At 42.0% G+C, this 57,671-nt stretch carries 50 protein-coding genes and 2 tRNA genes (2 of these 52 cut by a window edge); 26 read left to right on the forward strand and 26 right to left on the reverse strand.

Annotation, left to right across the window (positions count from 1 at the left end):
* Positions 1-2,219: the 3' portion of a translocation/assembly module TamB domain-containing protein gene (locus U2718_RS32185; protein ID WP_341994505.1), read on the forward strand. 3,433 nt of this gene lie to the left of the window's left edge; only the last 2,219 of its 5,652 coding nucleotides appear in the window; the start codon falls outside the window, past its left edge; the stop codon is at positions 2,217-2,219.
* A gap of 123 nt (positions 2,220-2,342) precedes the next feature.
* Here U2718_RS32185 and U2718_RS32190 read toward each other — a convergent pair whose 3' ends face one another.
* Both U2718_RS32190 and U2718_RS32195 read right to left on the reverse strand, forming a co-directional pair.
* Positions 2,343-2,963 carry a hypothetical protein gene (locus tag U2718_RS32190; protein WP_341994503.1) on the reverse strand — a complete coding sequence of 207 codons (621 nt, stop codon included), beginning with the start codon at positions 2,961-2,963 and terminating at the stop codon, positions 2,343-2,345.
* A gap of 531 nt (positions 2,964-3,494) precedes the next feature.
* Complete coding sequence (locus U2718_RS32195; protein ID WP_341994502.1) at positions 3,495-4,385, reverse strand: sugar ABC transporter permease; 891 nt, start codon at positions 4,383-4,385, stop codon at positions 3,495-3,497.
* A gap of 103 nt (positions 4,386-4,488) precedes the next feature.
* On the opposite strand from U2718_RS32195, the gene U2718_RS32200 reads away from it, so the two are divergent.
* Positions 4,489-5,214, forward strand: a complete 726-nt coding sequence (locus tag U2718_RS32200; RefSeq protein WP_341994500.1) for a DUF3891 family protein — start codon at positions 4,489-4,491, stop codon at positions 5,212-5,214.
* 142 nt (positions 5,215-5,356) lie between these two features.
* On the opposite strand, the gene U2718_RS32205 is transcribed toward U2718_RS32200, so the two are convergent.
* Together U2718_RS32205 and U2718_RS32210 are read right to left on the reverse strand one after the other, a co-directional pair.
* Positions 5,357-5,530 carry a hypothetical protein gene (locus tag U2718_RS32205; RefSeq protein ID WP_411813402.1) on the reverse strand — a complete coding sequence of 58 codons (174 nt, stop codon included), beginning with the start codon at positions 5,528-5,530 and terminating at the stop codon, positions 5,357-5,359.
* Positions 5,531-5,893: 363 nt separating this feature from the next.
* The gene (locus U2718_RS32210; protein WP_341994496.1) at positions 5,894-6,589 is read right to left on the reverse strand and encodes a lipase; all 696 of its coding nucleotides are present in this window, start codon (positions 6,587-6,589) and stop codon (positions 5,894-5,896) included.
* A 57-nt stretch (positions 6,590-6,646) separates the two neighbouring features.
* Here U2718_RS32210 and U2718_RS32215 point away from each other — a divergent pair, with 57 nt between their 5' ends.
* Both U2718_RS32215 and U2718_RS32220 read left to right on the forward strand, forming a co-directional pair.
* The gene (locus U2718_RS32215) at positions 6,647-7,357 is read left to right on the forward strand and encodes a precorrin-2 C(20)-methyltransferase (protein WP_341994494.1); all 711 of its coding nucleotides are present in this window, start codon (positions 6,647-6,649) and stop codon (positions 7,355-7,357) included.
* Positions 7,358-7,592: 235 nt separating this feature from the next.
* Complete coding sequence (locus U2718_RS32220) at positions 7,593-9,176, forward strand: hypothetical protein (RefSeq protein WP_341994491.1); 1,584 nt, start codon at positions 7,593-7,595, stop codon at positions 9,174-9,176.
* Positions 9,177-9,529: 353 nt separating this feature from the next.
* Here U2718_RS32220 and U2718_RS32225 read toward each other — a convergent pair.
* Positions 9,530-9,601: transfer RNA gene (locus U2718_RS32225), tRNA-Gln, on the reverse strand.
* 248 nt (positions 9,602-9,849) lie between these two features.
* On the opposite strand from U2718_RS32225, the gene thrC reads away from it, so the two are divergent.
* On the forward strand, positions 9,850-11,145 hold the full coding sequence (gene thrC / locus U2718_RS32230) for a threonine synthase (RefSeq protein WP_016879158.1): 1,296 nt from the start codon (positions 9,850-9,852) through the stop codon (positions 11,143-11,145).
* A 96-nt stretch (positions 11,146-11,241) separates the two neighbouring features.
* Complete coding sequence (locus U2718_RS32235; protein ID WP_341994487.1) at positions 11,242-11,517, forward strand: MoaD/ThiS family protein; 276 nt, start codon at positions 11,242-11,244, stop codon at positions 11,515-11,517.
* An 81-nt stretch (positions 11,518-11,598) separates the two neighbouring features.
* Here U2718_RS32235 and U2718_RS32240 read toward each other — a convergent pair whose 3' ends face one another.
* Positions 11,599-11,952, reverse strand: coding sequence for a hypothetical protein (locus U2718_RS32240; RefSeq protein ID WP_341994485.1), 354 nt, complete (start codon positions 11,950-11,952; stop codon positions 11,599-11,601).
* A 218-nt stretch (positions 11,953-12,170) separates the two neighbouring features.
* On the opposite strand from U2718_RS32240, the gene U2718_RS32245 reads away from it, so the two are divergent.
* On the forward strand, positions 12,171-12,845 hold the full coding sequence (locus U2718_RS32245) for a DUF2996 domain-containing protein (protein ID WP_341994483.1): 675 nt from the start codon (positions 12,171-12,173) through the stop codon (positions 12,843-12,845).
* A gap of 11 nt (positions 12,846-12,856) precedes the next feature.
* On the opposite strand, the gene U2718_RS32250 is transcribed toward U2718_RS32245, so the two are convergent.
* The 10 genes from U2718_RS32250 to alr all read right to left on the reverse strand — a co-directional run bounded on the left by U2718_RS32250 (position 12,857) and on the right by alr (position 24,344).
* On the reverse strand, positions 12,857-13,363 hold the full coding sequence (locus U2718_RS32250; RefSeq protein WP_341994482.1) for a TM2 domain-containing protein: 507 nt from the start codon (positions 13,361-13,363) through the stop codon (positions 12,857-12,859).
* A 365-nt stretch (positions 13,364-13,728) separates the two neighbouring features.
* Entirely contained in the window at positions 13,729-16,698 is a 2,970-nt protein-coding gene (locus U2718_RS32255) for a hybrid sensor histidine kinase/response regulator (RefSeq protein WP_341994480.1), read from the reverse strand.
* A gap of 180 nt (positions 16,699-16,878) precedes the next feature.
* Positions 16,879-19,686 carry a methyl-accepting chemotaxis protein gene (locus tag U2718_RS32260; RefSeq protein ID WP_341994478.1) on the reverse strand — a complete coding sequence of 936 codons (2,808 nt, stop codon included), beginning with the start codon at positions 19,684-19,686 and terminating at the stop codon, positions 16,879-16,881.
* Between the two features lie 62 nt (positions 19,687-19,748).
* Positions 19,749-20,246 carry a chemotaxis protein CheW gene (locus tag U2718_RS32265; RefSeq protein WP_341994476.1) on the reverse strand — a complete coding sequence of 166 codons (498 nt, stop codon included), beginning with the start codon at positions 20,244-20,246 and terminating at the stop codon, positions 19,749-19,751.
* Positions 20,239-20,628: a response regulator gene (locus U2718_RS32270; RefSeq protein WP_341994474.1), complete on the reverse strand. Its 390-nt coding sequence runs from the start codon at positions 20,626-20,628 to the stop codon at positions 20,239-20,241. The genes U2718_RS32265 and U2718_RS32270 overlap by 8 nt, the downstream gene beginning before the upstream one ends.
* Positions 20,629-20,677: 49 nt before the next feature.
* Complete coding sequence (locus U2718_RS32275) at positions 20,678-21,754, reverse strand: response regulator (RefSeq protein ID WP_341994472.1); 1,077 nt, start codon at positions 21,752-21,754, stop codon at positions 20,678-20,680.
* A 456-nt stretch (positions 21,755-22,210) separates the two neighbouring features.
* The gene (locus U2718_RS32280) at positions 22,211-22,432 is read right to left on the reverse strand and encodes a hypothetical protein (RefSeq protein ID WP_341994470.1); all 222 of its coding nucleotides are present in this window, start codon (positions 22,430-22,432) and stop codon (positions 22,211-22,213) included.
* Positions 22,433-22,663: 231 nt separating this feature from the next.
* On the reverse strand, positions 22,664-22,792 hold the full coding sequence (locus U2718_RS32285) for a hypothetical protein (RefSeq protein WP_341994468.1): 129 nt from the start codon (positions 22,790-22,792) through the stop codon (positions 22,664-22,666).
* Positions 22,793-22,814: 22 nt separating this feature from the next.
* A tRNA-Leu gene (locus U2718_RS32290) sits at positions 22,815-22,896 on the reverse strand.
* Positions 22,897-23,159: 263 nt separating this feature from the next.
* Complete coding sequence (alr, locus tag U2718_RS32295) at positions 23,160-24,344, reverse strand: alanine racemase (RefSeq protein WP_341994466.1); 1,185 nt, start codon at positions 24,342-24,344, stop codon at positions 23,160-23,162.
* A gap of 277 nt (positions 24,345-24,621) precedes the next feature.
* Here alr and U2718_RS32300 point away from each other — a divergent pair, with 277 nt between their 5' ends.
* The 9 genes from U2718_RS32300 (at position 24,622) to U2718_RS32340 (ending at position 32,935) form a co-directional block, all read left to right on the forward strand.
* Positions 24,622-25,119, forward strand: a complete 498-nt coding sequence (locus U2718_RS32300) for an HNH endonuclease (protein WP_016878216.1) — start codon at positions 24,622-24,624, stop codon at positions 25,117-25,119.
* Positions 25,120-25,546: 427 nt separating this feature from the next.
* On the forward strand, positions 25,547-26,839 hold the full coding sequence (locus U2718_RS32305; RefSeq protein ID WP_341994460.1) for a bifunctional oligoribonuclease/PAP phosphatase NrnA: 1,293 nt from the start codon (positions 25,547-25,549) through the stop codon (positions 26,837-26,839).
* Between the two features lie 106 nt (positions 26,840-26,945).
* On the forward strand, positions 26,946-27,440 hold the full coding sequence (gene sixA, locus U2718_RS32310) for a phosphohistidine phosphatase SixA (protein WP_341994458.1): 495 nt from the start codon (positions 26,946-26,948) through the stop codon (positions 27,438-27,440).
* A gap of 112 nt (positions 27,441-27,552) precedes the next feature.
* A complete protein-coding gene (locus U2718_RS32315; protein ID WP_341994456.1) occupies positions 27,553-28,689 on the forward strand; it encodes a citrate synthase in 1,137 nt (378 codons plus the stop codon).
* Between the two features lie 466 nt (positions 28,690-29,155).
* A complete protein-coding gene (nuoH, locus tag U2718_RS32320; protein ID WP_341994454.1) occupies positions 29,156-30,274 on the forward strand; it encodes an NADH-quinone oxidoreductase subunit NuoH in 1,119 nt (372 codons plus the stop codon).
* Positions 30,275-30,347: 73 nt separating this feature from the next.
* Positions 30,348-30,926 carry an NAD(P)H-quinone oxidoreductase subunit I gene (gene ndhI, locus U2718_RS32325; protein WP_289788968.1) on the forward strand — a complete coding sequence of 193 codons (579 nt, stop codon included), beginning with the start codon at positions 30,348-30,350 and terminating at the stop codon, positions 30,924-30,926.
* Positions 30,927-31,010: 84 nt separating this feature from the next.
* The gene (locus U2718_RS32330; RefSeq protein ID WP_341994451.1) at positions 31,011-31,616 is read left to right on the forward strand and encodes an NADH-quinone oxidoreductase subunit J; all 606 of its coding nucleotides are present in this window, start codon (positions 31,011-31,013) and stop codon (positions 31,614-31,616) included.
* A gap of 85 nt (positions 31,617-31,701) precedes the next feature.
* Positions 31,702-32,007 (forward strand): NADH-quinone oxidoreductase subunit NuoK, encoded by a 306-nt coding sequence (nuoK, locus tag U2718_RS32335; protein ID WP_341994449.1) that lies wholly within the window; start codon positions 31,702-31,704, stop codon positions 32,005-32,007.
* 4 nt (positions 32,008-32,011) lie between these two features.
* A complete protein-coding gene (locus U2718_RS32340) occupies positions 32,012-32,935 on the forward strand; it encodes an NAD(+) kinase (protein WP_341994447.1) in 924 nt (307 codons plus the stop codon).
* A 79-nt stretch (positions 32,936-33,014) separates the two neighbouring features.
* Here the strand turns inward: U2718_RS32340 and U2718_RS32345 are convergent, their stop codons facing one another.
* Positions 33,015-34,427 (reverse strand): reverse transcriptase family protein, encoded by a 1,413-nt coding sequence (locus tag U2718_RS32345; RefSeq protein WP_341994445.1) that lies wholly within the window; start codon positions 34,425-34,427, stop codon positions 33,015-33,017.
* 399 nt (positions 34,428-34,826) lie between these two features.
* On the opposite strand from U2718_RS32345, the gene acsF reads away from it, so the two are divergent.
* Together acsF and U2718_RS32355 are read left to right on the forward strand one after the other, a co-directional pair.
* Positions 34,827-35,903, forward strand: coding sequence for a magnesium-protoporphyrin IX monomethyl ester (oxidative) cyclase (acsF, locus tag U2718_RS32350; protein ID WP_341994443.1), 1,077 nt, complete (start codon positions 34,827-34,829; stop codon positions 35,901-35,903).
* A 90-nt stretch (positions 35,904-35,993) separates the two neighbouring features.
* Positions 35,994-36,686, forward strand: coding sequence for a hypothetical protein (locus U2718_RS32355; RefSeq protein ID WP_341994441.1), 693 nt, complete (start codon positions 35,994-35,996; stop codon positions 36,684-36,686).
* A gap of 181 nt (positions 36,687-36,867) precedes the next feature.
* Here the strand turns inward: U2718_RS32355 and U2718_RS32360 are convergent, their stop codons facing one another.
* The 4 genes from U2718_RS32360 to acs form a co-directional block, all read right to left on the reverse strand.
* The gene (locus U2718_RS32360) at positions 36,868-38,388 is read right to left on the reverse strand and encodes an FAD-dependent oxidoreductase (RefSeq protein ID WP_341994438.1); all 1,521 of its coding nucleotides are present in this window, start codon (positions 38,386-38,388) and stop codon (positions 36,868-36,870) included.
* Between the two features lie 190 nt (positions 38,389-38,578).
* Entirely contained in the window at positions 38,579-39,535 is a 957-nt protein-coding gene (locus tag U2718_RS32365; protein ID WP_341994436.1) for an NAD(P)-dependent oxidoreductase, read from the reverse strand.
* Between the two features lie 338 nt (positions 39,536-39,873).
* Positions 39,874-40,929, reverse strand: coding sequence for a uroporphyrinogen decarboxylase (gene hemE / locus U2718_RS32370; protein ID WP_341994434.1), 1,056 nt, complete (start codon positions 40,927-40,929; stop codon positions 39,874-39,876).
* A gap of 228 nt (positions 40,930-41,157) precedes the next feature.
* A complete protein-coding gene (gene acs, locus U2718_RS32375) occupies positions 41,158-43,128 on the reverse strand; it encodes an acetate--CoA ligase (protein ID WP_341994432.1) in 1,971 nt (656 codons plus the stop codon).
* A 617-nt stretch (positions 43,129-43,745) separates the two neighbouring features.
* On the opposite strand from acs, the gene U2718_RS32380 reads away from it, so the two are divergent.
* The 4 genes from U2718_RS32380 to U2718_RS32395 all read left to right on the forward strand — a co-directional run bounded on the left by U2718_RS32380 (position 43,746) and on the right by U2718_RS32395 (position 46,991).
* The gene (locus tag U2718_RS32380; protein ID WP_341994430.1) at positions 43,746-43,928 is read left to right on the forward strand and encodes a hypothetical protein; all 183 of its coding nucleotides are present in this window, start codon (positions 43,746-43,748) and stop codon (positions 43,926-43,928) included.
* Positions 43,929-43,947: 19 nt separating this feature from the next.
* Positions 43,948-45,474 (forward strand): hypothetical protein, encoded by a 1,527-nt coding sequence (locus tag U2718_RS32385; RefSeq protein WP_341994428.1) that lies wholly within the window; start codon positions 43,948-43,950, stop codon positions 45,472-45,474.
* Positions 45,467-46,126 carry a flagellar motor protein MotB gene (locus tag U2718_RS32390; protein WP_341994425.1) on the forward strand — a complete coding sequence of 220 codons (660 nt, stop codon included), beginning with the start codon at positions 45,467-45,469 and terminating at the stop codon, positions 46,124-46,126. Before U2718_RS32385 ends, U2718_RS32390 begins: the two co-directional genes overlap by 8 nt.
* 646 nt (positions 46,127-46,772) lie before the next feature.
* Complete coding sequence (locus U2718_RS32395; protein WP_341994424.1) at positions 46,773-46,991, forward strand: hypothetical protein; 219 nt, start codon at positions 46,773-46,775, stop codon at positions 46,989-46,991.
* 77 nt (positions 46,992-47,068) lie between these two features.
* Here U2718_RS32395 and ribD read toward each other — a convergent pair whose 3' ends face one another.
* From ribD to U2718_RS32415, 4 genes are all read right to left on the reverse strand, one after another.
* The gene (gene ribD / locus U2718_RS32400; protein ID WP_341994422.1) at positions 47,069-48,259 is read right to left on the reverse strand and encodes a bifunctional diaminohydroxyphosphoribosylaminopyrimidine deaminase/5-amino-6-(5-phosphoribosylamino)uracil reductase RibD; all 1,191 of its coding nucleotides are present in this window, start codon (positions 48,257-48,259) and stop codon (positions 47,069-47,071) included.
* A gap of 264 nt (positions 48,260-48,523) precedes the next feature.
* Positions 48,524-49,168 carry a rod shape-determining protein MreD gene (gene mreD, locus U2718_RS32405; RefSeq protein WP_341994420.1) on the reverse strand — a complete coding sequence of 215 codons (645 nt, stop codon included), beginning with the start codon at positions 49,166-49,168 and terminating at the stop codon, positions 48,524-48,526.
* A gap of 256 nt (positions 49,169-49,424) precedes the next feature.
* The gene (gene mreC, locus U2718_RS32410; RefSeq protein WP_341994418.1) at positions 49,425-50,237 is read right to left on the reverse strand and encodes a rod shape-determining protein MreC; all 813 of its coding nucleotides are present in this window, start codon (positions 50,235-50,237) and stop codon (positions 49,425-49,427) included.
* Positions 50,238-50,314: 77 nt separating this feature from the next.
* Positions 50,315-51,322, reverse strand: coding sequence for a rod shape-determining protein (locus tag U2718_RS32415; protein WP_341994416.1), 1,008 nt, complete (start codon positions 51,320-51,322; stop codon positions 50,315-50,317).
* A 368-nt stretch (positions 51,323-51,690) separates the two neighbouring features.
* Between U2718_RS32415 and U2718_RS32420 the strand changes: the two genes are divergently transcribed.
* Entirely contained in the window at positions 51,691-52,053 is a 363-nt protein-coding gene (locus tag U2718_RS32420) for a single-stranded DNA-binding protein (RefSeq protein ID WP_289789040.1), read from the forward strand.
* Positions 52,054-52,106: 53 nt separating this feature from the next.
* On the opposite strand, the gene U2718_RS32425 is transcribed toward U2718_RS32420, so the two are convergent.
* A complete protein-coding gene (locus U2718_RS32425) occupies positions 52,107-52,856 on the reverse strand; it encodes an SIMPL domain-containing protein (RefSeq protein ID WP_341994413.1) in 750 nt (249 codons plus the stop codon).
* A 384-nt stretch (positions 52,857-53,240) separates the two neighbouring features.
* Here U2718_RS32425 and U2718_RS32430 point away from each other — a divergent pair, with 384 nt between their 5' ends.
* The 3 genes from U2718_RS32430 to U2718_RS32440 all read left to right on the forward strand — a co-directional run.
* Positions 53,241-53,648 (forward strand): EVE domain-containing protein, encoded by a 408-nt coding sequence (locus U2718_RS32430; RefSeq protein ID WP_341994412.1) that lies wholly within the window; start codon positions 53,241-53,243, stop codon positions 53,646-53,648.
* A gap of 106 nt (positions 53,649-53,754) precedes the next feature.
* Complete coding sequence (locus tag U2718_RS32435) at positions 53,755-55,257, forward strand: cation:proton antiporter (protein ID WP_341994410.1); 1,503 nt, start codon at positions 53,755-53,757, stop codon at positions 55,255-55,257.
* A gap of 677 nt (positions 55,258-55,934) precedes the next feature.
* On the forward strand, positions 55,935-57,671 hold the 5' portion of the coding sequence (locus tag U2718_RS32440; protein ID WP_341994408.1) for an N-acetylmuramoyl-L-alanine amidase. The gene runs 192 nt beyond the window's last position; 1,737 of the gene's 1,929 nt are visible here — the first part of the coding sequence; its start codon is at positions 55,935-55,937; its stop codon lies beyond the right edge, outside the window.

Here is a 57,671-nt window from a genome sequence, read left to right on the forward strand (position 1 = left end):
GACAAATCCAAGACGTTTTAACAGTATTGCAGTTATTCGACATCAAAGACTTTCAACGTCGTGTCACTAATGCACCAAGTTATGGCAGCGCTCGTGATTTGAAAACAGTATCAGTTGGTTTAGCAAATCAACCTTTACTAGCTCAAATCCAGCGTTTTTCAGAAATTGAGGCATTGTTAGTACAGCAGCAACAACAGCGTCGTGATGCTTCTTTCATGCCAGATCTAGCAGATTTAAAAGGAACTTTCAATGGTGAAGTTGCTGTTGATACAGCTACCGCCAACAAAATGGCAGTAAAGTTTAATTTCAACGGTCAAAATTTTGTTTGGGGACGAGAAGACGAACCAGAGCGTCTTTACACAGCAGATCAGGTGATCGCCCAAGGCAGTTTTGAAAATGGTGTACTGACATTACTACCTTTACGTGTCGAATCAAACAACAGGCTGATTACCTTTACTGGTAATATTGGCGGAACAGAACAATCTGGACAACTGCGAGTAACGAATCTTCCTCTGCAACTACTCAATAATTATGTCAAACTGCCTGTTGGTTTAACAGGTAACATTAACGCGACAGCGACTGTAGCAGGTAGTACAGCCAATCCTCAAGCCAGAGGAGAATTGTACATTACCGAAGGAACCCTGAACCAGAAAGGAATAGAGTCAGCAAATGCTAGCTTTAGCTATAACAATGGGCGCTTAAATTTTGGTAGTAATGTGATGGTTTCTGGCTCAGAACCAGTTACTATCACTGGTAGCCTTCCCTACAAATTGCCTTTTGCTTCTGTCACACCAGATCACAATCAAGTTAGTTTGGATGTCAAAGTTCAAAACGAAGGATTGGCAGTGTTAAACTTATTGACTGACCAAGTAGCGTTTGAGAAAGGCGAGGGAGATGTAAACTTAACTGTAAGCGGAACTACAGAACAGCCAGTGCTAAAGGGTATTGCTACTGTTAAGGGAGCCACTTTTGCGGCGCAAGCTCTACCAGAAAAGCTGACAGATGTAACAGGAAAAGTAGAGTTTAATTTTGACCGCATTAAAGTAGAAAGTATTCAAGGCAAATTTAGCAAAGGTAACGTCATTGCTCAAGGGGAGATTCCCGTTTTCAATAACTCACAACAGTCAATAGACAATCCTCTTAATGTTTCCCTGAATCAGTTAGCGGTAAATCTGAAGGGAAGGTATGAAGGAGGGGTGAGCGGAGACTTGCTGATTACTGGTTCTGCTCTTAACCCAGCTATTGGTGGTAATCTCAAGTTATCTGACGGTCAAGTTTTACTAACAGAATCTGCAAACGCTGTTGCTAATGCCAGTAACAATGAAGAAAGTGCGCTTTTAAAAGCAATCAAGCAAGAGAAATCTAATGGTGGAAATTCGGCGACACGTTTGGATGATTTACAAATTTTATTGGGCAAAAATGTAGAAATTGCCCTACCACCGATTCTCAGTTTTCAAGCTACTGGCTCTCTCAGCGTTAATGGTTCCTTAAGTAAACCAGAACCCGAAGGAACGATTCGATTACGGAATGGAGATGTAAATTTATTTACTACCCAATTTAATCTTGCTCGTGGCTATGAACATACAGCAACTTTTAGAGGCAATCAAAATCCTGACTTAGATATTCGCTTAATTGCCAGTGTTCTAGATGCAAATCCTCTACAAGTTACCAGATCCTCTGTATCCTCAGAAATTAATGATGGGATTATTACAACTTTTGATCCTGTAAATACAGTTCGCATAGAAGCTATAATCGATGGCCCAGCTAGTCAACTCAACCAACATCTAGAATTAACAAGCAATCCTTCTCGCAGTCAAACAGAAATAGTAGCCTTGCTTGGAGGTAGTTTTGTGGAAACATTTGGACGTGGTGATACTACGCTAGGACTTGTTAACTTAGCAGGTTCGGCTTTGAATCTTCAGCGAACATTTAATCAAATTGGTAATGCTTTTGGTTTGAGCGAACTACGTCTATTTCCCACTATCACTTTTGATGACACAAACACTACTAAGAAAAATACTTCTTCAGTAGATCTGGCAATGGAAGCTGGAGTTGACGTTTCTCGTAGTTTTTCTGTTTCTGCACTCAAAATTTTGACGAGTGATAAACCTCCTCAGTTTGGTATTAACTATCGCCTCAATCCTGAATTGCGTCTACGTACTTCTACTGATTTATCAGGTGACAATCGAGCAGTACTAGAGTATGAAAATAGGTTTTAAGTAGAAGGCAGAGGGCAGTAGCCGCTACGTGTCTACTTGCACCAAATCGCTGCGCGCAAAAGCGCAGGTAGGGAAGAAAGTTTTTTCATTCTTTATTGGCGTACGTAGTTCAGTCAGGGCTACTTAGTTTAAGGATTTAGAGTTTTCCGCTTCCAGGAGAGCGGATATAGAAAATTGAGCTTGATTTTGAGAAGGATCTTCAACTTTGCTTAACCAGGTGATTAGATCGTCTGAGTGAACAGCAATCTCACTTCCTAAGGTTTTGATGTAAAGAACTCCATCACTAATAATTAAATCTTTGATGGGATACCAAGTATGCCGTTTAGCGTGGCGTATACGGATGAGAAGTTCTAAGGGAATTCCTCTACCCAAAACATACTTGCGATGTTTCCACCAAGCTCGCCATAAAATAACCGCCTTGCTGCAATGCATTTGGTAACCTTCTGGTGCTTGGCAGTACTGATACTGATAGAAACCACGATGATCTATATTGCCTGTGAGAATAAAATTATATTCGGCTAAAACCTGATTTATTAATTCCCAATAAGTAGAATTAGCTTTAATTAAGAATGACGTAGATGCACCATCAAACTTTGTGGTGACAATTGTTCCTTCTGCTTTTGCTATCAAATTGTTGCTGCTGTAAACTGTTTCGGCTTTTAAAATTTGATTAGCTAATAATACTTCTTTTCGCTGAATAGATAGCTTAATAAATTCTCGAATTAAATCAAGATTAGTTAACATCTGTTTTGACAATAAAACTAAAATTTTTGAGTTTAATACTTCCTTGAAATTTCACTTGTAAAGGTAGATGCTGGAAATGCTGCTGATATATGCATCGCTGAAAATATCAGCATAAATTTAATGTAACAGTTCCTAGCCTGTGATATTTACTTAAATTGGTAAAGAAATAGACTTATTATTTAAATTTTGGAATAACTATACTGAGATAATACTGAAATTTTCTAATTCTAATAGTCAAATTCCTGAAACTTAAGTAACAAAAAGCACTGCTACTTTAGCAGTATATGGTGTAAGAAGCGATCGCCTGCTTTCTTACAAAATTAGATTAGTCAAATACAACTCACCTGCGAATAGGGGGTTAGAGACGCTTAGGCTAGGTGATTCGTTGTGTGATTAAATCATATGGATGTCTGACTAAGTGCAGTATTTCACAAATTCATAACGAATTAAATTCATAAAGGCTCTGCGCCCCTCCGCGCTGACTCCGCGTACCTCTGCGTTTAAAAAGCTACGAATTAATCCAAAACTGTACTAAGTACTCACACCATTAACTGATAATCGCAGAACTGATAACCCTAAAATTATCAAAAATAACACCAGCCCAATAGTACAGGCATAGCTAATTTCCAAATTATTAAATGCTTGCTCGTACAAGTAGTACACTATTGTTTTCGAGCTATTACGCGGCCCACCCTGAGTCATAATATATACTTCTTCAAAAACTTTAGTTGCGGATATCGCTGAAATAACCGCTACCAGAGCAAGATAAGGTTTCATTAGGGGTACAGTAATATCCCAATGTTTGCGGACACCATCAGAACCGTCAATTGCTGCTGCTTCATATATATCGGCAGGTATTGATTGCAACCCAGCTAGATAAATCACCATGTAATAGCCTAATCCTTTCCAGATGGTGACAGCCATAACACTAAACAATGCAAAGCGAGGGCTGGTTAACCAGGGAATTCCCTCTGTAAAAATACCTTTAAGTAGTTGATTGAGTAGTCCATTTTCTGCATACAACCATCGCCAAGCAATTCCTGCCACTACCATCGAAATAACAACAGGAGTGTAATATGCAGCCCGAAACCAATGCATACCCCGCAGTTTCTGATTTACCAGAATTGCTAGTGCTAAGGGAGCAATTACTAAAATTGGCACTACACCTACCAGATACAAAACAGTGTTTCCTAAAGTTTGCCAAAAAACAGGATCACCCCATAAGCGGTGGAAGTTAGCAAAGCCTACCCACTGTGGTGTCTGGGTTAAATCGTATTCGTAGCGAGTAAAGCTGAGGTAAAAAGCTTGCAGGGCAGGCCAAAATACGGTTAATACCAAGATAACTAAAGCAGGCAGCAAAAAAAGGTAAGGAGTGATTCGCTGTTTGATGAATATCCAGTTTTTAGGCGTCAAATTATTCATAACGGCGCTTATTTTTCGTACATTCGGAAGATGAATTTACAGCCACAAGTTATGCAGCATAAGGAAAGCTAACTCATATTACACGAATGATTGAGGCTAATTCATGATCGTTAACCAAGACGAAAAGGGTTGGGAAGTAATTTACCATCGTGCTCATGCTTTGCTAGCTGCCCAAATTGCTGGACATTGGCACCCGAAAAAACGTCCGGTGCGTTGGCTGGAGACAGTTGCAGCCATTTCCCATCACGATGATTTGGAAAAAGAATGGGAAGAGAAGAACATTACTGAAGCTGGCGCACCACTAGACTTTACCCTTGATTCCGAAATTCATCTGCCAAAAATGCAGAAACTAGTACAAAATGCTCGCTATCGAGGTAGATGGGTAGCAATGCTCATTTCCATGCACATGAGCTTTTTACTTGAGGGCAAGCGGGGAGAGTCACCAGAATTGGATGACTTTTTGGACGAACAATTACAGCACCAACAGCAATGGCGTCAGGAATTGAATATTACAAAAGATGATGCTGCCGAAGCTTATGCCTTTTTTCAATGGTGCGATCGCTTGTCACTTATCCTTTGTCAGCGTCAGTTACCTGTTGGTGAACGTGCCTTAGAAATTGCTACTTTACCTGATGGTAATCGTTATGATGTAATCCAAAATAGTGATGATAATGTAACTGTTAAACCCTGGCCTTTCCTAGAAGAAAAATTCACAGTCAAAGTAGAAGCTACCTACCTAGAACAGTTACAATTCGAGAGTAGTGCTGAACTCTCGCAAGCACTCCAAGTCACACCAATTAAAACTTTGGAATGGACTTTTGCAAAGTAAAGCTATGGTTAATAGTCATTAGTAATTAGTTTTGAAGAGGCTAAGTAGAGACGCGAGCAATCGCATCTCTACATTTAGTAGTTTAGTAGTTAATTTTTATTACTATTCCTTGTCTACTCTTCTCCACTTCTTCATCTCTCCCCTAAAATCTTTTGAATTCTAAATAATAGTTTTCTCGAATGCGCTGCAAATCTTTTACTACTTGGGAAGCGGTACGGCGGCGTCTGGAAATCTTCTTGGGTTCGGATTCTGATTCGGCACTAGAATTATGGGGAATCCAGTCTTTGCCGCCAGTGTTGAAAATCAACAAAAACATGGTACTACGTCCTAAATTCCGCAGGATTTCTAATCTAAATCTGTCAGCAGTGATCACACTTCACCCAGTAGATATCACCTGATTGGGTGAAAAGGGAAAATTGTGATTGGTTAGTGGTTAGTAGTTAGTAGGGACGGGTTGAGAAGATAAATTCTCGGTTTGAACGGCAAGATTATCAGCAAAACCCGCCCGTACAGTGGTGAGCCAGCACTCTTGGGAGGGTAACACGAGCGCGGGTGACTGGCGTAGACGCCCGAAGGGCTTCTCGCAGAGTACCCGGAGGGTTAGTAGTTCTCTTCTGCTCCTTGTCCCCGTGTCTAGGTGTCCCCCTCTTCCCTTCTGCCCCTGCCCTCTGCCTTCTTTTCAAGCCAAATAATGTACCCAAACTTTTAACGCTTCTGGTGAACCATACCAAATTTGAGGGCTTCTAGGAGAATGTTTGATACCTTCAATCACGATATTTTCTGCTCCTTCCAAATGAGCAGCTTCAATGGGAGTAATTCCGTCTCCCCAAGTGTTACCTTTACCGCAGGTTAATTGATAGCTACTGTACGCTAACCAGCTTCCTCGACGTTTTTCGCCAAAGATTGTTTTTCCGGCGACACAAACATAACGAACATTTTTGTAGAATGCTCCAGGATAATTATTATTGACAAAATCTAAATTCCAGCGTGTCCAACGTTCTTGACTTATATGCGGTGTACCCAGAGTAATCAAAGTTGCCACCACTGAATGAGCTTCCCAGAGTGATGATTGAACTTCATTACGTCCCAAATAAGGTTTTTCACCCAGATAAATGCGAGATATCCAACCTCCGGCTGAGTGACCGATCAAATTAATCTGAGAAGTATTATATTGCTGTAGTATTTGCTTTACCGTTTTATCTAGTTGCAGCAAAATCGGTGTAACCGATCTGCCTCCAAAAGTAACTATCCAATCACGCCTTCGCAGTGGCACAATCACCGTAGGACAACCAGAATTCTGTAAAGATTGTTGTAATTGGCGATAGGCGATCGCGCTTTCCAAGTATCCAGGCACAATAACTGTTGGTAATGGCATTTTTAATTTTGGATTTGTCAGCAAAAATTTAAATATATAACTTATACATAAGTAGCAGTGACAAACGGTATTCTTTACGGTATCAGTATTGGGACAGGCGATCCAGAATTAATTACAGTTAAAGGACTACGCCTACTGCAAAACTCACCAGTAGTGGCGTTCCCGGCTGGATTGCAGGGGAAACTGGGAATGGCACAGCAAATAGTGACACCGTGGTTAAGTTCAAAGCAAATACAGTTAGCTTTGACTTTCCCTTATGTCCAAGATTTAATAGTCTTAACGCAAGCATGGCAAGCAGCAGCCGAACAAGTTTGGCAATATCTAAAAATCGGTCAAGATGTAGCTTTTGCTTGTGAAGGAGATGTTAGTTTCTACAGCACATTTACTTATTTAGCACAGACATTGCAGCAGCTACATCCAGAAGTAAAAATACAATTTATACCTGGAGTTTGTTCGCCAATGGCAGCAGCAGCGGTACTAGGAGTGCCTTTGACTATGCGCCAACAGCGATTGGTGGTATTACCTGCGATATATACAGTTGCGGACTTAGAGAAAGTTTTAGACTGGGCTGATGTTGTGGTGCTGATGAAAGTCAGTTCAGTGTATGAGCAAGTGTGGCAAGTTTTACAGCAGCGGGGTTTACTAGAAAGTAGCTGGGTTGTAGAAAAAGCCACCTTACCTGATATGGTTTTCTATACCGAGCTACGCGATCGCCCAAGCCTGAAACTACACTATTTTTCGCTGCTAGTTGTGCAAATTAGAAAATAAATTATCAAAAATGAATTATTTTTTCAATTATAGTGTTTACAACTCTAGTTTTTGAGTACAATATAGCCACTTTGAAAGATTAACCACATCTAGAACTGGCAATTTTCCTGTTTGATGTTCTAGAACAGGAAGTTATTATTGGTAGAAGAACGCAATTACCGATTCATAAAATATTTTTTAAAAAATAAAAATTCCTAATCATACAGCAACCAAGCCGAGTGAAAGATAAACGATTATGTCATACGTCTCCGTACTAAAAAATATACCAGACTTCCTAAGCCAGCCGACTGGAATAGCAGCTCTCGCCTCAGTTGGTATCCACGGTGCCATTGCGTTCATCTTGCCATTGGTGCCAATGCAATCCAAGCCAAAAGAAACAACATCCTCCCCAAGAACGGTTGGACTTGTAGAATTAAATCAAGCTGAACAAAACCGTCTGCCACAAACAAGTATGGCTGAGACAATTCAGCAGCCACAGCTTCCACCGCAATCAGAAATCACCCTACAATCTCAAGTTCCTGTAGCATCGGAAGTCCCACCCTTTCCCAGCTTTGCCACTCAGCCAACGGTTTTACCTCCACAGCCATCAGCACCTCTTGTAGAGGAACCATTACCGACTATACCGCTGTCTCCTGACAACCTGAATATTGTCTCTTTGCCTCAAAATCAGTATGTTCGCATGCCTCAAGGCAGAAGCGAAACTTCTATTCCATCTATTCCTCGTGTGAATTACGGCGAAGTTTCTAATTTACAGAACACAATCCCCTTGGGGCAACCCCAATCACTGCCGTCAATTCCGTCTAAGCAAGTCTTACCTGGAAATTTGCCAGAACTACAGGCTGCTAATATCCCAACAGATTTACCAAGTACTCCATCACCTGTACCTGCTAACACTACCGCTCCACCCTCATCATCAGCAGCTCCCCAAACTCAAGAATTTGTGGCTCCTATTGCTCCCACTCCACAAGTAGGAGATCAGCTAGCCTTAGCAGGAACCAACCTACCCCAGTGGCAGGAAATCTCAGTACCCAAGTCAGCCCAGTTGCCATCAACATCTCAAGGAACAGAACAACTGCTGGCTAAAACTACTACCTTTGTAGAGCAATTTCAGAAAGTCAAGCAGCAATATCCCAATGTTGAAACTAAACAACCTATTAAAGAAACAGTCAATGCTCAACAAGGGCAAGCAGGCAAAATCGAAGGTGGTTTAGTAATAGACAGTGAAGGAAAAGTCGAAACTATAGATTTTTTGGATAATTCAGTCTCATCGCAACTGAAGACAGCTACAAGAGAATACTTCAGACAATACTTCCAAAGCAATCCTGTACAGGCAAATGGCAAGCCCAAGTACTATCCATTTAGCTTGTCTTTTAACCCCAATAGTGATACAACTCAAGCCGCTGCCTCTCCAAAACCACCCGTTGTGCTTCCCCAGAAATTAGCACCGTTGCAAATTAGGGATACACAACCATTAAATAATGAACAACAAGGTTTGCGATCGCCTCAGGAAAAATTACCTTCTGGGCAGGTGCAGCAAGCAGGCAGCACTTCACAGCAATCCCCTAGCAAATTACCATCACAGTGGCAGCCACTAACAATTAATCAGCCTTCTTCACCCGCACCACAAACCATTGCAAAACCATCACCACAGTGGCAGCCAGTTACAGTTAATCAGTCTTCTGCAACACCACAAGCCACTGCTCAACCAGTGTCTCAACCACCAGTGATTCAAAATCAGTCTACCTCTGCTCAGGAGGCAGACAAAAACCTCATCAATAAGCTGCGTCAAGTCAAAAATGACAGACAAAGCTCTAATTAGAGACTAGGGGCTAGGGATTTTCTTATTACCATGCAGAGCATGGTAATAAGAATAATTTAATTAATTCACCGATTAGTCACCAGAAGAGCTTCCCTGCTCAGAAGTAGGAGTTCAAACCACTGTGTGACATAATAGCCAAAACTTTCATACAGTAGTGTCACCAGCTAGTGTGGCAACAATTTCGATTTTCTGGAATCCAGCATGACGCGCTGCTACTTCGCACTGTTGCATAATCTGGCTACAGATTCCTTGACGTGTCAATTGGGGTGGAGAAAAAACGCATCAAGCTGCCACCTAGTCTAAGCAGATCTTAGCTTAACTTAAGTCTGAATAAGAACTTTTAAAAATCTTTACTGGGGCGCTAGGATTCGAACCTAGGGATGGCGGGACCAAAACCCGCTGCCTTACCGCTTGGCTACGCCCCAAAGCGTTTCCACTCTTGTTAATATAGCAGCAACTCCTGGGGTAATGTCAAGTACTTTCATGTCTTAAATCTTGGATCAAATTTCCTGCCATTATTACTTAGTTAGCGATCGCAACCATTTGGCATGTAAATTAATCTGATTGTGCGATCAAAACAATCCCGATATTTTTTGTCGGGTATGTTTGACTGGTATTTTTACTCGTGCTAGCATCAAGCGACAGTTGACGGACATCCAGGGAGAGCTAGTTCATGACTCAGGCAATCAACACCCAAACCAAAGCTGCTTTTCAAGCATTGAAATGTAAGGAATGTGGTGCGGAATACGAACTCCAAGCCAGCCACGTGTGCGAATTATGCTTTGGGCCTTTGGAAGTAGCTTATGATTACAGCGCCCTTCGCCGTAGTGTCACCCGCGAAAGTATTCAGGCGGGGCCAAATTCCATGTGGCGCTATCGTCAGTTTTTGCCTGTGAATAGTGAAAATCCCATTGATGTGGGAACTGGTATGACTCCTCTGGTACGTTCCCAACGCTTGGCTCGTCGCTTAGGTTTAAACAAGCTTTATATCAAGAATGATGCCGTCAATATGCCCACTCTCAGCTTCAAAGACAGAGTCGTATCTGTTGCTCTGACACGAGCGCGGGAGTTGGGTTTTACTACAGTTTCCTGTGCTAGCACTGGTAATTTAGCAAATTCTACTGCCGCCATTGCTGCTCATGCTGGATTAGACTGCTGCGTGTTTATCCCTGCTGACTTAGAAGCTGGTAAGGTACTGGGTAGCCTCATCTATAGTCCGACTTTAATGGCGGTGAAGGGCAACTACGATCAAGTAAACCGCCTCTGCTCAGAAGTTGCAAATACACATGGCTGGGGTTTTGTCAACATCAATTTGCGTCCCTACTACTCAGAAGGTTCTAAAACCTTAGGCTTTGAAGTTGCCGAACAACTGGGATGGCAGCTGCCTGACCATATTGTTGCACCTTTAGCATCGGGTTCGCTGTTTACAAAAATCTATAAAGGCTTCAACGAGTTTGTAGAAGCTGGTTTAGTAGAAGGAAAGCCAGTGAAGTTCAGTGGAGCGCAAGCAGAAGGTTGCTCTCCTATCGCCCAAGCATATAAAGAAGGACGCGACTTTATTAAACCAGTTAAGCCAAATACTATTGCGAAATCGATCGCGATCGGCAACCCAGCAGATGGTGTTTATGCTGTGGAAATCGCCAAAAAAACTGGTGGCAGCATTGAGGCAGTCACTGATGCTGAAATTATAGAAGGCATCAAGTTGCTAGCAGAAACCGAAGGTATCTTTACTGAAACAGCGGGTGGTACAACCATTGCTGTATTAAAGAAATTGGTAGAAGCTGGGAAAATAGATCCAGATGAAACTACTGTTGTGTACATTACTGGAAATGGTTTGAAAACCCAAGAAGCTGTACATGGTTATATTGGAGAACCTCTGACAATAGAAGCAAAACTTGATAGTTTTGAACAAGCTCTTGAGCGTTCTCGGACACTCGAACGTTTAGAATGGCAACAGGTTCTTGTTTAAAGTTATGAAGGATAAAGGCTAAGTGTTGAAAAATTTATACTTTATCCTTCACCCTTATCACCTCATCCTTCATCCTTAAACCTTCACACTTCAAACATGGCTGTAAAAGTTTTAGTTCCTACTGCTCTTCAAAAATTCACCAACAACCAAGCTACTCTAGAATGCAGCGGCAATAATATTGCTGAACTATTGGATTCTTTAGAAAAAGCTTGTCCTGGTATCAAATCGCGCTTGTGTGATGATGCAGGAGAGCCACGACGGTTTTTGAATTTGTATGTTAATAGTGAAGACATTCGCTTTCTAGATGGAACCGCAACACCATTGAAAGATGGCGATGAAGTAAGTATTGTCCCTGCTGTGGCTGGTGGTTGAGCGAGAAGTTATGAGTTATGAGTTGGCAATGAAAATTTATTGCTCATAACTCTTGATTTTTATTAGTTGCAATGGTAACCACTAATTAGTAATTAATTGGTTTAGTCTTTCTTGCCAATATTCATGATTATTAATTGTCAAGATAATTCTTTGATAGGATTCATTTTGCAGTTCAATAGTTAAATAATTTTTATCTCTATTTACGTACCAAAACTCTTTGCTTCGGTTCGTATAATCAGTACCAGCTTTAATCAATCCTGGAATAAAGCTACCAGGAGCACGCAGTTCTTTCCAACTACTTTTAGGCTCGGCTGTTGTAACTTGGGCAATATGTGCAAGTGGGATACTCCAGCTTTTTTCCCAACGAACAGCTAAGAGTTGTTCTGTAAATGTAAATTCTATATTTAGTTTATTTTCATTGATATATAAATCCATAGTCTATGAAAAGACTTATTAGAGTTCAAGCCTACTTAGCTTCAAAACCCTCGTTACCAGGTTTAACTTGGTAACGAGAACTAAAACCAAAGGCTCTCTAATCATAGGGTGCAAGATATCAATATATATAGACTGGCTTGACTATGTCAAAATGAAAATGACTGATACCTCAAGGTGAGCGATCGCTCCTCTAGCTAGACAAAGGATTGACCTGAGCAATGGCAGAAGAAACCAATCACAATGAAGCGGGAGAGGTGGCTCCCAGCACCGTTGACAAGCAAGCTCCCACCGTCGCTGAAGAACATGCTCCTAGTACCGACTCACCCGAAGCGACAGACATTCCTACTTCCAACGCACCAGATCCCAAAGCAGCAAATCCAGAAACAAACCCAAATGCTGCCGGAACTAAAACTACACCACCCAAGCGAGAAAAACCTGCCGCAGCTAAGGCGACAGGAGATAAACCAGCAGCAGGAGAAAAACCCGCCGCAGCTAAGGCAGCAAAAAAGGAAAAAGCACCAGGCGTTGAAGATAAACCATTTACAGAGTTTATCCAACAAGACTACTTGCCAGCTTTACAAAAGGCGATCGCCCAACAAGGTGTTAAAGACTTACAGCTTTCTTTTGTCAAGCAAAAGATTCCTGTCAAGGGAATGGAACAATCTGGTGAGTGTTGGCAAATAGTCGGCAACTATCCAGATGGTGTGCGGCACTTTAACGTGTATTTCCCCGATGAAACTATTCAAGGGAAAAAAGCGTTCTCCTGCTATGAAGGCAAACAACCTAGTACTTTAGAGTCATTCTTAATTGATGAGCGCAAAATAACCCTAGATTTATTAATCTGGGGATTAGTGCAGCGCTTAGATGGTCAAAAGTGGCTAGGAAGGAATTAGAATCAATTAACCTAGCCAAGTTCATGGAAATGGTAGGTAACAGCTCCGGTAATGGGGTCGTTATCTATCCTTACATAACCTGACCTTAACATCTCCCGCAAAGCAGCTTCTACTTCAGTAAAACTGGCTCCAGTTGCTTTGACACCCTGAGTTACAGTCAGCATCGCACCTCTTTTTTCTGCTGCTTCAATCAGCTTGACTATAAGCTGATTACCCTTGGGATGATATACTTCTGAAGCAACGACTGGTTGGTGTAAAGCCACACCCAAAGGAGACAAGCCTGCTTTTAACCTCAGTTTAAGTTCATGTTCGTCTACCATTTTTGGGATGAAGAACAGATCTGCAAACTGGCCGATACCAAATACACCATAGGTTACTAACCATAATAAACCTGTCCCAATCTTGCCATTGTATAAACGGTGCAATCCACCCAAGCCGAAAAACCAGGCTGCATTCAAGATGTAGGATACAAGTAGGCGTTCTTGATGGTCTTTATCATTATTATTTTCAGCTTTCATCTTGTTTTCAACCCCTCGGACTTGCTGCTCTCGCTTTTTTAGACAGTTTTTTTATTACTTTTGGTTTCTTGAGAGAATATTTAATCAACCACCATGTCAAAAATTGAATAGCTGATAATCCTAAGATAACTAACTTCTGGGAATATTTCAGGATTGGGAGTGGCAAAAAATACATATATTACATTTTGTTGCATCTGCACAGGAACTCTAAATTAAGAGCGATCGCCTAGCATATGCAGCGAGGACAAAAATACTCCAGATTTTTAGCTGGCAGCGTAGACGCATATAGTGTGGCTTTTGGCTGTTGCAGCCATCCCAGAACAAAGCGCAATCTGTTGACTGTTCCCTTCTGAAAAGACTAGCTATTAATTATGAGTCACTCCTGGCACAGAAAAAATAATTTCCTCTAGCGTTCGCAGTAATTCTTGCTCGTTATAAGGTTTGGAGAAATAAGCTCTAGCACCCAATTGCATAGCTAGTTGCCGATGCTTGTCGCTGCTACGAGAAGTAAGCATAGCAACTGGTATGTATTTTAATTTATCGTTTGATTGGACACACCCTAAAAAGCCATAACCATCTATGCGGGGCATTTCAATATCACAAATCACAGCATTTATCTTCAAACCATTTTGTAGCTTTTCTAAGGCATCTTGCCCATCTTTCGCTTGCTCTACTTGATAGCCTCCTTTTTCTAGAGTCAGAGATAAAAAACGCCGCACATTAATTGAGTCATCAACAATTAAAATGGTACCTTTTGGCTCTTGTGGGGCTGCTGTTGGCTGTTCGTCAGCAGAATTGAGAAAAACTGTTTTTAGCTTTGTTGGTGGTAATTGATTGCTTCTAGTACGCTCATTAGTGACATGAGCGTGCAGTAACTCATTTATATTCATTAAAGCGACGACTCGACCATCACTGAGAATCGTACAATTGCTAAAGCCAGCAGGCAGAGGAATATTCCCCTCAACCTGGCGGATCGCAACTTCTACCTCACCCCAACAACGCTCTATTTGTACTGCCACTGGTTGATTACTACCTCCAACGATGAGTACGCTGCTAGCGTTAATTGCTGGGGGAGTTTCGAGGCTGGGATGATCGTAGCGAGGGCAATGAAATTCCAAGTAACGATTGAGGCGAATTAATGGCAGTATGCTTCCTTGCCAGTTGATCGCTTCACCGTTTGTCATTGACAAGACATACTCGTTTTCTGGTAAAAATATTTCCAAAATGGCGTCTGTAGGAAAAGCCAAGAGCATCTGATTACTTTCTACCAATAACACTCGTGCAACTGAGATGGTAAAAGGCACTGACAGGATGAAAGTAGTTCCTACTCCCGGAGCAGTATCAAGTTTGATATCTCCTTGGATTTGTTTGAGGTTACTGTGAACTACATCCATACCGACACCGCGCCCGGATAATGTTGTCACTTGGTCAGAGGTAGTAAATCCTGGCTCAAAAATGAGAGATAATAATTCTTCATTGCTTGCTTGTGCCAGTAGAGTTGCATCTAATCCCATCGCTAGAGCGCGATCGCGAATTTTCTCTAAACAAATGCCGCGTCCATCATCTCTTACAGTAATAATTGTGCGATTACTTTGGTGAAGTGCTGTAATTTCAATCAATCCTTGTTCTGGCTTACCGCTAACACGGCGTGTCGCAGCATCTTCGATACCGTGATCGAAGGCATTGCGCATCAAGTGCATTAACGGCTCATGCAAAGCTTCCAAGATACTACGTTCAATTAAGGTGTTAGCACCATCAATTTTGAGATGCACATTTTTGCCATACTCCACGCACAATTCGCGTAAGGCTCTGGGGAAGCGATCGACAATATCGGATAGCGGGCGCATCCGTATTTGTGTAAGTTTTCTTTGTAATTGCTTTGATGTTTTATTTTGCTTTCTGGCAATCTGATCTGTATCTTCGAGGCTGAGTTGAATATCAGCTGTGACTTCTTGCACCTGCACAATGGTTTCCATAACTTCCTGAGACAGCAGGTTTAATTCTTTATAGCGATCCATTTCTAAGACATTAAACCGACTTTCTACATCTTGTGTTTGGGAAGAATTGCCACCACCTGCCAACGTCCACGGTGAAGCATCAGATGGCATGATAACTTGAGTAGCTATTCTGTCATAGGCTGTACGTAATTCTTGATTTTCTCGCTCCAGCACTTGTACTCTTTGGTTAAGAGTACGAACCAGCTTGCGCAATCTTTCTAACTGCAAGTTCAATCCATTGCGCTGGATAATTAGTTCGGAGAATAGATCATTAATTTGCTCTAGCTGTTTACTCGGAACTCTGACTGTGTTTTCTGAAGTTTCACGGTCTTTACTAGTAATATTTATTTCTCGTTTAGGTTCAGCTAATTTGGAATCTGTATTTGAAATCTTGGCATCAAAAGCAGTTTCAGAATTGCTATCACTGGTAAATTTTGCCACTAAGGCATCAAACTCTGTGGTGATAATTTCTTCTTCTACCCAAGCTTGTGCTGTAAATTCTGGTTGCAGAAAATCTTTTGCTGTTTCTGTTGACAGTTGTTCAGGTGCACAGACAAAATCATTTAGCTCTATTTCGGTTGGCAAGCAAGAGCATTGATTGGCAATTACTAATGCTTGCGATCGCCGCCACATCAAAAGTGCGGCACGGGCAATTTCGGCAATTTGGGAAGGGTGAGCAGTTTCTAAGCGATTGGTGACTGATGCACACAACTGCGTAAAAGCTCTGATTTGTAGCATTTCGCCTAAACCACCCAACTCTGCTGCCATACTCGCAACTTCTTCTTTGAGAGTAGACTGTTCGACATCTGCCAACAAAGTTTCTAAACGCTGCAAACACCCCTCTACCTCAGTTTCAAACAGTAGCGGGATAATATTTTGTCCATCATCTTCTGGTGACAGAATACTTGTAGCATCCTCAGGAATGGGATCACCCAAACGCTGATGTAGATCTGCAAAAACTGGATAACAAAAGGTGGTTAACCACTCCTCGTCTATAGCATTCCCCTGGGAGTGCAATTCCACAATTTGACGCAGCCAATCAACTCCAGACAGCAGTAAACTTTGTAATTCCGTGTCAAGCTCTAGAGAATTTTTTTGAGTTTTTAAGACTTTAAAGCAATCTTCGAGACGGTGTGCTAAATCCGAGATTTCGCGAAATCCCATCATCGCCGCGCCACCTTTAATGGAATGGGTAGCTCGAAGTGCGGCATTGATTTTTTCTGGAGCGATGCGGTTGCTGCTCTCAATTTCCAGTAATATTCCTTCTAGAGTATTTAAGTAATCTGTTGCTTCCTCCAGAAACTGCATCTGGATTTCAAATTCTTTGTACTGTGACATGATTTTTGTAAGTGGTTAGTAGGGGCGGGTTTATTTAGATAGATATTTCGTCATCCTAGAAAGATTGTCGTTAAAACCCGCCCGTACAGTAGTTAGTAGAGGAGGCGGCGCGTTGGGGAGCTAGTGCGCCCTTGCGGTTTTCCCGCGTTGTAGCAATTGGCGTGCGGGTTTTGCTAACAACTAACTGACTTTAAATGTGCTGACAGTTTCTTGTAATTGTTGGGAAATATGCACAGTTGCTTGGAGAGATTCAGAAACTTGCAAAGAAGAGTCGCTAGTACGCTTGGAGATAGCAGCAATTTGTTTCATCAGTTCACTGACAGTTTGCGATGTTTCCACTCCAGACACTGTAGCAACAGAAATTGATTGCACCAAGTCGTCGATTTGCTGTGAAATTTCTAATATTTGGCTGAGACTGCTTTTAGCTGCTTCGACAAAAGAAGTGCCTTCCATTACCTGGGTTGTTCCTACTTCCATTGCTTGCACCACTTCGCTGGTTTCCCGCTGGATGTTATCGACTATTTGTTCAATTTCTTTGGTTGCTGCTGCCGATCGCGTTGCCAACTCACCTACTTCTTCGGCAACTACAACAAAACCTTGGGCTTCTTCACCTGCGCGTGCTGCTTCAATACCGGCGTTGATAGCTAACAAGTTAGTTTGCATGGAAATCTGATTAATTAATGCCACCACGCGGGTAATTTGTTGCGTAGATTCTCCCAAGCGTTTGACTTTCTTGGTGGTTTCGCTAACGGTTTCCCGCAGGTGCAATATATTTTGTACTGTCAAATCCATTGCTTGTCCGCTTTTTGTGGCTGTCAAAGCAGCATTCTCGACAATTACAGCAGCTTGCTGGGCATTTTGGGCTACTGCTTGAATCGCTTGCGTCATTTGAGCGACAGCATCGAGAGTATGATCGACTTCCATCGCTTGTGTCTGTGCTTCTTGGGCTAGTTGACGAATGGCTCCAGAGTTAGCACCGATCGCATAATTAACTTGAGTGGCAGCGACTTTGACTTGCATGACAATCTCTCGCAAACTTTCAACAATGGAATTGAAAAAGTCAGCAACGGTGCCGATTTCACCAGCGCTAACTTCAGCCCGCACGCTCAAATCGCCACTGGCGGCATCTTCTGCATATTTGAGCAGGTTTAGTAGTTGTGTTTGCAGGGCTTGTTTTTCTTCTCGTTCTTTTGTAGAGGATTTTTCTGCGATCGCTCTTACTTGCTCTATTTCTTCTAGTAGCTCTGCTTGCTCAAAAGCATAGCCAATTTGTATGGCTAGGTGTTGAAATAAATCAATTTCTGTCTTTTGCCAATACCGGGGATTGTCGCACTGATGGGCAATTATTAAAGCGATCGGTTGTTGTTTATATACAATCGGTACAATCAAGCTGGCTTTGACAGCAAATTTTTCTAAAATTTTGATGTCAGCGTCGATATCTTTCAAATTTGGCTCTTGATAAATATCAGCGATCGCCTGCACTTGAATATTTTGAGAAATATCTACATGGCGTTCCCAAAAACAAGTATCATCAATTGCTACTCCCAAAATTTTCGGGTAAATTGCATTCACAGATTCATAAATTATTTCACCATTTTCAGTATCAGAACTTAATTCATAAATCAGTACTCGATCTGCTTTCAGTGCTTGTCGAACCTCTCTCGCTACTGTTTTACAAATATCCTCTGTTTTCAAGTTAGAGCGAATACGTAAGGTAATATCTGTCAGCAATTGTAATCGTTTGATATCTTTTTCTTGCTCTTTGAGTAGGGTTTCTAGTTGCGCTGCCATGTAATTAATATTTGCATTTAAAATCCCTAGCTCATCTTCTGCTTTTAAGGCGATATGGCGATTTGGTTCACCTTGACTAAATTTAGCTACCTTTGCTGTTGCCTTCAAAATTGGTTCTGTAAAACGTTTGGCAAACCAGGCTGCGATCGCTGCCGTAATTAATGCTGTCAGCCCTGTAGCACTTGCAATCTTCCAGAACAGTTGTCTTTGGGGTGCAAATATAGTTGCTACATCAGCCGAAAGCATGACTCCCCAGTTAAGATTGGGTATGTCTGGTAATTGTTCTAAGTGAGTAAAAGAAATTAGGTTTTCAGACTTCGTTTGAGGATTAATAACTGTCTGAGTCACTACCTTACTTCTTGTATGTAGCTTGTCATAAATCGGAAATTCATTTTGAATATTTTTATCTATATCTGTTTGCTTTGTAGCTGCAAAAATTTTGTTTGAATTATTAATCAAATAGTAATTGAAATTATTTATTTTTTGCCTATTCACTGTTAATTTTTCTAAGTTTTTTACAGGTAACTGCGCTACTACTATGCCAACACTTTCATTGGTAATTCTATGTTTTACAGGTGCAGCAATATAAATATTGCTCGTTGTTGGTTGGGCTATTGCAACTGTATCATCTTTTAAAACGCTTTGAAAATAAAACTGACTTTGAGGATTTTCTAGTGTTTCTCCTGAAGATTGAACTATTAACTTACCTTCGCGGCTGAAAATAGAAATGTTATTGTAAACTTTATAATCCTCTATTAATTTATCTAGCAATACTCGTTTTTCTTTTTCAGATCTAAGTGAGAAATTCCCCAAAATTGGCAAATGGGATAGTACCTGAATATCTCTATGTCGTTCAAACATGAAACCATTAATCTTGTCTGTTAGGGTATTGAGTTCTATTTCTTGAGCTTTAGTAATATTGTTAGTGAGAGATTGACTAGTAAATCGATAGATAAGTACCCCAAGCCCCAAAATCGGTAAGGTGCTAATAGCGATCGCAAATAAGGTTACTTTCTTACTTAAGCTCAATCGCTGACAAGCCGCGATACCTTGATTCAAAGAAGAACTTCGAGTAGTTTCATTCTGAATACGCAGACTAGGAAATGGCAATAGACTATCTTTCACCTGTAGAGGTGAAATCATTGGTTCTTGCTTTTGGATATCATTATTCTTAGCCGCATCTGCTTTATTAAACATAAATAAATTCCTATAAATAGCTGGCTCTTAATCCTCAAATTTCTCTTTTCTAGTAGTAATTCCTAATTATCCTGTAGAACAGAAGATTGCGTAATTGCCTGTGCATCTAACACCAAAAATATTTCTTGTTGTTGAACAATGCATCCACATAAATAGGGAACTAGACTTGAGGCTACTTGCCCAATCGGAGAGCAAATTTCTTCAGGTTGGAATTTTGTTGTACCTTTTACCTCTTGCACAACTAAACCCAAAATCACTGATTCGACTCGAATAATAATAATGTTGTACTGCCGAAACTGCTGATCCAAAGATTCCAGATTGAACATTCTTGGCAAATCGATGATCCAAACTATACGGCTTCGCCAGTTCATTAATCCTAGTATGCAGCTGGGCATATTTGGCATTGAGGTTATAGACTCAACAGGCACAACAATTGCTTCTTGCGTATATTTAACTGGCAAAACAGCAGCAGTTCCTCTATTGAGCTGAAACTTAAGATAGCCTTCTCCTCTGTTGCGATCTTTTGACTGTAAAGCTAGTGTAGGTTTTGAACTATTCATTGATTAAATTCACTACAGATTTAATAGTATGCAAAAGTTGCTCGCGAGTATAAGGTTTAGTGATATAGGCATCAGCACCTTGTCTTCTTGCCCACAAACGATCTATTTCTTGATTTTTGGAACTGCAAATTACAATTGGTACTTTTTGAGTTAACGGATTTTTTTTCAAGGAACGGCACAATTCAAAACCACTCATTTCTGGCATCACTACATCAGTAACAATCGCATCTAGTTGTTGTGACATAGCTTTTTCTAAAGCTTCTTTTGCTCCAGCCGCTTTAATGACGTTATAACCACTCTCTTTTAAATAGTGACTAATTAGTTCTAATTCACTCGGAGAATCTTCCACAACCAAAATAGTACTAAGCAAAGTCAGGCTCACTTTTAAATCTCCTCAAATAACTAAATTTGACTAGCTATGATGTTTGCTATTAATTGAGGTGTTTAAATACCATTTTTAACAAATCAGGTTGTGTAAAAGGCTTTGTTAAATAGCCTGATGCTCTCACCATTGTTGCCTTAGCTCTGTCTATAAACCCCGTTCTACCAGTTACCATAATTATTGGTGTATTCTTAAAACTAGAATGCCGCCTTAACAAGGAACATAACTCGTAACCATCTAAATTTGGCATTTCTACATCTAATAAAATTAAGTTGGGCTTGCTGCGGAGAATTTGCATTAAAGCCTTCACTGGATCGTTAATCATCACCACAGCAAATGTATTTTCATCTAAAAAACTCCTAATCGAATGTAAAACAGTAAGACTGTCATCAATACAAGCAACTGTATATAAATTTTTGCTAGTAGGTGGTTGGGATAATTGGCGATCGTTATCTTCTAGAGAGTTAAAATCTGTCGTTGTTGCTAACTGTGGCTCAGATGTAATCTGGGATTTTACTTCACTGGGAAAAGATTTTATTTGCGCAGGTAAAACTTGTGACTTGTTCTGAATCGGAAAGGTTAACTCTCGCTCTTGTCTAACTTGTAGTTGTTTTTGACAATGTTCTACTAGCGATCGCAAATCCAAGCAACAAAACTTCGGTAGTTCATCTATAGGGGTTTCGTGATGAAATTCATAGCTTCCTTGTTTTAATGCCAAAAATGATAGCAACACCTCTTTTGCCAATTCCTCTATCAAGATTGCTGCTTGTGGAGGAGTGATATAATCCTGATTTACTAACCAACATATAGCTAGATAATCTGACTGTGACATCGACTGATTTTCACTTTTAGTATCAAACGTCAGTCGCATCTGTACGCGATTTGCACTCGAAAGATTCGGAATTTGTTGACTTAATAGCTGTAAGTGATGATCCAATCGCTCAAACAGTTTATCCGAATAGGAAGCGTATGTAAGTTTTCCTTCTTCTAAATAAATAGACCAATAAGCTATCTCAGTAAATACACGTAAATAGCCTGTAGCTCGTCTGCTAGTTAATTGTGCCAACAGAGATAGAGGGTGCAGTTTTTGGAAAAACCTGTAGCTACCTAGAGGACTTGTGCTCATTTTGCTTGTATTTGTTGCTCAATTGAATAAGTCTAAGCTGTGTTTGTGCAGAACTTTCCCACAATAGAATTCGATCAAATTGATTGTGTTTGTATTTAAAAATACAAATAGTGATTATTCTCTATGTGACTTAACTCAAGCGTAGTAATTTGATATCAAGACAAGAAAATATCAGTGAACTGGTAAGTAGCAGTTATTTTACTTACGTTGCACCGAAATTGACAAATATTCTCTGAGAAAAGGTGATAAAAAATGTAAAAACTAAATTATGTTATTCACTTTGTAGTAAAAAATTATAATTGCAACGGTAATAATACTGAAATTAATTATATTTGAGATAGGTGCGATCGCATTCTTTTATTCTTCAATGGAAGACCATATTTGTTGAATGCGTTGTCGAACTTGTTGCCAATCGTTAGGTTGTAGTGAGTGTTCCTAATTGGCGATCTATTGAACCTATAGCGTGTCGTAAATGGCATCTTCTTCGCTGTAACCTTTTAATAATTGCTTGGCAGCAAGACGATGCCATGCTTTATCATCTTCTTCGTCTTCGTTCGGCTCATTGACTAGGATAATTACTTTGACTTGTTGATCGTGAGACAACTGGTGCAAAACTGTATCTGGTAATTCAATTTTGCCTTCGCTAGTGACTTTGGCAGGAAACTCGTATGCTTTCATATCATCTTAGACAGGATTGACAGGCCTGACGCAGCACTGTTTCTACAGATAAGCGCAAGTATTTTGAAGCTTCTTCAAGGGTGAGAATATCTGGTAATGTAACTTGCTCCATACAGTACTGACAATATGCGCTATTTGTAGATAAAATCGTAGCAAAAATACTGGGTTAATAGACTGTCTGCGGTTACTTGACGACGATTGCCTCGCCTCACATCTACATCCAATAAAAAACTAGCTACTGAAGCTTTTAAGTTTCTCTCCCAATCGTTGATGAATGCGATCGCCCAAAAAAGCAATCAATCTTTGCCACAGACAAAATCCTTCAAGCGCCACTTGCTTTTCAAACTCTGCCGATCGCAAACAAATACTTTGCTTTAACTTATGCGGATGAAAGGACTTGAACCTTCACACCTTGCGGTACTAGAACCTAAATCTAGCGCGTCTGCCAATTCCGCCACATCCGCTCACGATCTATAAGCTTATCATAACAAATCTTATATAGCAATACATTAGGGATTGGGGACAAGGAGACAAGGAGAGATGGGAAAGCTGGGGAAGCTGGGGGAGTAAACGTGAATAACGATTCTCCACTTTCTCCACGGCAGTTGCTACAAGTCTCTTAACCCGCAAGGGCGCACTGCCCCTGCTGCACCTCTCCCCCTGCTCCTGAAGCTCCTGAAGCTCCTCTGCTTCCACTCCCCCACTCTCCCCCTCCTCTTCCTAGCCCCTAAATTACCGCCACACGAGGTAAGCGATGCTTAAATCCGCACAGAATTTCCCAAGAAATAGTATTTAGTTGATTTGCCCAATCGTCAGCAGAAATTTGTTGCTTTCCTTCTTGCCCTAGTAAAGTTACTATTTCACCTTCTTGTAAATCTGGTATGGCACTAACATCCAGCATCAGCTGATCCATTGTAATAGCACCGAGCTGTGTTACCTTTTGACCGCGCACTATGGCTTGCATTTTATTGGAAAGATTGCGCGGCACGCCATCAGCATAACCAATTCCAACAACAGCAATGCGGAGTTCGCGGGGAGCAACAAATTGATGTCCGTAACTCACACCAGTTCCCGCGGCAATAGTTTTGACTTGCGTCACTCTTGCCCTGACTTGTAAAACTGGTTGGAGATCAATGCGCGATCGCAAATGATCTGCTGGATAAAGTCCATAAACAGCTAAACCCACCCGCACCATATCGTAGTGCAGTGCTTTGTCGCTGAGGGCAGCAGCTGAATTTGCCAAGTGCAGGCAAGGAGGTTTGATGCCTAATGCTTTAATTTGGGCGATCGCTTCTCGAAATCTTTGATGCTGTAGCTTCATAACAGCTGGATCTGCGCTATCTGCTGTTGCCAAGTGAGAATAAATACTAGCTATCTTCAGATGCGGTAATCGCTGTACTAGCTGCACAAACTCTGCTGCTTGTTGCCAATTAGTTCCCAAGCGTGACATACCTGTATCTAATTTGATGTGTACAGGTACGGGAGAACTATAGTTAATCGCTTCTAGGATGTCAGAAAAAATCAAAGCTTGCTTGGGGCTACAAATTGTCGGCTGAAGCTTCCAATGGGCGATCGCATGAATTTGTTCTGGGGTATGAGTCGCGCCTAAAATCAAAATTGGAGCTTTGATACCAGCTTCTCGCAATTGAATTCCTTCTGGAACTGTAGCAACACCGAGCCAACTTGCCCCTGACTGTAATACTGTTTGAGCAACTGTAACAGATCCATGTCCATAGGCATCGGCTTTCACTACTGCCATGAGCTGGGTACGCGGTGATAGGAACCGCCGTAGTTGCTGTACATTATGCGATAACGCTGCCAAATCTATTTCCACCCAAGCACGTTGCGAAAACCAAGCATATGTGTCGCACTGTTGAGCAGCCACACCCGAACTTTGCTCATGACTTAACATTTGATTTACTCCTTCACACCACCGATCAGCTTCCAGGTTATTTATTTATTCGTGCCACTATCAGCTACTCTGGATAAATCAAGCAGGAAGTTTAACCTTCTTGTTGGAGTTGGCACAAGAGCATGAGGTGACATTCACTAAACGTCGAAAGTTACTTTTAAATCGCAATTTTATAACTTCATCTCTCAATTGCACCTGAAGTATAATTTATTTTCATAGCCTAAGCAGGTTACATTTGTGTTAATATATGTAAAATAAAAGGCCTGAGCGATTATCAATGGGGAAGGTTTTAGTCTTAAACGCCTCTTACGAACCGCTCAATATTACGAGCTGGCGTCGCGCTGCAGTTTTGTTAATTAAAGGCAAAGCAGAGCGCGTAGAACATAACGGTAAATTTCTTTACGCTGAATTTCCGCTTCCAACTGTAATTCGGTTACGCCATTATGTGCGGGTGCCTTATAAAGAGATTCCTCTAACGCGTCGAAATATATTGCACCGAGACGGGCATACCTGCCAATACTGCGGTTACACGGGAGATGAGTTGACTTTAGACCATGTGATACCGCGATCGCGTGGAGGAGGAGATAGTTGGGAGAACATTGTAACAGCCTGTGTCCGCTGCAATGTTAAAAAGGGTAGCCGCACACCCCACGAAGCACATATGCTCTTACGTCATTCTCCCCGCCGACCTTACAGCAGTCTCTACTTTGAGGTCAGCAAACATCTAAAAAGTGGTATGCATGAAGAGTGGCAGAAATATGTTATAGGACTTTAACCTTTGTAAAACTCAGTCACACAGATACAAAATCTTAAATCTTGCTGTTGAACCATTGCAAGATGTAGGATTTACCGTAATTAGCAGCTGTTTTAAAAGACTTGTCCTATGTTATGACAGCTGGAGTATAAACTCGCAAAAATCACAGCGGTTTTTAAGCAACCTCACCATTATACCACACAGTAATGGATTGAGAAGTATGTATAATTAAATTTTCTCAATTTTAGAGACGGCAAAAAAAGAGTGTTTCCTTGGAAATATTAAAGAACATATTCCTTGACAAAAAATACACCCACATATACATTTCCACGCTTCTATATTTTTGCAAAGATCTAAAGGTGTGTGGCTAAATCAGAATCAGTGAATCGCTGGTTGCATTTTTTCTATTTGAATCCACAAAGCCTCACACAGATAATACATTTATCATATGCAGTTTAATTCTTCCCTTACTCAGCTTGAGAGATTACCGTTGACAACAGATCTGACTCCAGAACCGACTCCAGATGATGGAGGGATAGACAGAGAAGCCCTTGAAGCTCCCTTTGCCAAACAGTCTGTTGGAACCTTCACAGCAGGTGAAGGAAGTAATGGTCAGCGTACCAATTCTGTGGCAATACAGAAGTCAGAGGAACTGCGCCAAACCATGCTCTCCCATCGGCAAGAGCGCCAGATTTTGATTTTACAAGACTTTCCAGATCCGGATGCTCTTTCCTCAGCTTGGGCTTATCAATTAATCGCTCAACAGTACGATATCAAATGCGAGATTATTTATGCTGGTACGCTCAGTCATCAAGAAAATATTGCCCTAGTGAAGCTGACTGGTTTACCCGCTCAACGTTGCCCACTACAAAACCTCAAAAGCAAGGATTTGTCCTCATATCAAGGTTTTGTATTAATTGATAACCAAGGAACTACCTCTCAATTAGTACCAGTAGTAGAGCAGGCAGGAATTCCATTGGTGGCAGTTATTGACCATCACAGTTCACAAGGAGATCTAAAATCAGAGTTTGTAGATATTCGTCCGGGTGTACGAGCTACAGCAACAATTTTTACCCAGTATTTGCAGACAGGATTGCTACCTTTAGATAGCACCATCAATCAACACGTAAAGTGTGCTACTGCTTTGATGCATGGTTTGCGCTCTGATACAAATCTTCTGATGCAAGCAAAAGAAGAAGATTTTCTGGCAGCAGCTTATTTGAGTCGCTTTTACGACGCTCAACTGCTTAACGCCATACTCCAGGCGAACCGTTCCAAACGGGTAATGGATGTAATTGAGCGATCGCTAAAGAACCGCATCGTGCAAAATAACTTTTCCATTGCTGGTGTTGGCTACTTACGCTATGACGATCGAGATGCCATCCCTCAAGCAGCAGATTTTCTTGTCACAGAAGAAAACGTCCATACTGCTGTAGTTTACGGTATTGTTCATGACGAAGATGACGAATTTGAAGTAGTCATAGGTTCCTTAAGAACTACTAAACTTACCCTCGATCCGGACGAGTTTATCAAAGAAGCTTTTGGGCAAGACAGTAGCGGACGCTTTTTCGGTGGCGGACGTACAAGTGCTGGCGGTTTTGAAATTCCAATGGGTTTCTTATCAGGCAGTAACGAGAATTCCGCTTATGCAAAAATGAAATGGGAAGTCTTTGATGCTCAAATTAAGCAAAAACTTTTAAGATTGGTTAACCCCAGAGACAACCCGATTCAATCAGAGTAAAGGGTACAGGGGACAGAGAACAGGGAACAGGGGAATCTCATAAATCCATAACCCATAATCTGTAACCTGTAGGCTGTAACCCATAACCTATAACCTGTAACCTAAAGTGGAACTGTATTTAATCCGTCACGGCATTGCCGAAGAGGCAACCAACGATATCACAGACGAACAAAGGCGACTAACTAAGGAGGGGCGGCAAAAAACCGAAAAAGTTGCCCAAAGATTGAAAAAACTAGGTTTCAGCTTTGATTTAATTGCCACCAGTCCTTTAGTCAGAGCACATCAAACAGCAGATATCCTCATAGCAGCCGGATTGAGTTCTCAAATAGAGGAATGTACTCATCTTGCTCCTAGTGTTTCTATAAATAGTTGGCTTGAAGATTGGTTTAAACCAAAGAATTTTGCGCCTAATAGCCAACTAGCATTGGTAGGACACGAGCCTTGTTTGAGTAATTGGGCAGAAATTCTCCTTTGGGGAGAAGTGAAGGAACGTTTCGTGCTAAAAAAAGCGGGTATGATCGGGTTAAGGGTACCAGAAACAGGCTCTGTTTTGGGTAGTTGTCAGATGTTTTGGTTGACACCGCCCAAGTACTTGCTTTAACAGTTTTTCCACAATTCAATTAAGAATTTGTGTGATAACGGATACTGTTATGGCGACAATAATTTCTGGTAAGTTAGCCTGAACAAATCTTTAAAAATCAGATGGTGTTGCCATGATGGTGTGCGAATACAAGCCTGGTTTGGAAGGCATTCCTGCCGCCCAATCCGGTATCAGCTATGTCGATGGGCAAAAAGGATTATTAGAGTATCGTGGCATCCGGATTGAAGAACTAGCAGAAAAAAGCACATTTCTGGAAACTGCTTATCTTTTAATTTGGGGTGAGTTGCCCACAACAGAAGAATTAGCAGCATTTGAGGATGAAATTCTTCATCACAGGCGAATCAAATATCGGATTCGTGACATGATGAAATCTTTTCCAGAAAGTGGTCACCCTATGGATGCCCTACAAGCCTCTGCTGCGGCTTTAGGCTTGTTTTATTCACGCCGCGATTTAGATAATCCCGTTTATATCCGGGATGCAGTGGTTCGCTTGTTAGCAACTATTCCCACAATGGTTGCGGCATTCCAATTGATGCGAAAAGGTAACGATCCTGTACGTCCTAATGATGATTTAGATTATGCCGCTAACTTTCTTTATATGCTTAACGAGAAAGAACCCGATCCATTGGCGGCGCGGATTTTTGATGTCTGCTTGATATTACACGCAGAGCATACAATGAATGCTTCTACCTTTAGTGCCAGGGTAACAGCTTCTACTCTGACCGATCCATATGCTGTAGTGGCAAGTGCAGTTGGTACCTTAGGAGGGCCGCTGCATGGAGGAGCTAACGAAGAAGTAATCTTGATGTTGGAAGAAATTGGCTCTGTCGAGAATGTGCGTCCCTATCTAGAAGATCGCTTACAACGTAAAGCCAAGATTATGGGCTTCGGACATCGTGTCTATAAAGTTAAAGATCCGCGAGCGACAATTTTGCAAAACTTAGCAGAAAAACTGTTTGCAAAATTTGGACATGACAAATACTACGACATCGCTCTTGAACTGGAGCGGATTGTAGAGGAAAAGCTCAGTCAAAAAGGCATTTATCCTAACGTTGACTTTTATTCTGGTTTGGTGTATAGAAAGCTGGGCATTCCCACAGACTTATTCACACCAATATTTGCGATCGCCCGTGTCGCAGGTTGGCTGGCACACTGGAAAGAACAGCTAGAAGAAAACCGGATTTTCCGTCCTACTCAAGTTTACAACGGTCGGCACGGTATTGCTTACGCTCCCATCGACCAACGTTAGGTTTGGGTACTGGGTATTGGTGATTGGGTATCGGGGATTGGGAAGAAGAGGACGCAAAGACAAGGAAGAAGAATCGTGATTCACGTTCTTGCCCCTGGTGCTCCCCTGCCCCTCTGCTTCTTCCCAATCCCTCTGTTAGCAAATCTCAATTCATACCATAAGTAGAAATTCTCATCAAACTCATAGGGGCATAAGCCATCCAACGATATACTAAGCATGGGGAATTGCAAAAAATCTTAAATTTTGCCTGGTATGGGCAGAAATAATTGATGGGTAAATTTACAGTTATTAACAAGTTGTAGATAGTTGTAAACAACCATGAAAAGCAAAAGATGAAGGATGAAGCTAAAGGATGAAGGATAAAGGCTAAAGGATGAAATATTTTATTAATGTCAGACTTCAGACTTCAGACTTCAGACTTCAGATTGCAAACTTCAGTCTTGAGTTGACTTCAAGAGCAACAAACATGAATTCAGGAATTGATCTGCAAGGAACTTTTATTGAGTCCCTCATGGATTTGGGACTGCCAGGTGACTTAGCCAAAGCGATTTGGATGCCACTGCCGATGATCCTAATGATTATTGGTGCGACGGTGGGAGTGCTAACCTGCGTATGGCTAGAACGGAAGATTTCGGCAGCAGCACAGCAGCGGATTGGTCCTGAATACATTGGCCCTTTGGGTTTGCTGGCTCCTGTGGCAGATGGTCTGAAACTGGTTTTTAAAGAAGATATCGTGCCAGCCAAATCTGACCCCTTATTGTTCACCCTTGGCCCCATCATTGTCGTATTGCCAGTGTTTCTGTCTTATTTGATCGTGCCGTTCGGACAGAATTTGGTAATTACTAATGTTGGCATGGGTGTATTTTTGTGGATTGCATTGTCTAGCGTTCAGCCAATTGGCTTGTTAATGGCAGGCTACGCATCCAATAACAAATACTCCCTGTTGGGTGGCTTGCGAGCAGCAGCACAATCTATAAGCTATGAAATTCCTTTGGCGCTGGCGGTACTAGCGATCGCCATGATGTCCAATAGTCTTAGCACCGTTGATATTGTCGATCAGCAATCAGGCTACGGCATCTTGGGGTGGAACATTTGGCGACAACCAGTAGGGTTTCTCATTTTTTGGATCTCTGCCCTTGCCGAATGCGAACGACTACCCTTTGACTTACCAGAAGCAGAAGAGGAACTGGTGGCAGGTTACCAGACTGAATATTCCGGCATGAAATTCGCTCTGTTCTACCTAAGTTCCTACGTCAACTTAGTACTTTCAGCATTGCTAGTATCAGTTCTATACTTAGGCGGTTGGGATTTTCCAATTCCCATTGACGTTTTAGCCAACTGGTTTGGAGTCAGTGAAGCCAATCCAGTCTTGCAAATTATCACCGCCTCGTTGGGCATCACCATGACCGTACTGAAAGCCTACCTGCTAGTATTTTTGGCAATTTTGTTGCGCTGGACGGTACCCCGTGTTCGCATCGACCAATTGCTAGATTTAGGATGGAAGTTCTTATTACCAGTTGGCTTGGTGAATTTACTATTAACCGCAGCCTTAAAATTAGCTTTTCCCGTTGCCTTTGGCGGTTAATAGTTAGTAGCTAATTGCTAAAACACTATTAGCAATTAGCTATCAGCAATTACTAGTTAAAGAGAGAGACACGATGCTAAAGTTCTTCAAACAAGTTGGTGATTACGCCAAGGAAGCGGTGCAAGCTAGCCGCTATATAGGTCAAGGACTTTCTGTGACCTTTGATCATATGCGGCGGCGTCCAGTAACAGTGCAATACCCTTACGAAAAACTGATTCCTGGCGAAAGATTTCGCGGTAGGATTCACTTTGAGTATGATAAGTGCATCGCCTGCGAAGTCTGTGTCAGGGTTTGTCCGATCAACCTACCTGTAGTAGATTGGGAATTTGATAAAACCAGTAAAAAGAAAAAGCTCAAACACTACAGTATTGACTTTGGCGTTTGTATCTTCTGCGGCAACTGTGTGGAATATTGTCCGACTAACTGTTTGTCAATGACAGAAGAATATGAGCTTTCCACATATGATCGCCACGAATTGAATTACGATAACGTGGCATTGGGTCGTCTACCCTACAAAGTTACAAATGACCCAATGGTGACACCTTTGCGCGAGTTGGTGTACCTGCCTAAAGGTATTATGGATCCCCACGATTTACCAGCTGATGCCCCTCGTCCAGGTGCTCGTCCAGAAGATCTGGTGGAGAAAAGCTAAGAGTTAATAGCTAATAGAAGAGTGGCAATGACACAATTAGCTATTAGCAATGTAGCAATTAACAGATAGCAAAGGAAAAAAACAGTGAATTTAGCCGAAGGAGTACAGGTTGTTTCGTTTGGTGTATTGGCTGTAATGATGATTGGATCAGCACTAGGTGTGGTGCTGTTCTCTAATGTCGTTCATTCTGCCTTTTTGCTGGCTGGTGTTTTTGCCAGCATTTCTGGGATGTATCTCCTGTTGAATGCTGATTTTGTAGCAGCTGCACAACTGTTAATTTATGTTGGCGCGGTGAACGTACTAATATTGTTTGCCATTATGTTGGTAAATAAGCGACAGGATTTTTCTCCCTTTCCCACTGCTTGGGTACGTAAAGCCCTCACAGCTGTGGTTAGTTTAGGATTATTTGCGCTGTTGAGTACAATGGTGTTGGCAACGCCTTGGTCTCGTTCTACTGCTATCCCTGTAGGAGATCCTATTGTTGTGATTGGGCAGCATTTCTTCAGTGACTTTTTGCTGCCTTTTGAAGTTGCTTCCGTTCTGTTATTAATGGCAATGGTGGGCGCAATTATTCTGGCACGTCGCGAATATCTACCAGAAGCGGCTCCATCCGAACTGCCGCAAACTGTTTTGACATTGCCAGAACGCCCCAGAGAACTAATATCGGCAGGAAGCGACAACGAGTCATGATGAATAATGAATTATGAATGATAAAAGGGGTTTCATAATTTAGAATTCAAAATTTGGCAGTATTTTCAGTAGGGATACAGTTATTATGCAGCTTGAGCACTTTTTATTACTAGCAGCCGCTTTGTTCTGCATTGGCATCTATGGCTTGATTACCAGCCGCAATGCTGTGCGAGTGTTGATGTCAATTGAGTTGCTGCTTAATGCTGTGAATTTGAACTTAATGGCTTTTTCCAACTTCTTGGATTCAACAGCGATCAAAGGTCAAGTTTTCACTGTATTTGTGATCACCGTAGCGGCAGCGGAAGCGGCGGTGGGTTTGGCGATCGTGCTGGCAATCTATCGTAACCGCGATACTGTCGATATGGAGCAGTTTAATCTCCTCAAATGGTAACACTGTGGACCTTAAGCAGGTAATTATTGCTTACAAAGCAAGAGACGCTCAAAGCAAACGCTGGGCAGAAACTTGTGCGAAACAACTAGAAAATCGCCAATGCCAGGTTTTAATGGGGCCAAGCGGGCCAAAAGATAACCCTTATCCAGTGTTTTTGGCTTCGGCAGGGCAACCGATTGATCTGGCATTGGTGCTCGGTGGTGATGGTACTGTTTTAACAGGTGCAAGACACCTAGCCCCAGCTGGCATCCCCATTCTAGGAGTAAATGTGGGAGGACACCTGGGGTTTTTAACTGAATCAGTGGACGAGTTTCAAGAGACTGAAAAAGTTTGGGATAGACTTTTGGAGGATCGCTATGCTATCCAAAGGCGGATGATGGTGCAAGCTGCGGTTTATGAAGGGCATGGTAGTAATTTAGAATCCGTCAGCGAACGCTATCTTGCCTTGAATGAGATGTGTGTTAAACCCGCTTCTGCCGATCGCATGATTACCTCGATTCTAGAAATGGAAATTGACGGTGAGGTAGTCGATCAATACGTGGGGGACGGGTTAATAGTCGCGACTCCCACTGGTTCTACTGGCTACACGGTTTCTGCTAATGGCCCAATTATACATGATGGTATGGAAGCTATCACCATCACTCCCATTTGTCCAATGAGTCTCTCTAACCGCCCCGTTGTCTTACCCCCTGGTTCAGTTGTGAGTATTTGGCCTTTGGGGGATTACGATTTGAGTACAAAATTGTGGATGGATGGGGTGTTAGCTACTTCAATTTGGCCTGGACATCGCGTTGACGTGCGCATGGCAGAATGTCGGGCTAAATTTATTATTTTACGGGAAAACAATTCGTATTATCAGACACTGCGGGAGAAGTTATTGTGGGCAGGGACGAGGGTTCGCTACAGCAGCACTAATCATGCGAATTGATGACTAGGAGCAATCTCTTACTCTCAAAATAGGATAATCATGAAGTCAGGGATTTATTCCCTGACTTTAGTTAAAGCATTCACTTTTTGTGGCGAGAATATTTCTTTTTAATACGTTGCACTTGCTGCTGAAACTCTGTACCTTTTTCAGGATTTACCATTGCGACAAAATTAGCAAAACCGCTAATAGCAGCAATTAAATTGGGAGAATTTCCCCAATGTTTGCCTTCTAAACCATCTTTTTCAATTTGATATAAAGTAGCACGGAACTGCTTTAATATCTTTTTGGAAACATTAAGTTTATTGTTTACCACTACTCCCGTAACTTCTTGCTGACGGGATTTGCGGAGAATTCGAGTTTTGTCTTGATTAATGGCAAAACCTTCGTAAGTAACAATTGACTCCGTACGTTTAAGAAGATTGCAGATATGTCGCAAGCTGTCGTCAGAGGCAGAAAAGGTAATGTCGTCGGCGTAGCGGGTGTAAGTAAAACCTAAACTTTCCGCCATTTTTGTTAATTTCCTGTCTAAGCGACGACAAAGGAGATTGGTAATTGCTGGGCTGGCTGGCGAACCTTGGGGAAGATGTCTTTCTCCCAGTGCTACATAATATGTCTTGCCATCTAATTCCAATTCTTCAACTTCGGCGGCAGTGCAGAGCAAACCAAATATCGTTGCTACTGCTTCCGAGTAACCAAAGGACAGAAAAAGTCCTTTGACGCGCTTGTAAGAAATTGCAGGAAAAAAATCCTTGAGATCAAAGTTGAGAATTACATCAGCACCAACATGAGGAGTGGCATTGGTGACAATGGAACGTTGGGTACGAAAACCATGTGCAGCATCGTGAAGTTCCAATTTTTGAAGAATATTCTCTAAAATCCAATGCTGTGCCTGTTTTAAATTAGGCATTGGTGCTGAGATTAGCCGTTCTCCACCAGTTTTTTTCGGTACTTTAAAACGGATGTAGTGGGATATAGTAGCAGTTTTGCGGTTAAAGGCCAAAAATCTTAGTTTACCAACACTTATTTCCATTGCTGCCGCAATTTCTTCTGCGGTGCTGCACAGCGGTAAACCTAGCGATCGCAACTTTTCCTCATTGGCTTGGGTGTAATTTAATCCAGCAGATACGCCCTCACCAAGATAGATAATCTCTTGTTGTTTTTTCTGTTTCCACGCCTGGCTACGTTCTAACCGTTCTCTCTCTCGGCGTTCTTTAGTTTCTTGCTGCTTGCGCCGCGACTCTTCCAAACGCTGTTTCAACATCTGCTTGCGCAGTGCTTTTTCATTCTGGAGGCGACTACTTTCCTGCCGCAGCTGTTCTAGTTCCCGTCTAATTTCTCCAGCACGGCGAATTTCATCCGCTGGATCTTGCGGTATGCTACCTTGAGCAGGCCAAAAACCGTAGCGGATCATCTCTTCGAGGATGAATTCCTCTCTACCCATTTTGCGGATGCGATCGTATAGTTCCTCACGAGTACGGGGTTGATCAATCATAAGTTTATGGAGTGGGAGTGAGGGAGCGAGTAGGGATATTGTCTAAATTGAATGATAAATTTTACATTGGCAGTAGATTTGTCTAGTTTATTCGCGAGTTTTGAAGTTGGGTAGATTAGTCATTTGTTATTAGTCATTGGTTAGTGGTTAGTAGTTAATAGGTTGCTTGTCTCCCCATCTCCCCGTGTCTCCTTGTCCCCGCGTCTCCTTGTCTCCCCCTCCTCCCTAATAATTTTGTTGCAACTCTTAATGTTTTATCTCTCTGTTCGTACCCTGCGCCTTGGTAGACTGATTTTTAATACACAAATATATTATTCTGGTCTGTTGCGCCACTTGAAAGCAAAAACCTTGGCTTTCTAGGGCATTCAACAGTAAAAAGTCATTCATGGCAATTGCGACATGGTAGATTCCCTAAAAAAACCAGGTTTTGAAGAATTGCGTCCGGGAATTAAAGTCCCAGCAAAAGATACCCTGTTAACACCCCGTTTTTACACTACTGATTTTGATGCGATGGCGCAGATGGATATCTCCGTCAATGAAGACGAGTTAAGAGCTATCCTGGAAGAATTTCGTGCTGATTATAACCGCCATCACTTTGTTCGGGATGCCGAGTTTGAACAATCCTGGGATCATATTGACGGGGAAACTCGCCGATTATTTGTTGAATTTCTAGAGCGTTCGTGTACGGCTGAGTTTTCTGGCTTTTTGCTGTACAAAGAACTTAGCCGCCGTCTCAAAGACAAAAGCCCAGTACTGGCAGAGTGTTTTAGCTTGATGTCACGGGATGAAGCACGTCATGCCGGCTTTTTAAACAAAGCAATGGCAGATTTTAATTTGTCCTTGGATTTGGGCTTTTTAACCAAGAGCAAAAATTACACTTACTTTGAGCCAAAATTTATTTTCTACGCTACTTACCTTTCGGAGAAGATAGGTTATTGGCGCTATATCACGATTTTCCATCACCTGGAAGCACATCCAGAAGACAGAATTTATCCTATCTTCCGTTGGTTTGAAAACTGGTGTCAGGATGAAAACCGTCACGGAGATTTCTTCGATGCTGTAATGAAATCTCAGCCGCAAATGCTCAATGACTGGAAGGCGCGGCTGTGGTGTCGATTCTTCTTGTTGTCAGTGTTTGCGACGATGTATCTCAATGACATCCAACGCTACGACTTCTATGCCTCGATCGGGTTAGATGCACGAGAATACGACAAACACGTAATTGAAAAGACAAATGAAACTGCTGGGCGGGTGTTCCCGGTAATGCTGGATGTAGAAAATCCAGAGTTTTATGAGCGGTTGGAGATTTGTGTCAAGAATAACGAAAAGTTGACAGCGATCGCCAGATCTAATACTCCGAAATTCTTCCAATTCTTCCAGAAGCTACCCTATTACATCTCCAATGGCTGGCAGATGCTGCGGTTGTACTTGATGAAACCTATTAATGCTGCTGCCATCGAAGGTAGTGTACGCTAAGTTCTCCAGGTTTTGCTAAAAATTAAGTGGTTCTGCTGAAAGTAGAGCCACTTTTTTTTACGAACCGCCGAGACATAAGGACATTCAGGAATGAAAGGCAAGTTGTCAATTTTATGCTTTGGATTAGGTATTAATTTGCTTTTGATGACTGCCCCTAGTCGATGCGAAACTCCAAAATCCCAAGCTCAAGATTTAGATTTAAGTCCAGAAGTGATCAAAAATAGTCCTGTTTTACAAAGATGGCGGCGTCAAGTACCAAATGTATTGGAAGATATACGTAACGAACCTAGTTTTCGCACCAGAGTCAGGCTAGGTTATTCTAATTTTCCTTCTAGTGGGAATGCAAGTGGAATAAATTTTGGTGTAGAGGATATATTTATCGGTCGTAGTGGCTTAACAATAAGTGGTGAATATCAGGGAGCATTCAACGATAAACGTGAAACATACGGTACAGATTTGTACTATTATCTGCGCCCACTAGGTAGCTATCTTAACTTTGCACCACTGGTAGGATATCGATATTTACAAACTGACGATTATTCAACAGACGGGGTAAATGTGGGTGTGAAATTACTGTTAGTACTGTCTCGTGGTGGTGCAGCCGATGTTTCTCTTACTCAAAGTTGGGTTTCTCCCGGTAGTAGCCAAGAAGCCGGTTTCACAACACTATCGTTAGGTTATGCCCTCACTTCTCATCTGCGTTTATCTACAGATATTCAGCAACAAAACTCTCGTGGCGACAAAGATAGTCGGGTGGGTGTAGTTTTGGAGTGGATGCCGTAGAAAGAATAGGTGCTAGGCTTTAGACGCAAAGAAAGTGAGACGCGGTGACGCGCAGAGAAACGAGGACAAGGGACACCTGGTGCAAGGGGACAAAGGGAGAAGACGTGACTCACAATCTTTCCCCTTCAAGTCACCTTGTCCCCCATCTTCTTTCTCCGTGTCCTCTTCCACATCCCCAATTCTAGGCTTTGTAACGTTTGAGGTTTTTGACTGGGGGGCCATGTAATACTTTACCATCACAGTTATAACGCCCTCCGTGACAGGGACAATCCCAGCTTTTCTCAGCATTGTTCCAATTGACAATGCAGCCTAAATGGGTACAAGTTGCCGATACTGCATGAATTTTTCCTTCTTCGTCTCGGTAGGCAGCAATTTTGTGACCATTAATAGTGAGTAATTTTCCTTCGCCTGGAGCTACATCAGCCAAGGAAGAACGCTCAAGTCCTTTGAGGCGATCGCCTACCCAATGAAATCCTACTTCTAGATTGTTCTTGAGAGATTCGACAGTTACAAACGGAGTAGCACGGGTAGAGTTGTAGAGCTTGAGCCAAGGATTATCAACTCCCAAAATTAAATCAGAAAGTAGCATTCCTGCTAATGTGCCTTTGCTCATCCCCCAAAGACTAAAACCAGTTGCTACATATAAATGATTGTTAAAGGGAGTTACCTTACCAATATAGGGCAGTTGATCGAAGGAAACCATATCCTGCGTAGACCAACGGTACTCAAACTGCTCTACTCCAAAACGGGAACGAGCGTAAGCTTCTAGCTGGAGGTAACGCTCCTCTGTATTAGTAACAGTACCAGCTTTATGTCCCCCACCGCCTATCAATAACAGCAATCCTCCATCTGGAGCGGGAGTTGTCCGAATCGACTGATAATCATTACCTGTACCTATGTACATTCCTTCTGGAGCCTGATTCGGATCTATACGGGCAGCAATAATATAGGAACGCTTGGGATAATTTTTAGCAAAAAATAATCCTTGATCTAAAATAGGCGCATTAGTAGCAATAATTACATCTTTTGCTCTCACAATTCCAGTTGCTGTTATAACCTGACAAGGATTTCCTTCTTCGACGTTCCGGACACGCGTGTTTTCAAATACATAACTGCCATTACCATCAATAAGTTTGGCAAGATGCAGCAAATATTTACGAGCATGAAATTGAGCTTGATTGTCACATTTTATTGCTCCTGCGATCGCAAATGGCAAAGAAGTTTCTGTCACAAAAGAAGCAGGTAATCCTAACTTCACTGCTGCTTCAACTTCTGAGCGCACATCATCTAATGTTTCTGTTGTTTCTGCAAATGTATAAGCACTTGTGCGACTAAAATCGCAGTCAATATTTTCTTCTTCTACAAACTTTGCAACTCTTTCGATAGCAGTTTGATTAGAATTTGCATAAATCTGCGCCTTTTCTTCACCAACTTCCTTAATTAATTGAGCATAAATTAGCTGATGAAGTGAAGTGACTTTAGCTGTTGTATGCCCGCTGACACCTGTTGCTATTTGCTGGGCATCAAGCACTGCAACAGTTTTCCCAGCACGTTTGAGGAGTATAGCAGCCGTAATTCCGGCAATTCCTCCTCCTACAATTGCAACATCAACTGATATATCATTCGTGAGAGATGGAAAATTTGATGTGTGAGGAGTTGAAGCAATCCAATAAGAAATTGCTTTTCCAGGGAGTTGAGACATGGTATTTTATAAGACAGCTGTGCTAATACCATTTTTATATTCCAAATCTTATAAAAACTTCATCTTCCAAGAGTTGAAGTGCAAGCTTCTACGTTTTTATATCGAAAGATATATAGCAAATTAATTTGATTTAGTGCTATCACGAACCTGAAGCATGAGTTTAGTCTTAACTTAATTCTAAAATTTAAAGCTATTTAACACTCTCAATACCACTGATTTTCAAAACATCACTGATGGTGGCACAGTAATTAGGTAATCCAAAGCTGGCGGGATTGATAACACTTTGATAGGTAAAATGTCGATAGTTCATGCAAAATCTATCCCAAGCTGCCATGCGGATATTAAATACGGCAATTATTAAATTTGCTAACGATAAAGATAGGGGTATGCGAAAGTAAATTCTTTTGCCGAGATAAGTACAAACTTCTTCCACAGCTTGATTAACTGTTAATTGTGCCTGTCCTAAAACCAACTTGCGTGGTTCATTTTCTTTGGGGGGGTTGTCAATTAAATATCGCACAACAGTAGCAATATCTCTGCCGTGAATAAAGTGAAAACTACCGTCTGCTTGTAAAAAGCGAATTATATTTATATATTTTGTGATTTCAGGAATGCCTGAAGTAGAGTGTGAATAGGGTTTATTGCTGTCACCACCCAAGACTAAAGTGGGGAAAACTTCAGTCACTTTAGGTGCGATCGCTAATTTTGATAATCGCATCAAACACTCATACTTGGAACTAATGTAATCTGTTCCAATTTCCCCTGCTTCTTTGAGTGGTTGACTGTTGTAGTCTAAAACGCTAGCGGTAGAAAAATAAATAACTTGTTCGCACCGAGCCGGATCTAGATAACTTAATAACTCTAGTGTTTTGGTGACGTTAATATCAAATGTAGCTGCACCACCCCATGCAGTTGCTGTCAGCACAGCAATATCTATGGTTTTCAACAAGTCGGCAAACTGCCCAATTTCCTGCATATCACCTTGCAAGACTGTAATACCGGGACGTGCTTGAGTGTTAACTTGTAATTTTTGAGGATTTCTAACCAGTAAATATAACTCGTGATTCGTTTCTTGAATCAAGGCTTCACTGATGTAGTGTCCGATACAGCCACTAGCACCAGTGACTAAAATGCGTTTTTGGTTCATAAATAGTTAGTGGTTAGTGGTGAGCCAGCACTGCGGGAGGGTTTCCCTCCGCAGGTGACTGGCGAACCCGGAGGGTTAGTAGGGGAGGCAGCGCGCCCTTGGAGGTTAAGAGGAGGCGGAGCGTCTCCGGCTCCGCTCCGTTGTAGCGACTGCCGTGCGGGTTTATATAGATATTTCCTAATCTTGGCGAGATGGCTTTGAAAACCCGCCCGTACAGTGGTTAATAGCTAATAGCTAGCTAATGGTTAGTAGTTGATTTATGACTCCCCTTGTCCCCGTGTCCCCTTGTCTCCCCCTCTTTCCTTCTGCCATCTGCCTTTTGCCTTCTACTTAACTCATCAAACAACTGCGGCATTCAGTCCTTTAGCTGTTTCAAAGAAGAAAGCGACATTTTCCTCTGGAGTTTCTGGGAGAACACCATGTCCGAGGTTAAGAATGTGTCCTCTGTTACCAGCTTTGCGAACCGTATCAAGAATGCGATCGCGGATAAATTCTTTGGAACCGAAGAGTACACCAGGATCGAGATTTCCTTGCACTTTCACGTTTTTGCCCAATCTTGCTCGTGCATCTGCCATATCGACTGTCCAGTCTATAGTAAGCACATCTGCACCTGATTGTGCCATTCTTTCCAGCAAACCTGCGCTACCGCTAACTAGCAAAATTAAGGGTGTATCGGGATGAGTTGCTTTGACTTGCTCAAATACCCGTTTTTGATAGGGTAGAGCAAAAATCTCATAATCTTGAGGACTCAACTGCCCTGCCCAAGAATCAAACATTTGTACAACTTGAGCGCCACAGTCAATTTGGTAGCGGACGTAAATCGCGATCGCATCTGCTAGTTTGGTTAACAATTGATGCAGTATCGCTGGCTGTGAAAACGCCATATTTTTAATCACGGAATAGGTTTTGGAACCTTTTCCTTCTACAGCATAAGCTGCTAAAGTCCACGGCGCACCTACAAATCCCAACACCGTTGATTTGTTGCCTACTTCTTGGCGTAAAGCCTGCAAAATAGTTTTGATAAACGGCAAAGACTCTTCTGGTTCAAAGGTACGCAGATTCTCAATTTGTTCCTGCGTGCGGATGGGAGAATAAATAATCGGTCCCTTGCCTTCAGCGATATCCATATCAATGCCTAAACCAGGCAGTGGTGTAACGATGTCAGAAAATAAAATCACACCGTCTGGTTGAAAAGCTCTCCACGGCTGCAAGGAAACTTCAATTGCAACTTCCGGTATTTCTGAGCGTTCGCGGAAAGAGGGGTATTTCTCCCTTAAATCTCGATAAGCTTTCATATATCGTCCTGCTTGCCGCATCATCCATACAGGCGGACGATCTACAACTTCACCACGAGCTGCCCTCAGGAGTAGGGGATCTGTTGAGGAAATACCCATTTAATAATTCATCCTAAACTCTTTTTTATGTCATTGTTTAGCTTATCATTCCAGCTTTGCCCTTTGTCAGGCAGATGGACGAAACGATGCGATCGCGTTTGTGTGTAGTGGTGTCTCTATACAAAAATAGTGCATTCATAATAGCGATCGCTATTTTTTCTATGCATCTAAATTGTAGACACACCACCACGACAGACTTAACAAATCTCTGCGTTTAAAAAGATTTAGCTATGCTCCTTCTCGCAGCTTATCCAGTACACTTCTATCTTCTAATGTCGAAGTATCACCTGACACTTCTTGCCCTGATGCCAAATTCCGCAGTAAGCGCCGCATAATCTTACCTGATCGCGTTTTCGGTAAAGCATCGGTAAAACGAATTTCACCGGGGCGAGCGATCGCACCTATTTCGCTGGCAACGTGTTGTTTCAGTTCTTTGCTCAATTCTTCAGTGGGATTTTGACCGCCTTCTAAAGTTACAAAAGCGACTATGTCTTCCCCTTTTACGTCATCTGGCTTGCCTACTACAGCCGCTTCAGCTACTGCTGGATGGGAAACTAAGGCTGATTCAACTTCCATTGTACCAAGGCGGTGACCAGCAACATTAATTACATCATCTACACGACCCATTACCCAGAAATAACCGTCTTCATCTCGTCTGGCACCATCACCAGCAAAGTAGACATACTGCCCATCTTTGGGAGGAATGTGTTCCCAGTAGGTGCGGCGGAAGCGTTCTGGATCGCCGTAGATTGTTCGCATCATACCAGGCCAGGGGTGGCGAACTATTAGATAACCGCCTTCATTATCGCCGACAGGGTTGCCTTCCAAGTCCACCACATCAGCCAAGATTCCGGGGAAAGGACGAGTTGCGGAACCAGGTTTGGTGGGAACTGCCCCCGGTAGCGGAGTAATCATGATACCGCCAGTTTCTGTTTGCCACCAAGTATCGACAATTGGACAACGTTCGCCACCAATCACTCTGTAATACCACATCCAAGCTTCTGGGTTAATTGGCTCGCCTACCGTTCCCAGCAAACGCAAAGAAGAAAGATTTCGGGCTTTGGGATGGTGTTCGCCCATTTTAATAAAAGCACGAATAGCAGTAGGTGCAGTATAAAAAATAGTCACACCATACTTTTCAATCACATCCCAAAAACAACCGGGATTTGAAGCACGCGGCGCTCCTTCGTACATTACCGTTGTTGCACCGTTGGAAAGGGGGCCATATACGATATAGCTGTGTCCTGTAATCCAACCTACGTCAGCTGTACACCAATACACATCTGTATCTTGAAGGTCAAAAATCCATTTAGTGGTCATGTGAGTATATAAGTTATAACCACCAGTTGTATGGACAACACCTTTGGGTTTGCCAGTACTACCAGAAGTGTAGAGAATAAACAGCATATCTTCGCTGTCCATTGGTTCAGCCGGGCAATCTGCGGAGACTCCCTTTTGTAGATCATGCCACCAGTGATCGCGTCCTGGTTCCATATGGGTTTTTTGATTCGTACGCTGAACCACTAGGACGTTTTGTACAGTTGGCACTGCACCATCATCTAAAGCTTTGTCTACTTGTTCTTTAAGAGGCATGATCGCATCTTTGCGCCAACCACCGTCAGCAGTGATAACTAATTTTGCTTGGGCATCGATGAGTCGATCTCGTAAAGCTTCGGCACTGAAACCACCAAAAACCACGCTATGAGGAGCGCCTATTCTGGCACAAGCAAGCATAGCAATAGCAGCTTCCGGAATCATCGGCATATAGATACCGACGCGATCGCCCTTTTTCACTCCTAGTTGTTTGAGTACATTGGCGAACTGACAGACTTCTCGATGCAGTTGGGCATAGGTGAGAGTACGAGAGTCTCCTGGTTCTCCTTCCCAAATAATGGCAGCTTTATTTTTGACCCATGTCGATAGGTGTCTGTCAAGACAATTGTAAGAAATATTAATCTTGCCACCGACAAACCATTTTGCAAAGGGAGGTTGCCAGTCTAACACCTTGTCCCACTTTTGGAACCAATGCAACTCCTGTTCTGCCAGTTCCGCCCAGAATTGTTCTGGGTTGGCTTTAGCTTGGTTGTAAAAATTTTGGTAGTCTTCCAGGCTTTTGATATGAGCGTTTTGAGAAAATTCTGGAGAAGGGGAAAATAAGCGTTTTTCTTGCAGGATTGATTCTATCGTTGGTTGAGACATAATCATTTTAATTGGTGTTGTTACTGGAAACTATTTTGTACGCAGATTTACCAGAAGTGTTTATATTCACTCTAGTTTTTACTTTTTTGTTAAGAAGGGCAACAATTGCAAGGCTACTGAGTACAGATTCTTCAGTTCATACCATCAAAGTGGCTTAATTATTGCAAGATCGTAAGTGGTACGCACTAAACTACCCACATTCATGCCACTAACCGTAGAAGCTAGTAATCTATCTTTAAACGACGTTCATCGTCTTCTGAAACTTAAAGAACAGCCAAATTGATTATTCACTAGACTTCTTATCCTTAGAACTTCTCATAGAGTTGAAACAACAGGATTACTGCGAATCAGTAATGACTCTGAGCGTTACCTAATTTATAGGTGCCAGTTAAAGCAAGGCTATTTTTGGGAAAAATGAAATAGCCAATAATATAAAAAATTACAAATTAAATGGGTGAAATTAAGGAACTATTGTGTCCACCTATTGAGCAGCTCGTTCGCGAGATCAAAGCTCTCAATCGGGCATGGAAAGCAGCTAGCGAATTATTTGGAGAAGACTGTTCTTTATCTACTTCATCACGGGATTTGAAAACTTGTTTACAGGTGCGCTTGTTGCGATGTTATGCACCCAAGCAGGTTTATTTGGCTATCGACAACGAGAAGATGGAGAAAAATTATACAGCTTATATCTCCGAGAACCTGTAAGAAACTGGCGAGATGCAGATCATCTGCCAGTACGAGTAGCCAAAGAAGTTCTTAAGCATGAAGACATTAAAAGATTTGAAAAATGCGATCGCTAGTTAATATCAGGGGTGCAGTGTGGGATTAGCAAAAATTTGGGATATCGTTTGGCAGAATGAGCCATTTCATTGGGCAACTGCCACAGTATTTATTGTTGCAGTCACAGTAGAACTGTACACGCTATTGGACTATTGGTATTTAGAGTGCGGCACAACAGAAGCTGGAATTACATTTTTGAGGAAATTGCACAGGAGGAATACAAATGCTCAATTTCCCCAACCTCCAAAGCAGATTAGCCTCTGGTTAAAAGAGTATTTAGGAACTGATGATTCAAGCCGACTTCGGCAATTAAATAGCAAGTTTGTACTTATAGAATATCCAGAAGTTTTAGCACGTTCAGTACCTCGTAGTTCACTACGCTTTGTCGCAACCTTATGCACTGCTATTGGTGTTTTGGGAACATTTTACGGTATTCAGGAAGGACTGCAAGGAATAAATCTGGATACAACAAGCTTTGAGCAGCTATTGCCTGCCATCAAGCAGCTACTAGCGGGAATGAAAACAGCTTTCTCCACTTCTTTGATGGGGCTTGGTTCTGGTAGCTTGTTTACCTTAGTTTTATTCGTGTGCGATTCACTACGGCAGAAACGACGTCATAGTTTACGTAAACGTTTGAATGCGATCGCTTTTTTTAAGACTGCCGACAACGAGATTAGTAAAGCAGCAGCAGAATTTAAGCGCGTAGCAGAAAACTTAAGCAATTTAAATCTACCTAGTGCTGAAGCGATTGGTCAAGCTGTAGGTAAAAGCATAGCAGAGAAATTTGTTGGGCTAAACCAACTTTCGTCTGAAGCAATTATTCTAGCCGTAGGTGAGCAGATGCGATCGGTTATCCTACCAGGGCTAAAAACTATCTTTCAAGAGCAGAAAAAGCTGCGAGAACTCCAAGAAAATCAAGGGCAAAAAGTATTAGAAAACCTGATTAAAGATTTACGAGTTGAGGTACTCGAACCAATTGCTAATAGATTAGACAAAAGTGCAGAGTTAACACAACAAGCTTCCGAAGCTGTGCAGACTCTTCATCGGGAATTAGGCGGTATTTCCCAAAGTTTGGCAAATTCAATTGTCACAATTCAAAACTTTCAACAACAGACTTTAGGACAACTCGAAAGATTTGCTCAGAATTTAGGGCAAACGCTGAATCATTTTCAAACCGATACAAGAGGTGTTTTAGAACAAACAGCACAGCAAATAAATAGTGCAGTTGAACAAAGTATTGAGGGAATGACAGCCCAGCGCACAGCCTTTGAAGCAAGTGCAAATCAAGCAGCAACGACTTTTCAAGGAATTCGAGCAGAACTTGAAACAGCACTGAAACTACAGGCAGAAATACAACAGCAAATGCTTGAAGATACTAAGACTGGGATTATTAAAATTCTTAATCAAGCAAATGCAGATTTTGAACATCAGACTCACATTCTCAAAACTATAGGTAATCAAGCTTCTGGATTGATGAACGAGGCGAGTGAACATCTTCTTAATACTTTAGGAAACGCTGAATTTTTGGTTGGTGATATCAGCAATGGAAAAAAGCATCATGAATGATTTCATCAGAGACAATATTGAATTAGAAATCACCGAGGATGACGAGGTAAGTACCTATCTATCTATTGGCGATTTGATGTCTGGATTATTGATGTTTTTTGTGCTGCTTTTTATTACCGTAATTATTCAAAGAGACGAACCAAAACGGATCGTAATAGGCAATGTAATTGGACAGATGAAAAGTAACAATATTGATGTCAAAGTTAATTCAGAAAATGGAGATGTAAGCATTAGAGAGTCAATTCTTTTTTCTAAAGGTAGTGCTGAACTCAAGCCAGAGGGCAAGAAATTTCTCCGTCGTTTCATTCCTATTTATAGTGATGTAATTTTCTCTAAACCTGAATTTGAAAAAGAAGTGAGTCGCGTAGTTATAGAAGGACATACTAGTTCACAAGGAGATTATAAAAATAATTTAGAATTGAGTTTACAACGTTCAGCATCAGTTACTAAATATATTTTTTACGAAATGAATTTTTCTAATAAAACCCGTTTAAGTCAAAAAATTTTAGCAGCTGGACGTGGCGAAATAGAAGCAGAACAGAGCTTTGATAAACCTAGCGATCGCAAGGTAATTTTCCGCTTTCAGTTTCGTAGTCATGATTTAGCTGACAAACCTCACCCAAATCTGTCTTCATCAGAAAACAATCAATGAACTTTCAGCTTCCCGCTCCTCCTTAGCTTGAGTCTACCCAGAAATAAGCAGATTCTTTTTGGTGAATCTGAAGTTATCTATCAAGCAAATTCGTTGTCTGAGTGGCGATAAGCATGATTGTGTATAGAAATTACGCCCAATACCTCTATAAATCTTATTTTTCTGTACTCTCTGTGACTGGAGTTGTTTGATTCTTCCGCCAGTTACTAGAAATTAGGCGATCGCCTCTAGGAATTTACATATACAAAAAAAACCGTAATAATTCAATATATATCTAGCTATAAATTAAATAGCTTTCATGAACTGCTTACAGTAATAACGAATGAAAAAACTTTCTTCCCTACCTACGCTCTTGCGCTTTCGTCGTAAGGCGTTGCGTTAGCTAGCATCTACTGCCACGCCACATGCTACAACACGCTAACCCGCAAGGGCGCAGTGGCTCCTCTGCCTTTTGCCATCTGCCTTTTAATTAGATTAATTTCTGTTACAGAAACGCTGCAATATTACTATTCTTAATCTTCATCAAGTTATAAGTCCGTTTATTAAGTTTTTAATAACACTTATGTCAGGTTGTACGTTAATGCCGGAACTTTGAAATTAAATTGTGTATCCTGAAAACAACTGATGATGATTATATGGAGGTCTGATGACTCCCACGATTATGCGTCAACTTTGGTCTATTATTGAAACGACTCAAACAAAGACGCTGTTGCAATTGGATGATGCTAGCTTAGTACAGTGGTTAGTTAAACAAACTACAAAACAAGCTTCACTGGATTGCCAAGAAACCGATTTTCTTTGTATTTACATTCAATCTCGGTTATCCCTGATCCGTGATCTTGCTCATGAACGCCAGTACTCATGACAACAAAATATATAGGCATCAATTCATAGTCAATAGTTTACAGTCCAAGAACCAAACTATTGACTATCAACCATAGATTATTGTCTTAAAGGTAAATAACCTTCGATTAAACAATCTGCACCCACCACACGCACCTGTACACGTTCCAAAGACAAAGCCTCAGTCATAGTGGTGAAACCTAAGTCACCCACAGGTGTAGGAGCATTACTGCCACCAATAATTTTTGGAGCAATGAATGCTAAAACTTTTTGCACTGCTCCTTGAGCGATCGCACTAGCTGCTAAGGTACCACCACATTCCCACAGCACACTACAAAAACCTCGCTCATATAAATAAGCCATTGCTCTATCTGGTGTGAGTGGCGAAAATTCTACTACCTCTACTCCTTGTTTAAGCAATACTTCCCGAAAAGCTGGATTCGCTCCTACTTCTGTCAATACTAAAGTAGGAGCCTCTTCTGTTTGCCACAGATTAGCTTGTTCTGGCAAGTTAAGGCTACGGCTCATCACCACTCGCAGCGGGTTATGTGCTTCCTGCTGATGGCTTGTTAAACGCGGATTATCAAGTCTAATCGTATTTCCACCAACAATTACAGCATCACAAGCAGCCCGCATTTGATGCACAACGCCACGAGCTTCTTGATTAGTTACCCAAGCACTATGACCAATAGTAGTGGCAATTTTGCCATCTAAAGTCATAGCATACTTCAAAATTCCTAACGGTCGTTTGTAGAGAATGCGATGGATAAAACCTTCATTCAGCTTGCGACAGTCTGCTTCTTCGACTCCGACTAATACTTCTATTCCAGCTGCACGTAAGCGGGCAATACCTCCACCACCTACTAGTGGATTGGGATCAACCATACCCACTACTACTTTTGCTACTCCAGCAGCAATCAAAGCTTCCGAACATGGAGGAGTACGTCCATAATGATTGCACGGTTCGAGATTTACGTAGATAGTTGCCCCACGAGCATTTGCACCTGCTGCTTTAAGAGCAAAAACTTCTGCATGCGGCTCACCCGCGCGAGGATGAAATCCTTCCCCAACAATTTCTCCATCTTTGACAACAACTGCCCCTACCAATGGATTTGGGGAAGTACGCCCTAAAGCACGACGAGCAAGTTCTAAACACCGCTGCATCATCGCTCGATCAAAGTCGGTTCCCACCTTCTGTTGTTGTTGCGAATTCAATTTTGCTGTTGAACTCACTAAAAGTGAATTGGATAGGGATACATCTGCTTGAGCAACTACTGGAGAATTATCCATAATTTTTGGCGATACAGGGATTAAGGATTAGGGAATAGTTGTTTGTGAATTGCTAATTGTTAATGGCTAATAGCTATTAGCTATCAGCTACTAACCATTAACATCTAGCTCCCAGTTTTTTAAATCTAGCCTTAATCCATCTTGCCAAAGGTTGCCAAAATTCCAGAAAAAATTAGTACTGATTCTATTCTGTACTCTCCATCATCGTAAGCTAAAATTTATAGTATAAAAATACACTCATTAATCAAACTCTTAACAACTAGTTTAAGATTGTTGCTGTGCTAATTTCAGCCGTTGCCACCAACGATTGAGGGGAAAATAAACCACAGGAGCCCAGAGACTACTGACAATAGCAGAAGCAAGAGCAACCTTTTGATAATAAGTCCAAATGTGTACTGAATTGCGATCGCCCATCAATATCAATTGGCAGGCAAAGATAGTTTCTGCCAATACTGCCATTCCAAAGACAATTAAGGCAATCGAAATAAAGTCTTCTTGAATAAAACGCTGCTTTTGTAGCAAAGCTGTAAGAAAACCCACCATGCCAAGACTTAAAACATGAGTAGGATCGGGTGATGTCATTGCATCTTGAAGTAGCCCCAAAACTATACCCGCTAATGCTCCTTGAACAACTGTACGCTTAACACTCCAAGCCACTACCCAAATTAGTAGCCAGTTCGGCCCTATTCCTAATAATTCCATACCAAGAAAGCGGGTGGGTAGCATCAGCAAGCACAAGAGTACAGATCCAAAAATCACAATCCAATTTACCAGCTGTCGTAGGTTGGGATGCCAACAAGACAGGGGTTTAATGGAAATTATTGATTTTTGCGATCGCCCAGCGCCTCCTTTAGAGAATCGCAATTTTGGCTTTTTCTGCCTGCTACCTCGAAATGCAGGAATTTTCATTTTTCTTAATAGATTATGTATAAATTACAAAATATATAGATAAAAATCTTCTTCCCTTCTTACCTGAAAATAGGGAACAGGTGACAGGTTACAGAGAAGAAAAATTTCATACTTTGTTGTGAACTATAGTGCATAGAAATGTGACTTGAAAGCAGTTTAACTGGTGGTACTGCCACCCACTGTGAATGGAACGAAAGAAGTCAAAATCCTATTTCTTCCTTCTGCCCTCTGCCCTCTGCCATCTGCCCTCCGCCTTCTAATTAAATTTTCGTGACTGTTGATTTGCTGATGCAGAACCCTCCAAATGTTCGCTTTCCGGCTTCGGGTATACACTTACCCAATCTAAAGAACGTATCGACGGAAATAGTTCCACTTTCGCTACAGATGCCGGAAGTTTCTTAACATCCAAAGACTTTATTCGTCCTACTGGCAATCCAGATAGAAACTTTTGACTATAAGTGGATGTCACAATTACATCTCCCGGTTTGGCATTGGGAACTTTCTCATAAAACTCCAGTACCGCATCGGCAGATAAATCACCCCGCAAAACGCCCTTAGCTCCAGTACGGCTAACATTTACACCAACTTTACTCTTGAGATCACTGATTAATAACACGCGGCTAGCATGGGGAGTCACACTTTCTACCAAACCTACCAATCCACCTTCAGCCTTAACTATGAAGCCTTCTTGAATTCCGGCTTGACTACCACGATTGAGGATAGCTTGCTGCCACCAGTTGTCAGCACTACGCCCAACAACCCGTGCCGGAACAGGGCGCGATGAAAGAGGTTCTTTCTCGATATATTTCAATAACTCTTTAAGCTTTTTATTTTGATTTTCTAACTCTACTATCCGGGTTTCTAGTTCCACAACTCTGGCATTCTTGAGCCGTTCTTCTGGTGGTTTTTCTGGTTGCACAATTTGCAACTGACGGCTAATGCCTTGGTAAATTTCTAGTAACAATGCTCCCTGAGTGTGTCGAACTAACCAAGCACTACCGATCAATAGAGCGATTAGTCCAACTTGTAACCCTTTGTGTTCCCACCACCGTCCACGTACTGTAAACATATATACCCTTTATATTTAGCTTACTTAAAAATATTGGATTCTTTATAGAATCCAATATCTAAAAAGACTTATGAAGACTACATATTGCGGGAACGAGCACTGAAAACTCGTTCCAACTGCTTGAAATTTTCTAACACACGACCTGTACCTAGAACCACACAACATAAAGGATCGGCTGCAACGTGTGTCACAATTCCCGTTTCATGACTAATTAATGTATCTACTCCTTTAAGCAATGCACCGCCACCAGCGAGCATAATACCTCGGTCAATAATATCTGCTGCCAATTCTGGTGGTGTACGTTCCAAGGTTCGCTTTACCGCATCAATAATTACAGATAGCGGTTCTGCCATACTTTCACGAATTTCTGGCCCTTTGATGGTGACAGTTCGTGGTAGACCAGAGAGCAGATGTAAGCCTCTGACTTCCATCATTGCATCATCATCATCATGAGTTGGATAGGCGGAACCAAGGCGAATTTTAATATCTTCAGCGGTGCGTTCTCCAATCACCAAGTTATGAACTTTCTTCAAGTACTGCACAATTGAATCTGTCAGTTCATCTCCAGCCACACGTACTGATTCGCTAAGTACTGTACCTTGGAGGCTCAATACGGCTACTTCAGTAGTTCCACCGCCAATATCAACAATCATGTTACCAGTGGGATCGGCTACGGGTAAACCCGCCCCAATTGCCGCTGCCACAGGCTCATCAATTAAAAAAACTTCTCTAGCACCCGCTTGAGTGGCAGCATCCATCACTGCCCGTCGTTCTACCCCTGTGACTCCGCTCGGAATACCAATTACAATCCGGGGCAACACCAGCGATTTACCCTCATTTACACGCTGAATAAAGCTTTTTAGCATGATCTCGGCTGTATCGAAATCTGCGATTACACCATCGCGCAAGGGGCGGAGGGCAATCACATTTTCCGGTGTTCGACCGAGCATTTTTTTGGCTTCTTCTCCTACTGCCAGTGCAACCTTTTCATTTTGGTCGATGGCAACTACCGATGGTTCTTGGAGAACAATGCCTTTACCAGATACATAAACGAGGGTATTAGCGGTACCGAGGTCGATACCCATATCTCGCGATAAGGAAAACTTACTGAAAAGGCCCACGCGTCTTATTGCCCCCTATTTCGATACTTTTGACTATTACCGTGAGAAAGAATCGTGCAGGATTCTATTACTTTTTTTGACCTGAGTCTAGCAAAGTACGTGATTCTACTAAATTAATTTGAGAATCTTAGTCCAATCTCAGGCTTATACCTTTTTATATTCTTTAACTACTGGAGTATATCCGTATGGTTTTGTATTTGTGAAAGAGTAATTTTTACCATTTCCATACGTAATTATAATTGTTTATTATTTAACAGTCAGTCTCTAGGTTGAGAATTCGCTATGATGAGATTCATGATCAACAAGTACGTCTGTACTGGAAGGTAACGCACATGAGCATTAATATTGTCACCTTGATTGGTCGTGTAGGTACCGACCCCGATATAAAGTATTTTGAATCTGGAAGTGTAAAGTGTAAGTTAACACTAGCAGTCAATCGCCGTACCAGAGATGGTGATCATACTGATTGGTTCAATTTGGAATTATGGGGAAAAACTGCACAGGTAGCGGGTGATTATGTGCGTAAAGGCAAACAAATTGCCGTCAAAGGTTCCTTGAAGTTTGAATCTTGGAACGATCGCAACACAGGTGCGCTCCGCTCTACACCAGTAATTCTGGTAGATCAACTGGAACTGCTTGGCTCTAAGCGAGATACAGAAGCAGAGACAATGGACAGTAATCCAGAACATTTTTAATTTAGTCATTAGTCATTGGTAGAAACTAAGGACTAATGACTAAGGACAAAGGACTAATAACTGATTTGCAGCGTCACTGATGCTTCTACCTGTTGTTCGCCACCTTCTACAGGAGTAGAGGCATCTTGTGCCAACTTACCAGCTTCAGCACGCAACAGGGGACGTGGCGGAGGTGGTGGGGCGCTTGCTCCGTTAATTTGAATGCTGACTACTTCTTTGCGTTGAAAACCCAAGCTACTAAAAACTGCATCAGCTTGTTGTTGTGCTTCTTGGGTAGCTTCTTGAAGTGCTTGTTTTTGAGCTTGAGCGATCGCTTCGTCAGTGGCAACAAAACTAATGCTGCTAATTTGCGTGGCACCTGCTTTGACGGCTTCATCTAATAAAGTGCCAGCTTGCTCGGTGGCAATGCGAAAACTCACAGTATTGGTAGCAACGTAACCAGTCAGGCGCTGTACATTATCTTTGTAGCTATAAACTGGATTAAGAGTGATGCCGGTAGTTTGCAATTTCTGCACGTTACGACTTTTCAGCAGTGCCACCACAGCTTTTGATCTGCGGGCAGTTTCCTGCTGTGCCTCTTGTGCTGTTTTCGCTTGAACCTCCACACCCAAAACAACTTGAGCCAGTGTTGCAGGTATTGATTCTACTCCACGACCAGTGACTGTTAAAGTTCTAAACATTTTCTCTTTCTCTTGCGCCCAGACAGGTTGGGCAAAAGTAACATATACAAGCAAAGCTAAAGATATAGTTTTCCAGAGGTTCCTAGTCAATAACCGAGAACCCGATAGAGTAAATGTATTCATTTTCAGATATCACTCCTCGAAAAAATAATTATTGGGTTGTTAATTGCTAATTGCCAATTGCTAATTGTTCATTGTCATTAGCCATTAATACCATTTCGATTTGAAGATGCATATTATTAGCCTGCTGCCTTTGCAGCTACGCGAACAGGAAGCCTTCACTGGCGTCTATGTTTGTGTAGCCTTAGGCTTCCAGCCTGAAGGCGTTAATGTGCTAACCAATGTAAAGGCGGATTTCTATCCACAATCTCTCTGATTGACGAAATATTGACATCTGCGCCTACACTGTAATGTGTTTCTACTTTGGCACTTAAATCTCAAGTCGCTAGGAACGGTTACATTTTTAGAAACCTAGAAATTTACACCTAAACTTTTGGAGATGCTTTCATGGCGTATTGGTTGCTGAAAACTGAACCACATGAGTACTCCTACTCAGACTTAGAACGTGATGGTAGTACAGTTTGGAATGGAGTGAACAACAACCTAGCCCTCAAGCATCTACGTACAATGACTATTGGCGATCTGGTGCTAATTTATCACACAGGCAATGAGCGACAAGTTATGGGCTTGGCAGAGGTAGTAAGTCAACCTTACCCCGATCCAGCATTGAACGATGCCAAGCGAGTAGTTGTAGATTTACGAGTAGTGCGAAAAGTATCTCAACCTGTTACTCTCGCTCAAATTAAGCAAGATGCCAGCTTTGAAAAGTTTGAGTTGTTGCGTCTGCCTAGATTATCTGTAGTCCCAGTATCAGAGTTTCACTGGCAACGCCTTCTACAATTATCAGATAACTAGTAACTCTAGAGTTATTAGTTTGAGACACATGACAAAAGACAGATAATTGCCGGACAAATGACAAAAGACAAAAAGCCAAAGCTCAACAGCTTGTAAATTAGAAGGAATGATTTCTATAGAATCAATGCAGTTTTTAGGTGCAACTAACTTTTCTTTACCTTTGTTGGCAACAACAGCCGAAACAGCAGATAGTTCGCTGGTAGTAGCAGCAGTGCTGCTGAGTTTAGTAGTAGTTTATTTAGCTAGCAAACTCGGAGGAGAACTATCAAACCGTTTTGGTTTGCCGCCTGTATTAGGTGAATTAGTAGGTGGTGTAGTTGTCGGTGTATCTGTCTTACATTTGTTGGTGTTTCCTGAAGCAGGGGCAGACAGTTCTAGTTCTGTAATTATTTCTTTTTTGGAAACTACTGCCGGCTTAAGCCCTGATGCCGCCGATGCCGTGTTTACAGCCCAATCGGAGGTAATTTCCGTTTTGGCAGAACTAGGTGTAATCATCCTGCTGTTTGAAATTGGTTTGGAGTCGAACTTAAAAGATTTGATGGAGGTTGGCATCCAAGCCGCCATTGTGGCAGTAGTAGGGGTGGTTGTACCCTTTAGTGCTGGCACAGCAGGATTAATGATTCTGTTTGGTATCCCAGCTGTGCCGGCAATTTTTGCTGGGGCAGCGCTAACTGCCACAAGTATTGGTATCACCTCTAAGGTGCTATCAGAACTGGGGCGATTAAATTCCAAAGAAGGGCAGATTATTCTTGGTGCTGCTGTGATTGACGATGTCTTGGGAATTATTGTCTTAGCAGTAGTAGCAAGCTTGGCTAAAGATGGCACAGTAGATGTAGGCAAAGTTGTTTATTTGATTATCAGCGCCAGTGCTTTTCTTGTGGGTGCGATCGCACTAGGTAACATTTTCAATAAAAGCTTTGTCGCGATCGTTAATAAATTGAAAACACGGGGTGAGCTGATCATACCAGCATTCATTTTTGCCTTTGCTATGGCATATATTGCCGCTGTAATTCAGCTAGAAGCGATTTTAGGGGCTTTTGCAGCAGGTTTGGTTCTTGAAGAAACAGATAAGCGCAAAGAATTGCAAAAGCAGATCGTTCCTATTGCCGATATGCTGGTGCCGATTTTCTTTGTTACTGTTGGAGCCAAAACTGACTTGGGTGTTTTAAATCCAGCAATTCCCAGCAACCGAGAAGGTTTAATTATGGCTAGTTTTCTTATCGGGGTAGCAATCCTCGGTAAAGTTGTTACAGGCTTAAGCGTGTTTGGTCAATCCCAAATTAATCGTTTGGCAATTGGTGTGGGAATGATTCCGCGGGGTGAAGTAGGATTGGTGTTTCTTGGTATAGGATCAAACATAGGCATTCTCTCAAAACCACTGGAGGCAGCCATTATCATGATGGTTATCCTCACAACGTTTTTAGCCCCTCCTTGGTTGCGGTTTGTGTTTCCTGAATCAACAACTACGCTTGCAGACTCAGACCAACTAGTCTTAAATAGCTCCTCTCAAACTGCCTTAGCCATAGAATCGCCTAGTGCGAATATGTCAACATCAGATGATGGCAAGGCTTCAGAACCTAGCCCCAATTCTTCGGAGGGCAATAAATAGAATCCCTGAGTACAGACGCTCTTAGGAGCGTCTGTGCCTGAACTACAACGAAAGCTATGAGTAACTTCTACTATGAAACTGTTGATAATCTTGAGCTAGTATTCGGAAACTTCTATCCTTCGTACTCCGTCGCCTGTAATTGGATCTTTTGAGGAGATTTTCTTAATTACTACCAATAATACTAATGTTATTTGTTCCCACACCTAATTTATTTCCTCATTTCTTATTTGGCGGTTTTTCAAGCGCTTGATAATTAGTGTTTACAAGTTTTAGCTCATCAGTTAACAAATGCTCAATTTAATCACTAATTGAATCAAAAACTAACAGTCAAAAAATCAAAGAATTATTTGCAAAATAAGGTATATTTTGATGTATTTGACTGCTATTGTTAATTTTGGTGATTTTTTGTTGGTGTAATCTAATGCTCATTGCAAACTAAATTCCCAAACTTTGTGGCAAAGTGAGCGGTAGAATCAATGCTAAAATTGCACACCATTGGCTTTAACTTTAATATGGTCACAAAATTAACCATACAACAACAAAAGTTATTCCAATGCCAGCGACAAAATTAGCTGAGTTACTCATTAAAGCGAAATGTTGATGGTGACTACCTGAGGATTTACCAACACTTGTTATAAATTAACTGCTCCCGTGAATGCGACTCAGGAGAAAGCACTGTGAAAATACACTGGTTGATACCTGGTACTGTTTTAAGTATCTCCCTGTTATCGTCGCCTGCTGATGCAGCGAACCTGCAATCTTGGCGTTTTGATGCCGATCAAAATCAGTTGGAAATTAACACTGATGGGGCTGTTCAACCCACCGCACAACTGATTTTCAATCCGACACGCTTGGTGATTGATTTGCCAGGCATTAAGTTTGGACGCCCACAGCTTGTTCAGACTGTCGGTGGCGCAATTCGCGCTGTCCGGATTGGACAATTTGACCCCCAAATTACGCGGGTTGTAGTTGAGCTAACTCCCGGTTATACCCTTGACCCCAAAAAGGTAAAATTTGAGGGCTTAACTGCCAATCGTTGGCGAGTGCAATTACCAAAGCCGGAACGTGAGGCAGTTGCTGCTACACCAACCAGAAATCTTTACAGTGTAGTAACTACAGAATCTCCCAATCCATCTGGGGGAAAGGAAACGATCTCTAAAACAACAGAAGCTGCAACTCAAATAGAAAACTTCCTAGCTACAGGAGATGGATTTTTTATCCGTACTAGTGGTGGTGGCAAACCGGAAGTCAAAGTCAAACGTAGCGATGATCGCACCAATATTTACCTGGATATTTCTGATGCGGCTTTGTCACCAAATCTGACGCGACAGGATCTGCCAATTAATCGGTATGGTGTCAGTGATGTTCAACTTACACAGTTGGATACTTCCAAACCCACTGTTCGCCTCACAATGCGGGTGAATAGAAATAGTCCTGACTGGCGAGTAATACCCAGTGGTAGTAATGGTCTGGTAGTATTGCCTCGTGGTGGAGTGAGTAGATTGCCTGCCATTAGCACCTCTCGCGTTCCTAGACAACAAGAGCAATCAAACTCTACTCCAACTAATCCATCTCCTCGCTCTTTGGAAACAGACTCGCCAGCCACTATTGAATCTGTGGAGTTGACTGGTAATGGTACACAGCTACTAATCAAAGGCGATCGCTCTTTATCTGCTAGTAGTGGCTGGGATAGATCCTCGCTCATGTACCGCATTACCGTTAATAATGCTCGCCTCGCTTCTACAGTCAAAGGCCCCACATTAAACGACAGTAGCCCACTGCTGCGAATCCGCCTGCGACAGCAAAACCCCAACACTGTCGCTATTTTTATTCAGCCTGCCGCAGGAGTACAAATTAGGCAACTCAACCGACTCAATAGCCCACTTTTGGCTTTAGAGCTACGACGTTCATCAGGACGAATTCTACCCCCCATAGGACGCTCACCTAGTCGGGTGACACCTCCGGTTGCTTTACCTCCCCTACCACGACCAAATCCGCGACCAATGTCAGAGGGTCAAATTACACCAAAACCCCGCCCTGCTACACCCCCACGTCGCGCTGTCAATGGGCGAGTGGTAGTCCTGATTGATCCAGGACATGGCGGTAAAGACTCAGGTGCGATCGGAATTGGAGGAACGCGAGAAAAGGATATCATCCTACCTATTAGTAAAAAGCTGGCACAAATCTTACAACAAAATGGCGTCCAAGTTGTGCTCACACGGAATTCTGACTATTTCGTCACCTTGCCGGGAAGAGTAGCTATGGCAGAGCGCGTTAATGCTGATGTTTTTGTCAGTATTCACGCCAATTCATTGGGTTTAGGTCGTCCGGATGTGAATGGTTTGGAGACGTATTATTACGATACAGGTCTGGGTCTGGCCCGCATTGTCCACAATAGCATTCTTAAAAGTGTC

The sequence above is a fragment of the Chlorogloeopsis sp. ULAP02 genome (assembly GCF_038404745.2).
GTDB lineage: Bacteria > Cyanobacteriota > Cyanobacteriia > Cyanobacteriales > Nostocaceae > Chlorogloeopsis.

What these genes read in the sequence shown, in the direction of transcription:
- U2718_RS32190 (WP_341994503.1), bottom strand. Translation starts at nt 2,963, where the DNA reads ATGTTAACTAATCTTGATTTAATTCGAGAATTTATTAAGCTATCTATT.
- U2718_RS32195 (WP_341994502.1), bottom strand. Translation starts at nt 4,385, where the DNA reads ATGAATAATTTGACGCCTAAAAACTGGATATTCATCAAACAGCGAATC.
- U2718_RS32200 (WP_341994500.1), top strand. Translation starts at nt 4,489, where the DNA reads ATGATCGTTAACCAAGACGAAAAGGGTTGGGAAGTAATTTACCATCGT.
- U2718_RS32205 (WP_411813402.1), bottom strand. Translation starts at nt 5,530, where the DNA reads ATGTTTTTGTTGATTTTCAACACTGGCGGCAAAGACTGGATTCCCCAT.
- U2718_RS32210 (WP_341994496.1), bottom strand. Translation starts at nt 6,589, where the DNA reads ATGCCATTACCAACAGTTATTGTGCCTGGATACTTGGAAAGCGCGATC.
- U2718_RS32220 (WP_341994491.1), top strand. Translation starts at nt 7,593, where the DNA reads ATGTCATACGTCTCCGTACTAAAAAATATACCAGACTTCCTAAGCCAG.
- thrC (WP_016879158.1), top strand. Translation starts at nt 9,850, where the DNA reads ATGACTCAGGCAATCAACACCCAAACCAAAGCTGCTTTTCAAGCATTG.
- U2718_RS32235 (WP_341994487.1), top strand. Translation starts at nt 11,242, where the DNA reads ATGGCTGTAAAAGTTTTAGTTCCTACTGCTCTTCAAAAATTCACCAAC.
- U2718_RS32240 (WP_341994485.1), bottom strand. Translation starts at nt 11,952, where the DNA reads ATGGATTTATATATCAATGAAAATAAACTAAATATAGAATTTACATTT.
- U2718_RS32245 (WP_341994483.1), top strand. Translation starts at nt 12,171, where the DNA reads ATGGCAGAAGAAACCAATCACAATGAAGCGGGAGAGGTGGCTCCCAGC.
- U2718_RS32250 (WP_341994482.1), bottom strand. Translation starts at nt 13,363, where the DNA reads ATGAAAGCTGAAAATAATAATGATAAAGACCATCAAGAACGCCTACTT.
- U2718_RS32255 (WP_341994480.1), bottom strand. Translation starts at nt 16,698, where the DNA reads ATGTCACAGTACAAAGAATTTGAAATCCAGATGCAGTTTCTGGAGGAA.
- U2718_RS32260 (WP_341994478.1), bottom strand. Translation starts at nt 19,686, where the DNA reads ATGTTTAATAAAGCAGATGCGGCTAAGAATAATGATATCCAAAAGCAA.
- U2718_RS32265 (WP_341994476.1), bottom strand. Translation starts at nt 20,246, where the DNA reads ATGAATAGTTCAAAACCTACACTAGCTTTACAGTCAAAAGATCGCAAC.
- U2718_RS32275 (WP_341994472.1), bottom strand. Translation starts at nt 21,754, where the DNA reads ATGAGCACAAGTCCTCTAGGTAGCTACAGGTTTTTCCAAAAACTGCAC.
- U2718_RS32280 (WP_341994470.1), bottom strand. Translation starts at nt 22,432, where the DNA reads ATGAAAGCATACGAGTTTCCTGCCAAAGTCACTAGCGAAGGCAAAATT.
- alr (WP_341994466.1), bottom strand. Translation starts at nt 24,344, where the DNA reads ATGTTAAGTCATGAGCAAAGTTCGGGTGTGGCTGCTCAACAGTGCGAC.
- U2718_RS32300 (WP_016878216.1), top strand. Translation starts at nt 24,622, where the DNA reads ATGGGGAAGGTTTTAGTCTTAAACGCCTCTTACGAACCGCTCAATATT.
- U2718_RS32305 (WP_341994460.1), top strand. Translation starts at nt 25,547, where the DNA reads ATGCAGTTTAATTCTTCCCTTACTCAGCTTGAGAGATTACCGTTGACA.
- U2718_RS32315 (WP_341994456.1), top strand. Translation starts at nt 27,553, where the DNA reads ATGATGGTGTGCGAATACAAGCCTGGTTTGGAAGGCATTCCTGCCGCC.
- nuoH (WP_341994454.1), top strand. Translation starts at nt 29,156, where the DNA reads ATGAATTCAGGAATTGATCTGCAAGGAACTTTTATTGAGTCCCTCATG.
- ndhI (WP_289788968.1), top strand. Translation starts at nt 30,348, where the DNA reads ATGCTAAAGTTCTTCAAACAAGTTGGTGATTACGCCAAGGAAGCGGTG.
- nuoK (WP_341994449.1), top strand. Translation starts at nt 31,702, where the DNA reads ATGCAGCTTGAGCACTTTTTATTACTAGCAGCCGCTTTGTTCTGCATT.
- U2718_RS32345 (WP_341994445.1), bottom strand. Translation starts at nt 34,427, where the DNA reads ATGATTGATCAACCCCGTACTCGTGAGGAACTATACGATCGCATCCGC.
- acsF (WP_341994443.1), top strand. Translation starts at nt 34,827, where the DNA reads ATGGTAGATTCCCTAAAAAAACCAGGTTTTGAAGAATTGCGTCCGGGA.
- U2718_RS32355 (WP_341994441.1), top strand. Translation starts at nt 35,994, where the DNA reads ATGAAAGGCAAGTTGTCAATTTTATGCTTTGGATTAGGTATTAATTTG.
- U2718_RS32360 (WP_341994438.1), bottom strand. Translation starts at nt 38,388, where the DNA reads ATGTCTCAACTCCCTGGAAAAGCAATTTCTTATTGGATTGCTTCAACT.
- U2718_RS32365 (WP_341994436.1), bottom strand. Translation starts at nt 39,535, where the DNA reads ATGAACCAAAAACGCATTTTAGTCACTGGTGCTAGTGGCTGTATCGGA.
- hemE (WP_341994434.1), bottom strand. Translation starts at nt 40,929, where the DNA reads ATGGGTATTTCCTCAACAGATCCCCTACTCCTGAGGGCAGCTCGTGGT.
- acs (WP_341994432.1), bottom strand. Translation starts at nt 43,128, where the DNA reads ATGTCTCAACCAACGATAGAATCAATCCTGCAAGAAAAACGCTTATTT.
- U2718_RS32380 (WP_341994430.1), top strand. Translation starts at nt 43,746, where the DNA reads ATGTTATGCACCCAAGCAGGTTTATTTGGCTATCGACAACGAGAAGAT.
- U2718_RS32390 (WP_341994425.1), top strand. Translation starts at nt 45,467, where the DNA reads ATGAATGATTTCATCAGAGACAATATTGAATTAGAAATCACCGAGGAT.
- U2718_RS32395 (WP_341994424.1), top strand. Translation starts at nt 46,773, where the DNA reads ATGACTCCCACGATTATGCGTCAACTTTGGTCTATTATTGAAACGACT.
- ribD (WP_341994422.1), bottom strand. Translation starts at nt 48,259, where the DNA reads ATGGATAATTCTCCAGTAGTTGCTCAAGCAGATGTATCCCTATCCAAT.
- mreD (WP_341994420.1), bottom strand. Translation starts at nt 49,168, where the DNA reads ATGAAAATTCCTGCATTTCGAGGTAGCAGGCAGAAAAAGCCAAAATTG.
- mreC (WP_341994418.1), bottom strand. Translation starts at nt 50,237, where the DNA reads ATGTTTACAGTACGTGGACGGTGGTGGGAACACAAAGGGTTACAAGTT.
- U2718_RS32415 (WP_341994416.1), bottom strand. Translation starts at nt 51,322, where the DNA reads ATGGGTATCGACCTCGGTACCGCTAATACCCTCGTTTATGTATCTGGT.
- U2718_RS32420 (WP_289789040.1), top strand. Translation starts at nt 51,691, where the DNA reads ATGAGCATTAATATTGTCACCTTGATTGGTCGTGTAGGTACCGACCCC.
- U2718_RS32425 (WP_341994413.1), bottom strand. Translation starts at nt 52,856, where the DNA reads ATGAATACATTTACTCTATCGGGTTCTCGGTTATTGACTAGGAACCTC.
- U2718_RS32430 (WP_341994412.1), top strand. Translation starts at nt 53,241, where the DNA reads ATGGCGTATTGGTTGCTGAAAACTGAACCACATGAGTACTCCTACTCA.
- U2718_RS32435 (WP_341994410.1), top strand. Translation starts at nt 53,755, where the DNA reads ATGATTTCTATAGAATCAATGCAGTTTTTAGGTGCAACTAACTTTTCT.